This window comes from Streptomyces sp. BE303, assembly GCF_036290945.1.
Classification (GTDB): Bacteria; Actinomycetota; Actinomycetes; order Streptomycetales; family Streptomycetaceae; genus Kitasatospora.
Window position 1 is genome coordinate 1 of sequence record NZ_JAQYWZ010000802.1, and the last position, 48,406, is coordinate 48,406.

The following is a 48,406-nucleotide window of genomic DNA, read 5'->3' on the forward strand; positions in this document are numbered from 1 at the left end:
CTTGCTCAGCCAGGGCATCCGACCGGCCGCCATCGCCTCGATGTGGTAGTCCGGCTCGCTGCCGTCGATGCAGATGACGACGACCGGGTTTGCGGGCCTGGCGTACGTCCTGCCGTTGACGGTGAAATTCCCGGTGGTCACGGGGGGCTCCTTAGCATGTCGTTTACGTGGCTCGTATCTGTTGGTAACGCAAGGGTGGTGGCGTGGCCGGGCCGGGAGGAACCCCCGATCCGGTTATCCGGGCCATAAGCGCGGACCGCTGCTTTACGGCAGCTTGAGACGGGCTTTGAGAACTCTTTGGCAACGATCCGGTGAAGGCGCGGATCAGCCCGGTGCCCGGTGCGCGGTGCGCGGTGCGCGGTGTGTGGACGGGGCGGGGAGGGGAGCGCGGTCAGCGGCTCCCGGCCAGCTCCTGGGCCAACATGGCGGCCCCCAGACAGGCCGCCCTGCCACCCACCCGTCCCACGACCACCTCCGGGCGCGGCCCGCGCCGGTGGTTCCTCCGGAGGCTGGAGCCGATCTCCTGCCGCAGGGCCGTGTCCGCCGCCGGCAGCGGTCCGCCGACGACCACCCGCTCGACCTCGGCGGAGAGGATCAGCTCGGCGAGCGCCCTGCTGTCCGCACTCCGCAGCGTCACGGTCCGGTCGTCCAACGCATCCCCGCCCGGGACGAAGGCCGCCGACCCCGCGGGCCGTCCTCCGCGCAGCACCGCGGCCAGGACCGGATCACCCGATGCCACGAACACGAACGCGTCGCACCCGCGGCCGGCTCCGAGCCTCCCCTCGGCGACGGCGCCGGCGTGCCCCGCGTGCCCGAGGGCGACAGGCACGTCGAGGTGCTCCTCCAGCCAGCAGCGCAACGGCGTGCCCGCCCAGCCCAGTCGGGGCACCGTGGCGGCGCCCGTGATCCGGTCGACGGATCCGCCGACCACGAGGCCGGCCGCCACCACCGGCATTCCCCGGCGGCCGGCCAGCGCGGCGAGGTCGCTCGCGCAGCCGAGCAGGGTGTCGAGCACGGCGTCCGGGCCCCGGTGGGGCCTGGTGTACCAGCGCTCGGACTCCCGCACCCGGCCGTCGCCGGTCATCACGGTCCCGGTGATGTAGCGCGCGCCGACGTCCAGGGCGACGACACTCGTCCCGGCAGCGGGACGCCCTCGCGGAGCCTCCTGTCCCGGTGCACGGGGAAGGGCGCCGCGCTGTTCGGCGGGTGTGCCCCGCACCGTGGTGGTGGCGCGGTCACGGTCCGGTGCGGGGCGGACGTGTTCGGGGTGTGAACGGGTGACGGTCATGGCGGCCCTGCCTCCGGGTGGTCCTGGGGGTGGTGTGCAGTGCCGCCGCCGCGCGGGCGGAGCGCACCCGCGTCCCGTCCCGACGAGAGCGGTGGCCCGGGTCCGGGGCGACGGCATCGCGCTACGCCCCCGTCCCGGGAGCGCGGGATCCGATGGTTGGCGCGGGGGAGTACGGTGGCAAGGCCCGAAATGCTGATGGGGTGGATAACGGAATCGTATGGGCCGCGATCCGTGCCCGTAGCGGCGTGGTAAGTCCGGATTGTGTCCCGCGGATTTCCGATCCGTAACGCCCTGTCCGGATCGACCGGGACGATACCTGACACCCGGTCAGGAGATTCGACGTGAGAGGTCTCGGGACGATCGCGCGGCTCCGGATCCGCCGGAGGTCGCCGGTCGGTCCGGGCGGGCCGCCGGCCCCAATTCCCCCGGACGCGGAGGCACTTCACCCCGTCCGTTCGGTCCCGGGGTGATGGCGCCGGTCGGTGACCGGTGGATACGCGCCCACCCGGCGCCTCGTCGCGGACTCGAGGGGAGCGCCCCGGCCGTCGGGAGGAATCGCCCCGGGCCGGGCCGGGGGCCGAAGCCGCGACCCGGCCCTCCCGCCCGTCCCCGGGATCTTGAAGAGAATCCCCGTCCCCGATTCCGCGCACGGATATCCGGCGCGCGAGTATTGACAGTGCGGTTTCGCTGGCGCTGTAGTTCGACTCAGTCGCCCCGACCGGTTTCGCCGGTTCTTGCCTGAACGGCACCGGCCACCCGAGCGGCTGCAGACCTTCGTCCGGCCGACCTGTGACGCCCCCACCCCGGCGCCGACGGCCGCCCCACGCGCCACGCACCGACGACCCCACCGATCGGGTCCCCCGTACCCACCCCACCCCCGCTGGACCGCGCCCTTGCCGGGCCGTGGTTCGACGGCACCGGTGGACACATCCCGTCAGGAGAAGACCATGGACGACTCTTCCCACACCCCCTCCGAGATCAGCCGCCGGAGGGTCGTACAGCTGCTGGGCGCCGGCGCGGTGATGGCCACCGCCGGCGCCACCATGACCGGTACCACCGCGGCGGCGCACTCCGGCGCCTGGTCGGGGCTGGTGGCGGCGGTTCTGGACGAAACCGATGCGGAGACCAACGCCCGCGGGCTGAGGACGCTGCTGGAGAACGCCGGTTTCGCCGTGATCACCCTGAACCCGAACCAGGGAGTGCGCTACCAGGCCGCGCCGTCCCCGCAGCCCCCGGCGGTCGCGGCGGCCGCGGCGACCGCGAACGGTGTGCAGGAGGTGGCCCTGGTCGCCTTCGGCAGCTTCGCCGGCACCCTGTCCTCGTACTCCACCTTCGAGACGGGTCAGCGCGCGTCGCTGCAGGACTTCGTCAAGGCCGGCGGAGTGGTCCTCGACCTCGCCCAGCCCGACCGGCCCGGTTCCGGCGTTCCCTACCTGCCGGTCTTCGATTACCAGTACGACGCGGTCCCGATGCACGCGGTGCGCACCGACTACGACTCCAACACGATCTACCCGGTGGACACCAACCACCCGCTGGTGAAGCCTCTGGCGGTGTCCACGGCAGCGGCCACCAGTGGCCAGGTGCTCACCGGCCGGCGGACCCGGCGCAGCGACGGGGGATACGAGAAGAAGCTCTGGACCAGTTGGGAGTCGCTGGGGGCCTGGGCCGAGATGCGCGTGCTCCTGTCCTGTGTGCCGGGGACGACGGGCTTCCCGGCGGCCCTGGTGGAGGGCAGACACGAGAAGGGCAGATATCTGGTCTCCAGCCTCACCATCGACAAGTGCTACGCGGCGGACGGCACCACGCCGGTCGAGTCCGCCGCCGCCATCGAGGACAGCCACACGTTCTTCAACGCCCTGACGGGATACGTGCAGAAGGTGCGGGCTTCGAGCGCGCCCGGCGTGTCCACCACCCCGTCGCCCAAGGCGGGTCCGCTCGTCGGCGACGTGGACGAGACCACGGCCCGGATCTGGGCACGGCCGGGTGTGAACCGGACGGCCTACCCGACCTGGAAGTGCCAGGTGAGCGGCGGGGCCGTGAACCAACCCGCCGACCGGACCGTCACGGCCGCCAACGACGAGACCGTTCTGTTCGACGTGACGGGTCTGACGCCGGACACGGACTACACCTTCACCATCACCTGTACGACCCCCGACGCCCCTTCCGTCCCGCTGACCGGGAAGTTCAGGACCGCGCCGGTGGCGACCGCGGCCACCAAGGTCACCCTGGGCGTGGGCTCCTGCGCACACAGCATCTCGAACCCCGTGTGGGCGCGGATCATCGAGAACGGCTGCGAGGGCTTCGTCATGCTCGGCGACACCCCGTACGCCGACCGGGGGCTCAGCTTCAAGGGCGGCACTCCCCCCACGGACACCGAGGTCCTGACCAAGGCGCGCAGGACCCACCGGGAGTTCCTGGCCGCGCCCGGAATCGACAACCTGGTCAGGTCGATGCCGGTCTGGGGGACGTGGGACGACCACGACTACGGCGCCAACGGCTCCGACGGCACCTTCGTGAAGAAGGACCTGTTCCGCCAGGTGTTCGTCGACTACCGCGCCAACGCCTCCTTCGGTCACGCCACCAACGGGACCCAGGCGGTGACCGGCCGGGGTCCCGGTGAGGGCATCTACACGTCCTTCCGGCGCGGCCCGGTCGAGGTGTTCCTCATCGACCCGCGGTGGTTCTCCAACTCGGGTTCGAACCCGCGGGTCTGCATGGGGAGCGTCCAGAAGGACTGGCTGTTCGGGAAGCTGAAGGCGAGCACCGCCAAGTTCAAGGTCCTCGCTTCGGGAATGACCTGGTACGACAAGGCCGGCCCCGAGAGCGACGACTGGTTCACCTACCAGGCCGAGCGGGCCGAGTTGTTCAAGCACATCAGGGACAACAACATCAAGGGCTGCGTCCTGCTCAGCGGGGACATCCACGTCTCCCGCACCCTGAAGAACCACGGGGACCCGAACGTCGGCTATGACCTGTGGGAGTTCGTCGTCAGCCCGCTGCACGACAAGACGGCCGCCGACGTGCACCACGTGGGCACCCCTCCTGTCGGTCTCGTGGACAAGGTCGCCGAACCCCGTACCTTCCTCAAGCTGGAGGCCGACACCAGCACCGCCACGCAGGCGAAGCTGACCGCCACCTGGATCAACGCAGCCGGTAAGGCCGTCATCGGCCCCCTCGTGCTCACCGCGGCCCAACTCGGTTACTGAGAGCCGTACCTGAGCTGACGGCCGACACCACCGTGACGCCGGCCGCGCTCACCGCCAAGTGGATCAACCGGAACGGTGCGGTGCTGCACACGCAGACGCACACCATCACCGAGCTCACCCGCGCCTGACACCCCGGTCGGCGCGGGATCGCGGGGCGACCGCGGTCCCGCGCCGACCACCCGGCCCCTCCGGATCGACAGTCAAGGAGAGACGCCCATGCTCCGCAACGGCCTGGAACCCTGGCACCTCATCGTCGTGCTCGCCGTGATCGTGCTGCTCTTCGGCTCGAAGAAGCTCCCCGAGGCCGCGCGCGGGCTCGGCAAGTCCCTGCGCATCCTGAAGGCCGAGACCAGGGCCCTGCACGAGGACACCCCGCCCGACCCCGCACCGGACACCCCCGCAGACATTTCCCAGACCGCCCCCACGGCCCACACCGCCCCGGAAACCACCGCCCCGGCCATCCCCCCGCCCAGCACCGACGCACCTGCCGGCGGCCGCACCACACCCAGCACCTCCCACTCGCACACCCCCTCCTGACCGGACCCCTACCCGGGCGCGGCCCCTCGGCCGGGCCCGGCCTCGACGCCCGGCCGCCGGTACACCCGCGGACCGGGCGTCCCCCGTGCGGCCGTGCCCCCCGCTCCGCCGACCTGCGCCGGGATGGCTACCGTGGACGCAGAGACCGAGATCCTTCCCGCCCGGGAAGGCCGTGGGCAGGACGGGAGCCGGTTGTGGACGACCTCGGTGACGGCAGGGCCCTCCTCGGCGTGCACGGCGTCGCGTTCGCGGGCCGGGACGGCGAGCTGCGGGCGCTGCTCTCCGCGGTGTCCGGGCTGCGTCCGGCGGTGGTGCTGGTGGAGGGCGAGGCGGGGATCGGCAAGTCGCGGCTGGTCGCGGAGGCGTCGGCGGTGCTGCGCGCGCAGGGTCTGCGGGTGCTGGTCGGCGGGTGTCATCCGTTGCGGGAGCCGCTGGCGTACGGCCCGGTGATCGACGCGCTGCGCCGGGTCGGGCCGTGGTTGCCGCCGGTGGGGCGGCTGGGTGCCTCGGCGGGCGTGCTGGCGCCGCTGCTGCCGGACCTCGCCGGTGCGCTGCCCGAGCCGCCGCCCGCGCTGCCGCCGGAGGTCTCGGTGTCCGGAGCCGGACGGTTCTGGGTGGTCTCGGCTGTGCGGACGGTGCTGGAGGCGGTGGCGCCGGCGGTCCTCGTGGTGGAGGACGTGCACTGGGCGGACGAGGCGACCCGGGAGCTGCTGCTGTTGCTGGCCCGGGACATGCCGGGCGACGTCGCGCTGGTGCTCACCTACCGGGGGGAGGAGCTGCCGGGCGGGCGGCCGGTGCTGGGGGTGCCGTTCAGGCGTCCGCCGGGCACGGGCGGGGCGGAGGTCCGGCTCGGTCCGCTGGGTGAGGCGGAGCTGAGGACGATGGCGCGGGAGGTGCTGGGCGGCGATCCGGCACCGGCCCTGGTGCGGACCCTGCTGGAACGCAGCGGTGGTCTGCCGCTGGTGATCGAGGAGGACCTGATCACCCTCGCACGGTCACCGGACGGGGCGGACACGGCGGTCCTGCGGGTGCCCCGCAGCCTCGGCGAGGTGCTGGCGGACCGGACCGGACGGCTGGGCCCCGACGCGGCGGCCCTGGTCGACGCCGCGGCCGTGCTGTCCGTCCCGGCAGGGACCGGGCTGCTCGCCGAAGCCGCCGGGCTGGACGAGGAGCGGGGCGACGCTGCACTCGTGGAGGCGCTCGACGCCGCGGTGCTGCGGCAGGTCGGTCCGGACACCTACGGATTCGCGCACGTCCTGGCCCAGGAGGCGGTCTACGCCGCCCTCCCGGGGCCGGTGCGCAACCGGACCCATCGGCGGGTCCTGGAGACGCTGCTGGCCCAGGACCCGCCGCCGCTGGTGCAGATCGCCCACCACACCCGTGCGCTGGGGGACCGGAAGGCCTGGCTGCCCCGCGCCCGGGCCGCCGCCGACCAGGCCACCGCGGTCGGTGACACGGGTACCGCCGCCACGCTGCTGAACGAGATCATCGACCAGCCCGACCTCACCCCGCGGGAGCTCGCCCATGCTGCCTGGGCGCTCTCCTACACGGCCTCGGTCGGCACCGAGGCCGCCACCACGGTCAGGATCCTGCGCAGGATCCTGACCGTGGCCGGTCTGCCCGAGGAGGTGCGCGGCCGGATCAGGACGAGCCTCGGCGGGCTGCTGATCTACCAGGTCGGAGACCTGGCGGGCGAGCAGGAGATCGTGACCGCCCTGGCGGAGGTGGGCGACAGCACCCCGGTCACCTCGGCCCGGATCCTGAGCTACCTGGGCCTGTCGCAGACCGACCGTTTCACGCTCGCCGAGCAGCGGGCCCTCGTCCGGCGCGGCTACGACCTGCTGGCCGGAGCCGAGACCCGCAACGCCCGGCCGATCATGGACGTCGCCGGAATCTTCCTGCGGGGCGTGGTGGCGGACCCGGCCCTCCCGGAGGTCCTGGCGGCGCTGCCCCGCGACGGCGAGGTGCCCGTGCTCCAGGCCACGGCCTTCAGCGTCTGCAGCATCGCCGAGACCTGGCTCTGCGTCGGGCACGACACGCGGTCCGCAGGCGCCGTCGAGGAGTTGCGGGCCATGGCACCGCGCACCCACCTGCCCATGCTGGACCCCTACCTGGACACCTTCCGGGTGGTGCTCGACTGGCACTCCGGGCACTGGGACGAGGCCGAGCGCGGACTGGCGGCCCTCCACGAGCGTCACCCGGACAACCCCCTGCGGTCCGGCGGGTTGCTGGCGGCGGTGCGGGGTCTCACCGCCGCCGCCCGGGGTCTGACCGGGCAGGCGGCCGCGGTGTTCGACGCCGCGCTCACCCGGGGACTGCACCTGGACCTGTTCGGCGCCGCCGCCGGGCGGGCCAGGCTCCACCTCGCCCGCAGCGACCCGCAGGCCGCCTGGCGGTCCCTGACCGACCCGCTCGACTTCCTGACGTTCCTCGACCGCAAGGAGGCTTGGGGCTACGCCTGGGACCTCGTCCCCACCGCCGTCGAAACCCTCCTCGCCCTCGACCGCGCCGACGAGGCCCGCGACCTGACCGAACGCCACGCCACCGCCGCCGCAGGCCGCGACGCGCCCGGCGCCGACGCCGAACAGCACCACTGCCGCGGCCTGTTGCTGGCCGCCACCGACCCGGACGCCGCGACGGCGGCCTTCGATCTCGCGGCGGCGCGGTGGAGCGACATCGGCCGCCCCTACCGGGCCGCCCTCGCCGCCGAACGCGCCGCCCGCACCCGCACCGACCCCGGTGAGACGGAGACCCGCCTCGCCGGCCCGATCGCCGCCTTCGAGCGCCTCGGCGCCACCTCCGACGCGGCCCGCTGCCACCGAGGGCTCCGCGAACTCGGACGGCAGACCCCCAACCCGCGCGGCCGGGCCGGCTACGGCGACCGGCTCTCCCCCCGCGAGGAACAGATCCGCGACCTGCTCGCCTCCGGCGCCACCAACAAGGACATCGCCGCCGCCCTGTTCCTCTCCACCCGCACCGTCGAGAACCACGTCGCCCGCGTCCTCGCCAAGCTCCGCACCACCCGCGCCGACCTCACCGACGGGCAGGTCTGAGCCGACCGGTCTGCCGACGGCCCCCCGTACGGATCCCGCGCGCTCCTTGAGCGGAACACGGGGCCGTCGTGAGGGTCGTCGGCAGACCGGTCGGTCACCGGTACGCCCGTGCCTCGGCAGGAGCTCAGGGGAAGGGGAGCGTGCGGGCGAAGACGGTGACCAGCACCAGCACGGCGGGGAAGAGGGCGAGGAACATGGCGAACGTGTACCCCATGATGTCGCGCGCCTTCAGCCCCAGGACGGCGAGCGTGGGCAGCATCCAGAACGGTTGCAGCAGGTTGGCACTGGCCTCGCCGAGGTCGTACACGACGACCATCCAGCCCTGGTTGACCTGGAGTTGGTTGGCCGCCTCCAGGACGTAGGGGGCCTCGATCACCCACTTGCTGCCACCGCTGGGCACGAACACCCCGAGGACGCAGCTGTAGACCGCGATCATGGCCGGGTAGAAGAACTCGTTCGACACCGACACCAGCCAGCCGGCGATGGTCTTGTGCAGGCCGGTGTAGGCGATCATCCCGAAGATGCCGCCGTACAGCGGGAACTGGAGCAGGATGCCGGAGACCGCGGGCGTGCCGTCCTTGACGGCGCGGGCGAGGTTCGCCGGCCGCCAGTGCAGGACGAGCGCCAGCAGGATGAGGATCAGGTTGATGGTGTTCAGGTCGAGCGCGTTGAGCGGGCTGCCACCGGAGTTCGCGAAGCGCCGGACGAGGTACCAGGCCCCGAGCGCGAACAGCAGGACCGTGAAGACCGGGCTGTACTCGATCCACTCGCCCGGCCTGGTCCGCCGGCTGTCGTGGCGCTGCCGGTCGAGACCGGGGCCCAGGTCGATGCCGAGCTGCTCCGCGGTCTTCGCGCGTTCCGGTGAGGGGGCCAGGAACCAGGCCATGCCCACACCGATGACGAAGATGACCGCCGTGGCCACGACGCCCTGCCACAGGAAGATGGTCTCGGTGAGGGGGATCAGCCCGCTGCCCCGGCCCTCGGCGATGACCTTCTGCACGGCCGCCGGGCTCGACGTGGCGCTGGCCACCTGCAACGCGGCCGACCCGGACAGTCCCTGGGCCCACACCGTGCCGAGGCCCAGGAAGGCCATCGCGCCGAGTGCGCGGTAGTCCACGCCGGGGACCCGGCGGGCGACCTCCTTGGCGAGGATCGCGGTGAAGATCAGGCTGAACGCCCAGTTCGCGTAGGAGGTGAGCATGGCGACGGCGGCGGTGAACGCGACGGCGCCGCGCGGGGTCCGGGGCAGCGCCGCCATCCGCGCGATCAGGCGCCCGACCGGCGGGGAGGCCGCCACCGCGTAGCCGGCGATCACGATCATGGCCATCTGCAGGGTGAAGGTGATGAGGGACCAGAATCCCTGCCCCCAGGCGTCGACCAGGCCGTACCCGCTCGTCGCCCCGGGTTTGTCCGGCACACCGAGGAGGTCCTCCCCGGACACCAGTCCGAGGGCGAAGATCAGGAACGTCCCCACCAGGACGAAGCCCAGTGCGTCGGGCAGCCATTTCTCGGTGAAGGCCGTGAAGCGGAGTGCAAGCCGGGCGAGCCAGTTCTCGCCGGTTCCCGTCGTCGGACCGGGAGGCTTGGGCGCGGTCGTCGTCATCGGATCCTCGCTATCACTCCCCGGATAGGTGGCACCTGTGCCGGGCCGGTGCGGGGAGTGCGGCCGATCCTGCGTCGCCGCGGCTTCCGGGGTCAATGGTGACGAGGGTCACACCCGACCCGGGCCAGGTGTGGACGTCGGCCGCGACCGCGCCTCGATGCCCAGAACGTCTCCTACGGCACGGTGTACGCGCGCCTGGAACGGTTGCGGCGGGCTGCCGGAGGTCCAGTACGCGGGGTACCTCACAGGGGCTTCGACATCGTGCTCCTGGTGCTGAGTGACGCCCCGCCGGCCGCTACCGCCTCAACCCGGCCTGCCGTGGCTCCGGGATGCGCGGGGCAGCCGGTCGGGGGCCTCCCGGCTCGACGGATCGGACGGTGTCCGGCGCCGGAGCTCCGCGCAACTCCCCGGCGGTGGCCCGGAGTACGGCGAGCAGAGCGAGCAGCATCAGCATGCCGTGGGCCGGCATCGACAGGTACGGTGCCACGGCGGGGGCGATGAACGTGAGGTAGCTGCCGAGGGACGACGCCTGCACCAGGAGCGGTAGGTACCAGAGCCGACGGGGGCGGTGGAAGGCGACGATCACACTGAGCACGTCGGCGACGTAGAAGTAGCGCTCGTGCATGGACGGCAGCAGGAACGGCACCGCGATCGCGGAGGTGGTGGCCAGCAGGAGGACCGTGGTGTGGGTGAGCCGCGGTCGTCCGTCCCGCTCCACCGCTCCGCCGGACCGCCGGACGGACCGCACGGCCAGCCCGACCAGGACCAGCACCGTCGCACCCGCGATCAGGACGCCGATGCTCCGTACGGCGCCCTCCGCGGTCTGCGGCACGGAGACGAACTGGTAGACGGACGGCGCGTTGAGCGTGAGTTGCGTGTACGCGCCCGTCTGCCGGGTGTACACCGTCAGCAGTTTCCACGGGTCGGCGCCGAGCAGGAGGGCGGGGATGTCGAGCGCCAGGCAGACCGCCGGAACGGCCAGCAGGCTCGGCCAGGGGATCCGCTTCACCAGGACGAGTATCAGCAGCAGGGGGAAGAGGAAGACCGCCTGGAGTTTGAACGCCAGCGCGATCCCGAAGAACGCGCCCGCCCGCCAGGGCCGGTCCCGGAGCAGGTGGTACAGGCCGCCGACCAGGAAGGTCGTGAAGATCGCGTCGGCCTGGCCCCACCAACCGCTGTTGATGACGACGGTGGGGAGGAGGAGAACGACCACCGCCGCTCCGAGGGCGGGCCGGAGCCGCCGGGGCCGGCGCAGGGCGACGATGCGGAACGTGTACGACGCCAGCGCCAGGTCGAACAGGATCGAGGCCCACTTGATGCTCGCCAGCGCCGGCACCGGCAGATAGGTCAGCGCGGCCATGACGTAGAGGTACGGGGCGTTGTAGTCGGAGAACTCCATGTCGCTGAGGGCGGCGAACCCGCCGTTCTCCGCGATGTACCGGTACCAGGGGCCGAGGAAGTAGAAGTAGTCCGACGACTCGCCGTCCAGGAGGAGGATCCTGAACAGGAGTGCGGCCCCCACCGCCGGTATCGCGGCGAGTGCCAGGACCGTCGGGTCGGTCGCGCGACGGCGTGGGTCGGTGGTCGAGTCGGACATCGGACTCCGTTCGGGTCGGCGCGGTGCCTTGTGCGGCGTGTGCGGGCAGGGAGAGGGGGGCACGTCGCGAGTCCGGACGCTGTCCCACCCGGACCGCGGGGTGAGGGCGGAGTGGACCGGGGCCAGGTCCGTATGCCCCGGCCCGTCGCGTCCGTCGTCCCGCCCCGCCCGGTCACGAGGTCGGTCGGTGGACGGGTCTCACGCCCTTCTGCGGGTCCTGCGGGCGGCGTTCCTCCGAGGTGTGGCCCTGACCGGGCTCCCGGCGGCCCTCGGCCGGCCGCGGGAGTGCCTGCCTGTCGCTCGTGAGGGTGTCGTCATCGACGACGAGCCCCGCCCCCCTGTGGCCCGCCCGCCCGTACCGGGCGGCGAATATGACGACACGCCGGTGGTGCTCCCCGGGGGGTAGGAGCACCACCGGGTGCTACTAAGTAGCTTAGCGGATAACGGGGGATTCCTTCGGCGCCGAGGGCGACGGGACGGCTGCGCAGGCGGTCGCCGGGGTCGGCGGCCCGGATGTCGGCCGGTTGCTCGGTGGCGAGCCGCCCGGGGCCTGCCCTGGGGGGGCGTGTCGTTGCCGCCGAGGGCGGTGGGGGCGGCGGCTGGGGACAGGGCGGCCAAGGAGGGGCCGGCGGTCCGGGTGAGGGGCCTCGCGCGCGATCCTCCGTCGTCGGTCGCGGGCGCTCGCGATGCTCCGGGAGCCTCGCTCGACCCGGGGCCGGGCGCGGAAGTCCTCTGAACGGAGGAGCGCGGTCATCGCGTGGTGTGCCCGGCACCCTCACGCCGTTGTGAGGTGCGGCACGCCCGGGAGCGCGTGGCTCAGCCGGCGATGGAACAGCAGGCGAACAGGAACGGCATCATCGGCGCGGCGAGCGCGAGGGCCGCGACGGACGTCCAGGCGAGCGGGTGCGGGGGCTTGCCCGGGTGCAGGAGGCGCGTCACCCGGGCGACGACCGCCGAGCCGTTCGCGCCGAAGCCGAAGCCGGGTACCTGGCCGGCGGCGACCTCGCACATGGCGCCGGCCAGGGTGCGCGGCGGGTGGGCGAGGACCGCGCGGTCGTCGGCCACCATCTCCAGCAGGGTGGCGATCTCGGCGCGGGCACCGATCGCGAGCGGCAGGCCGGGAAAGGCGCGGGTGAACGCGCCGGTGGCCCCGGTGACCAGGTGGTGGCGGCCGCTCAGGTGGGCCCGTTCGTGGGCGAGTACGGCCTGGAGCTGGGGCGGGGTGAGCGCCTTGAGGGCGCCGCTGGTGAGGACGATCCGGCGGGATCGCCCCGGCAGGCAGTAGATCGCGGGCGTGCCGTGGTCCAGCACGGTGGCGGCGAGGCCGGGATCGCGCCGAGCCACCAGATCGAGCATCGCGCCGTGCCGGCGGCGGTGACGCCTTGCGTGCAGCACGACGGTGGCGAACCAGCCGACCGGCCACAGGGCGACGACCAGTGGGGCGGCCATCTGCGCGGAGTGGACCGCGATCCCCCGGCCGGCCGCCCCGGCGATGCCGCAGGCGTGGAGAAGCCGGAGCACTCCCCGGTGCAGGTGTACCTCCGGCACGACGAGGTGATGCACCACGAGGGCCAGGGAGGCGATGAAGGACACCATCAGGCCGAGCCAGAGGGCGACGGCCAGCCCGGGTGCGCGGTACGGCCATCGGGCCCGTCGGAGCAGTCGGGGGACGCCCAGCCCGACGAGCAGGGTGTAGGCGGCGAGGAGCGCGGTCGAGATCACGGCTGGTCCGGCACCGGTTTCGCGTCGAGCAGGCCGCGGATCACCTCAAGCTCGTCGGAGGAGATCTCCTCGATGAAGTGGGCCAGCGCCGCCGGGCGGTCCCGGCTGGAGCCGAGCGCCTCCTGCATCAGCGCGGCGGTGTACTCCTCGCGGCCGAGGGCCGGCCGGTAGAGCCAGGCCCGGCCCTGCTTCTCGCGGGTGAGGATGCCCTTCCCGTGCAGGATGTCGGCGACGGTCATCACCGTGGTGTAGGCGACGGGGCGCTGCCGGTTGATGTCGTCGACGACCTCCCGCACCGTGGCGGGTCGGTTCCACGTCCACAGGCGGTCCATGATCTCCGCCTCCAGGTCACCCAACCGACGCACAGCCTGCCCACTTCCCCGAGGATCCCGTTGGTAGCCCCCCATGCTAGACCGCGAAGTCCCTGCGGTGGGATGCCGGGAGACGCGGCGGTCGTCCGGCGGTACTGCCGAGGTCCGGGGGGTTGCGGAACCTACCCACCAATCTACTAAGTTTATTCGCACTTGTTGTGGGCCGTGCCCGCGGCGGGTTCTGCGCCCGCACTCGCGCGGGCGCATCACACACGTCGGAGGAGCGCGCCGAACGATGGGATCGCACCGCAAGCCGAACCCGCCGAGTCGGGCTCGGATGGCCGTCCTGACGACTGCGATGGCCGGCACCGCGGCCCTGGCTTCCACCGTCAGTGCCCACGCCGAGCCGGCGCCCTCACTCGACGCGGTCAAGGCCCGGGTCGACGCGCTGAACGAGGAGGCCGAGGCGTCGATCGAGAATTACAACGGCTTCAAGGAGAAGCAGCAACAGCTCCGGACCGGGGCCGACCGGATACAGGAGCGGGTCGCCGACGGGCAGACCAGGTTGAACGAGCTCAGGACCGAACTCGGTGTACTGGCCGGCGAGCAGTACCGCAACGGTGGGGTCGACCCCGCGGTCCAGCTCATGTTCAGTTCCAGCCCCGACTCCTACCTCACCCAGGCCTCGATGCAGGGCCAGGTGGCCACCTCGCAGACCGAACTGCTGAAGCAACTCCAGGGCGAGCAGCGTCGTCTTGACCAGGACCGCACGGAAGCCGCCGCCTCCCTCGCCCAGCTGGAGGTTACCGACGCCGCGCTGGCCGCGGAGAAGAAGGGGATCCAGAACAAACTCGCGCAGGCCCAGGCGCTGCTCAACAAGCTCAGCGCGGCGGACCGGGCCAAGGTCAACGCCCAGGAGGCCGCCGCCCGCGCCTCCCGGGTCAGTGGTCGCAGTGAGCCGGCGCCCGCCTATCAGGGCCCGGTCACGGGTCGTGCCGCGGAAGCGCTCAAGTTCGCCTACGCCCAGCTCGGCAAGCCCTACGTGTGGGGTGCCACGGGTCCTTCGGGCTTCGACTGCTCCGGCCTGACCGGCGCGGCGTGGAAGGCGGCAGGGGTCTCCCTCCCGCGGGTCTCCCAGGCGCAGTGGAACGCCGGCCGGCGCATCGCCCGGGCCGACCTCCAGCCCGGCGACCTGGTCTACTTCTACGCCGATCTGCACCACGTGGGCATCTACATCGGCGACGGCAAGATGATCCACGCACCCCGCACCGGCAAGAACGTCGAGATCCTCCCGATCGACAGCATGGACGGCCCGGTCATGGGCGGCACGCGCCACTGAACCCGTCGCGTCGTAGGGTCCGATTCGATCTGCCGCTAACCCGAGCAGGTCGTCATCGACCTGAGGCCACGGGCGGTGGCGCCCGGAGGACCCTCGGCGTCGTCGGGGCTGCCCCGGCGGCCGACGACGGGCGGCACGGGGCCGTGACGGCGGCGACGCCTGGTCACCGCCGTTTCACGCACCCGGGGCCGTCACACGCCCTCGGGCTTCCATTCCTGGCTTGCGCCGCCACCGGCGGGCGACTGGACGATCGCGGCGCCGTTGGTGGTGGACCCGCTCCGCACGTCCGCGCAGAGCCCGCTCCTGACGTTGACCAGGCGGTAGTAGCCGCCGGTGCCCGCCGGAACGAGCCGCCACCACTGGTTGCCGCTGTTGGTGTCCGACCACTGGTCGAGGGCCTTGCCGACGGTGCCGGAGGCGCCCGGGTCATCCAGAACCTTGCCGCTCCTGACGCTGGACAGGCGGAAGGAGCCGTCGTGGTCCGGCAGCAGCCTCCACCTCTGGTTGGTACTGCCGGACCAGGTGTACTGGATGACCGGGGCGCCGTCGGTGGTGGCGCCTCCGAAGACGTCCATGACCAGGCCGCTGTTGCGGTTCACCAGCTTGAACTCGCCGGTGAGCAGCCCGACGGTGAGCGTGGTGCCGGTGCCGGCGGTCAGCGACACGACCCGGGCGTGGTTGCCGAGCGGCGAGGCGGCGACCCTCGCGCCGGTGCTGACGGAGGTGATGCCGCGCCGGCAGATGAACGTGATGTCCTGGTCGACGGCGGAGGTGAGATGGACGGTGGCCGTGCGGGCGGCGGTGTCCCACGACAGCGACCGGACGGTGATGCGGTTGCGGCCGCGGACACCCCTGATGCTGCCCTTCGCCAGCTGGTCGGGCAGAGCGGGGAGGATCTCCAGGACACCGGGGCGCGAGTAGACCAGCGCTTCACCGAGGATGCCGGGGAGGGCGTTGGCGGCGTCGCAGTTGTAGGTTTCGAGGCCGGGGTTGTGGGAGGTCATCAGCGACCGGAAGACCATGTTCCTGCCGTAGATCTTCAGCAGGTTGGCGTAGACCCCGGGGCCGTCCTTGAGGCGGGCGCGGGCCAGCGCGCGGTGCAGGCTGCCGTGGGCCGAGTAGTTCTCGTCTCCGCGCTTGTCCAGGGCGGTGCGGGCGTACGTGACCAGGTCGGGCCGGTCCTCGGGATTGATCTCGTGCAGCGGCCAGGCGCCGTGCAGGTGCGAGATGTGCCGGTGGTTGTAGCGGTCGGTCAGCCCCGGCCAGGACCACTCGGCGAGCGCCCCGTCACCGTTGACGGTGTAGTCGGGCAGCTTGGCCAGCAGAGCGGTCCAACGGGCTACGCCCTTGCCTGCGCCCTGTTCGAGACCGAGGGTGTTGGCCGCGTCGATGGCGGCCCGCAGGGCGTGTCTGCCGGCCATGATGTCGGCGGTGGCGTTGACGGCGAAGTACCTGCCCGTGCTGGTCGGGCTGTTCTCCATGGAGAAGGAGGGCACGAAGACGGCCTTGCCGTTCGAGTCCGTGCGGGTGAGGAAGTCCTCGTAGAACAGTGCCAGCTCCATCAGCGCGGGGCCCAGCTTGTCCCGCAGGAAGGCGGCGTCGCCGGTGACCTCGTAGTGCTCCAGCAGCGGGTAGAGCAGCCAGTCGGCGCCGCCGGTCCACACCTGGCCGGGGAAGCCGACGTCGTCGAAGTGCAGCATGCGCCCGTGCTCGCCGTCGGTGCGGGACGGGGCGAGGAATCCGCGGGCGCCGTAGAGGTTGGTGGCGTTCCTGCGCCAGTCGGCGAGCTGGCCCAGGACGAGGTCGAAGTAGCCCTGCATGGCGTCGCCCAGGTCGAGGATGTTGCCCCCGGCCACCTGGAGGTTGATGTTGGCGTCGGTGGTGATGTCGTCGGCCCAGGCACCGCTCCAGGTACCGCTCCAGATTCCGGTCAGGCGCGGCGGGAGGACGCCGCTGGAGCTGATGAACAGGTAGCGGCCGGAGTCGTACATCCGCTCCATCAGCGCGACGTCGACGACCGAGGTGTTGGTGTTCTGCCGGGCGATCAGGTCGCTGGTGGTCAGCCGGCGGTCGGCGGCCGAGACGTTCAGGTCGAGGGCGGAGCGGTCGTACATGACCTGGTGCCTCGGCGCGTGGCGGCCCAGCAGGGTGGCGTAGTCGGCCGTCAGCCCCGCCAGGGCCGTCTGCAGGGGCCGGGAGTTCCAGCCGGTGGACGTCTCGTACCGGCCGAGTTTGGTCAGCAGCAGCACCTTGGTGGCCCTCGCGACCACCAGGGTCTGCCCGTCGGCGGTGACCGAGGCGTTGCTGCCGGAGACGACGACCCGGGTGACACCCTCGTAACCGTAGGCGCCGCCGGACGGGTAGGTGCCGCGCAGGTTGAGATGGCCCTCGCCGTTCGTGACCGTGGCGGTGGTGGCGAAGGAGACACTGGCCGGCACGTCCTCAAGGGCGGTACTGACGCTGAGGGTGGTGTCGACGGTACGGCCGGTGGCCGGCAGCAGCTCGTGGACGATGACCCGGTCGGCGCGGGAGACGAAGACGCGGCGCTTCCAGGGGCCGTAGCCGTCGGCCCAAGTGTGGGTGACCTCGCCGGTCCGGAAGTCGGTGATGCGGGCGAAGTCGTTGACCGTCGTCATGCCCGGCGTGTTCAGCCGTAGCTCGTAACCGGGGTGGAAGGTCTGCGTCCAACGCAGCCTCCAGCCGTTCGCGAAGGTCGACGAGGCTCCCGCGTAGTCGCCGGCGAGCGCCTTGTCCCGGGCCGCCTCCAGCCGGCCGGAGATCACCGGCGGCATGACGTCCCGGGTGCCGTTGGGCAGCACCAGCCGGTGGTGGTTGAGGACCATCTTCTCCAGGGCGGGTGCCCCGTAGTAGACGGCCCCGTACTCGCCGTTGCCGCTCAGGAAGCCGTCGGTCCAGGCCGACGCTGCGGTGCCGTCCCAGATGCCGCGATCGGGCAGGGTGACCTGGGGCGGCACGGCCGCGGCGGCCCGGGGGGTGAGGAGGGAGGAGGGCACGGCCGTGGCGCCGGCCACCAGAGCGGCGGCGGTGAGGAAGTGACGACGGTTGAGGGGAAGGTCGGGCAGGGACATGGGTCGACTCCGATGTCGAACGATGGGGGCGAGGCCACCGGGCCGGTGTGGGTGGGGCAGCCCGGTGGCGCGCCGGAGGCGGCGAGACCTGCCACCCCCGCATCAAGGGGCGGCCGCGCGGCCGGGGCTACGCCCGGACCGTGTAGGCCTGTTGCTGCGCGGGGTCGACGACGTCGGGGCTGCCGAACGCACGACCCCACGCAGTTGATCCCGCGTCCCGCCATGACAGGGGGACATGGGATGAATTAACGAGGATGACATTCGGCCTTGTCTAGAGCCCGGACCGAAGAATCTTGAACTTGGTAGCTTCTACATGGGCTTTCAAGGGAAGTGCGGCTTCCGAGGTGGCGCGAAGACGTGCCGTGCTTCTCGGTGATGGCGCGCATTGATTGGGTGTCTGGTTCCGAGGAAGATCCGGATCAAGGGCATTGCACTGACGAAGCCGACCTCTCGCGGAGGGGCATCGCCCGGTTCGATCGATGTCGGGTGAGAGCCCGTGTGCTGTCCGGGGCCACGGGACGTCCCGCGAACGCAGAAGGCCCCCTCAGGAAGGCCGTCCTCGGCCTTCCTGAGGGGGAGTCGCGGGTGGGGGCTCTCCGTCCCGCTCTGTTGCCGGACCGTCCCCGGCAGGGTTCCGAGGTGCGGGCCGCCCGCACCTCGGCAGGTGGTGCGGACGCTCGCCGCTACCGGGTCACTCGACGGTCCACTTCTGGAGGGCGGTGCCCGAGGCGGCCCGCTGGGTGATCAGGGCGCCGTCGGCGGTCGAGGCCGCGGTGAGCAGGAACTTGGTCTTGGCCGAGGTGATGGTGTGGCCGCCGTTCACCGGGGTGACGATCCAGCGCTGGTTGGGGTTGCCGGTGCAGGTCCACTGGATGATCTTTGCGCCGGCGCTGGTGAATCCGCGGTTCACATCGGCGCAGAGCCCGGAGGCCTGGTTGACGAGCGCGTAGGTCCCGTCGTTGTAGCGAGTGAAGGACCACTTCTGGTCGGAGCCGCCGTCCGTGGTCGCGGTGGTGAGCTGGGTACCGGAAGCCGTGGCGGAAGTCAGGGCCTTGCCGCCGGTGGTGAGGGTGTGGACACCCTCCAGGCCGCTGCCGGCCGTGTTGGCCCAGGGGACGCCCGGGGCCGGGTAGAACCCGATGCCGGCGGCGGTCCAGCGCGGGCCGTGCAGGCCCAGGCGCTGGCGGAAGCTGTTCCAGTCCCGGGCGGACTGGGGGCTCCAGCCGACCTCGGCGATGGCGGGCAGTCGGGGGAAGCTCATGAAGTCGGCGTAGTCCCGGGGCGCGGGCCAGCGGGTGCCGGCGTTGGGCAGCGCATTGCTGCCCTCGTAGGCGCGGTCGGCCCAGAGTGCGGCCGCGACGCCGGCGACCTTGTGCGCCGGGACGATGGAGCCGGTGCCGTCGAGCTTGCCGGTGACGGTCTCCGGGTCCCACTCGTAGGAGCGCTGCACCGGCACGTATCCGGACCAGCTCAGGCCGTACGGGGTGGAGGCGTCGTACTTCATGTCGAGGTAGGCGTGGTCGGACGGCGACATGATGAACTTGACGTCCTGGGCGGCTCCGGCCCGGAGGTGGCGGATGCCCAGCGCCTCCTTCGCCGTGCCGATGGTCTCCCGGTCGCTGTCCTCGCCCCAGTACTGGAGGAGGCTGCCGGCGGGGAGGGGGGACTGGCCGAGCTGGTGCCAGCCCATCACGGTCTTCTTCTGCGCGGTGGTCGCGTCGGTGACCGTCTTGACGTAGGAGTCGTACTGCTCCGAGGTGGTGGCCGCGGGGACCTCGTCACCACCGAGGTGGACGTAGGGGCCGGGGGTCAGCTCGGCCACGGCCTTGATGACGGTCTGCAGGAAGTTCTTCGTCGCGTCCTTCTGCTTCTGCTCGCCCAGACAGAAGAGGCTGATCTTGACGTCGAAGCCGGAGTAGGGCTGCGCGTACTTGTCGTCACAGCGCAGTTCGGGCACCGAGGTCTGGGCGGCCCAGGTGTGGCCGGGCCCGTCGATCTCGGGCACGACGGTCATGAAGCGGGAGGCGGCGTAGGAGACGATCTCCTTGTAGTCCGCCGCCGTGTAGTACCAGTCGGTGCCGCCGGTGAAGCCGCTCTGCGTGCTGGCGCCGACCTTGGTGAGGTTCGGCAGGGCGTCGATGGCGATGCGCCAGCCCTGGTCGTCGGTCAGGTGCAGCTGCAACTTGTTGATCTTGTAGGCCGCGGCCTCGTCGATGTAGCGCTTGACCTGGTCGACGGGGAAGAAGCGGCGGGCGACGTCCAGCATCACGCCGCGGTACTCGTAACGGGGCGAGTCGGAGATCTCCGTGGGTGCGACGGTCCACGCCCGGGACTGCTTGGTGCGGGACTCGACCGCGGCGGGGAGCAGCTGGCGAAGGGTCTGCACGCCCCGGAACAGGCCCTGTGCGCCGTATGCCGTGACGACGATGCCGTTCTTCCTGGCCGAGACGGTGTACCCCTCGGCGCCCAGCTCCCTGGGGCCGTTGGGGTCCAGGACGACGGCCTTGTCGGGCGCCTTGGTCGCCTTCACCACCTGGAGGTCGAAGCCCGTCGCGGGAGCGAGGAGCTTCGACAGGTAGGTACCGACCCCCACTGCCGCCGAGTCCTTGGAGAGGACGGCGATCCGGGTCTTGGCGGTGAGGGTGAACTCGCCTCCGGACAGGGCCTGTTGTGAGACGGGTTGCGGCACCACGGCCGCGACGGGGGTGGAGGCCGGCGTGTCGGCGGCGGCGGGGGAGAGCGTCGCCGTGAGCGGGAGGGTGACGGCGGCTGTGGCGAGTACGACGAGGCTTCGGCCTCGCCGGCAGGACCAGCGCATGGCTGACTCCTTCTGTGGGGGAAGGTCAGGAAGCCGCCCGATGAACGGGCGACCGGGAGGCGCGAACCGCGCCGGCGGCGAGGGGATGCGCGGGGCTCGCGCGTCGGGCACCGGACCGCTGGGGGTTCGTTCCGGCCGGCGACCTCGCCCCGCTCCCCGCCGAGAACCTGCCGCGCTGCAGGTTGCTCGTGCCGCATGAGAGCAGAAAATGTGCTTGTAGTTGCTGCAAGCGCGAGTGTTTAAAGCACTTTCGACCATGAAGCTTTCAGTTGGCAGGGTGGGGCGTCAAGTCCTACCCGACCGTAGGTTTCGCCGGGTCCCGGTTCCTCGCCCGTCTGTGCCCCGGATCCCGCGCGGGGTACGGCAACTGACGACCGGTAGGCCGGGCTGTCGGTGCTCCGGACCGTCCGCCCCGATCACGACTTGGTAACGCGCCGGGCTCCGGCGGTCGTTCCGCACTCCTTATTAGGGAAGCGGGATGCGGGAAGCGTTCATGTGCACAGTCGCTGAGGTTTCGTCACGTGGTGGAGGTGGTCCGGTGCGAGCTCTGCCGTATGCCGTGGACTTGCGACGGTTCGGCGCACCGAGCCGGTCCGGCGCCGCCGACGGCGCGGACCGGACGCTGCTCCACGCGCCGGAGGAGGCGGGGACGGTGGTCCCGTCCACCTGCCGTCAGGGCATCTGCGGATCGTGCGAGACCGCGGTCCTCACCGAGTGGCGCCCCGCGGTGCACGGGCACCGCGGGGCGGAGCGGGATCAGGAGGCGTTGGGGCCGCCGGAGCCACCGGCGCCGCCCGTGCGGTCCACGATCACCCGGACCTTCGCCGGGGCGGTCCGGGCGGCCACCCAGCCGGACTCCGAACTACTGCCCTTGGCAAGGTACTTGGCCGATATCTCGATCACCACCAGGGCGTTCTTGTGGCTGAAGCCTTCGGCGACACCGGGGTCCGTGGTGAACTCGGGGAGCACCCCGCCCTTCCCGACCTGCTGGGCGGCGGTCGCGGCGGACGGCCTGGCCGTGGCGGCCGAGGCGGGGTCCCCTGACGCGGATCCCTGCTTGGCCATGCTCTCGGCCGCCTTCAGGCCGGTGCCCCGCCACAGGATCACGGTCCGGTCCGCCCCCGAGGCCACGGCTTTCGCGACCTCGGACTGAGAGGTGGGCTTGGGGATCCGGCCGCGGTAGGCCTCGTCGAAGTCGTCACTGTCCGAGTCGTAGTTCGGGTCGTCCTCGGCCAGCTTCGTCCGGCCGGTCCTGATCCGGGTCACGCCGTCGGCGGGCTTCTGGGAGTTCAGGTCGAGGGTCTGGAAGTCGAGTTCCATCCCGGACTCCGGCACCTTCGTGGGCTGGCCGGACGCGGTGTCGCCCTCGGTCACGATCCCGTAGCCCGGGCCGCGGTCGGCCTCCACGAACTTCTCTTCCGGGCGGCCGGCCTCCGGCTTGGCCGCTCCGGTGCCGGTGGTCGGCTTCTGCGCCCCGTCCGGCTTTGTCGGGCGCTGGGGACTCTCGTCGCGGGTGCCGCCGGACCGTGACGGGCCGCCGCGCTCACCCCCAGCCTCGTCGCCGCCCCGGGCTCCGGCCTCACCGACCCCGACACCCTCGACGCCACCGAACTCTGGAGTGATCGTGAGGCCGCCGAGCACGCCGAGGGCGATCTCGATGCCTTCGTGGACCTTGTCGCCGGTCGTGCGCGGCTTCTGCTCCTGGGGTTCGTCGTGGAACTGGCCCGGGTGCGAGCACGCCGGGCAGTACGCGAAGGCCGGCTGGCCGGCGGCGAGCCCGGCGCCCAGCGTCAGGGACAGGACGGTTGCGAGCTTGACGGCTGTGCGGGCGGTTCTGCGAGTCACGCGGACATCTCCAGGAATTCGGGCCGGCGCAGGGTGCGCCTCGGCCGGGCGGTGATCGGCATGACCCGGTGTCGGTCGTCAGTGAAAGGCGTATCGACCCGTCGCCACCCGTTGAATCGTCAATGTGACGCCACAAGAGAGGTGTTAAGGGGTCGTGACGAAATTCTCGCGAGTCCGACCGGCGGTCCGTCAGCCGATCCGGGGCTCATTGTGGCCCGATGGGCGACGGGCCCGCACACGTACGTTTACCTGTCTCATTACCTGTTTTCCGCTGCCCTCCTTCTGGAGCGATTGCCCGTGAAGCGGTTTTCCGGACACGCATGGTGACGGTCCGTCACGATTGATCGGCGGTCGCTGGTCCGACTTGACGATCGCGTCGCCGTGGAGATCTCATATGGCATACGGTCCGGACGGGAAATTCGTGGGCTGGTCGGGCGATTCTCCGGGAGAAATCCCTGCGCATTTCGACCGGGCGCATCATCGAGTTTCGCATACCCGGCTCAGGCGTTCCGGCGGAGCCGGGCCGGGTCTTCCCCCGCTCGTCCTCGGAAGCCGAACCACGCGATCCGCGGACGGTCCCGGCCTTCGCTTTCCGCAGGAGCGCGGGCCCGGCACGTGCCGGGCCCGCGTCGGCGGAACGGGTCGGACGCAGCACCCCGAACCAGAGAACAGAGGCAGGACGGCAGTGCGTACGGGACACGGGAACCTCCCCGCGGATACGACCAGCTTCATCGGACGGCGGCGGGAGCTCGCACTCGCCCGGCACCTGGTCGGCAGGAGCAGACTGCTGACCATGACCGGCCCCGCCGGTATCGGCAAGTCCCGCCTCGCCGTGCACCTCGCCCACACACTCCGGCGCTCGTTCTCGGCCGGCACCTGGCTGATCGACCTGGCGGCCTTCGAGACGGAGGACGGCGTCGTCACCGCCGCCCTGGCCGTGTTCGGACTGTGTGTCGCTCCCGGCCAACGGCCGATCGGGGCGTTGACGGCATACCTGCGGGACCGCCGGACGCTGGTCGTGCTCGACAACTGCGAGCACCTCCTGCACACCGCAGCGGTCCTCGCCGGCGCACTCCTGGAGGCCGCCCCCCACCTGCGGGTGATCGCCACCAGTCGGCAGGCGCTCGGGGTGGACGGCGAGCAACTGCTCGTGGTCCCGCCGCTTCCCGCACCCGGACCGGGCCTCCGTCCCACCGGACCGGTGGCGCGCAACGACGCGCTGCGGTTGTTCACCGACCGCGCCGTCTCCGTCCTCGGCGCCTTCGACCCGTCGCCCGCCGAAGCCCGGGCCGCCGCCGAGATCTGCCACCGCCTGGAAGGCGTTCCCCTGGCGATCGAACTGGCCGCCGCCCGCCTGCGGGTCCTCGCCTGCGACCAGATCCTCGACCGCCTCGACGACAGCTTCGGCCTGCTCACGGGCGGGAGCCGGTCCGCGCCGCCGCGCCTGCGGAGCCTGCGGGCGGCCGTCGACCGGAGCTACGACCTCTGCGGCGAGGAGGAACGGCGGCTCTGGGCACGGGCGTCGGTCTTCACCGCCGGTTTCGACCTCGCCGCGGTCGAGGCGGTCTGCACGGACGAGTCCCTGCCGCGCCCGGCCGTGCTCGACGTGGTGGCGGGCCTGGTCGACAAGTCCGTGCTCGTCCGCGAGGAACAGGAGCAGCAGGTCTACTACCGGATGCCGGGCATCGCGCGGCAGTACGGACGGCTCCGGCTGCCCGAGCACGGAGGACAGCGGGACGTGGTGCGGCGGCACCGGGAGCACTACCACGCCCTCGTCCGGCGTGCGGAGGCGGAACGGTTCACCGCGAAGCAGCCCGAGTGGCTGGCCCGGCTGCGACGTGAGCAGCCCAACATCCGTGACGCGCTGCGGTCCTGCCTGGACGAGCCGGGGGAGGCGCGCAGAGGGATGGAGATCATCACCGCGGTCCGCAGTCACGGGGTGGGCATCGGCGACCTGGAGGAGGACCGCGGCTGGCTCGCGCAGCTGCTCGCAGTGGACACCGAGCCGAGCCCGGTCAGGGCGAAGGCCCTCTGGACGGACGGCTGGCTGGCGCTCTTCACCGGCGATGCGGCCGGCGGCGAGGTCCGGGCCGACGAGTGCGGCGAGCTGGCCCGGGCCATGGACGACCCCGGCTCCATCGCGGCGGCGGGCCGACTGGCCGGGCTCGGCGCGCTGTTCCGGGGCGATCCGGTGCGGGCCGTCGAGCTCCTGGAGGACGCGCTCGTCCGCTCCGAGGCCCTCGGTGATCCCGGGGAGTACTGGACCGCCCTCCATCTCCTCGCCGTCGCCTCCTGCCTCGCCGGCGACCGGCGCGCGGCCGCTCTCGCCCAGGAGTGCCTGGACCGGTGTGACACCGACGACCTCCGGTGGGCCCGTCCCCACGCCCTGTGGGCCCTGGCCCTGCGGCACTGGTCGGCCCGGGACGCCGAGCAGGCCGTCGCCGTGCTGCGCGAGAGCCTCCGCGCCGCCCTGCCCGGGCACGACCGGCTGCTGGTGGCCCGGTGCCTGGAGACGATGGCCTGGGCGAGGGCGCGGCAGGGCCAGAGCCAGGAGGCGGCCGAACACCTGGGTGCGGCCCGCAGCCTGTGGCGGTGGACCGGTACCGCCATCTCCGGCATGGGGCAGTTGGCCGTCCACCACCTGGCGTGCGAGCGCGAGCTGCGGACGGCGCTGGGCGATGCCGCGTTCGAGGCGCATGTCCGAAGGGGTGAGACCTCGACGGTCCAGCAGTCCCTCGCCCTGGCCCTGTTGGACGACCGTGTCCTCGCCGAGCCCGTGCAGAAGGCCGTCCGCCCGCTCCTCACCGCCCGGGAGCAGCAGGTCGCGGATCTGCTCCGGGAGGGGCTGTCGGACAAGCAGATCGCCGCTCGGCTCGTGATCTCGCCGCGGACCGCACAGGGGCACGTGCAGCGGATTCTGCTCAAGCTGGGCCTCACCCGCCGTGCCCAGGTGGCCGCCTGGGTCCACGACCAGGCTCCGCACCCCTGACGACCACCGGGCGCCCGTCGCGGTCCGGGACTCGTTGTCACCACTCGTGGTGAGTCGTGCACCCCGTCCTGCTGTCGCCGACGGACGACCTCTGCCGGAGCGCGTCGTCCGATCCGCGGACGAACACGTCCACGCGTCCGTTCTCCGGCGAGATCGCCGCGGGTGCCCCGACGATCCTGTCGCGGGGCGGGTGCGCCGAGATCGGTGCAGGCGGACCAGAACACGCCGTTGAAGGACTTCTCGGCCAGGTGGTCGTCCGTGGCCCGGAGGACGAAGTCGTCGAGACTGCCGGGTGCCTGGCTGACCGCCGTCGGCCTGCCGGTCAGGCAGCCGCTGAGGGACTCCCCGTCGGACCAGGTCGGCGAGGACACCGATCGTTTGCAGGGGCGATCGATTCGCCCTCCTCGCCCCGGCGGACCCCGGCCGCCGCTGTACGCGCGCCGGCCGGGGTCCTTCCTCCCCGGCGTCGCTCAGGGCTCGGTCACGCGGGAGGCCTTCGCTGGCCCGGCACTCGCCCGGGACGCGCGCCGGCCGTCGCCGGGTGCTCCCGCGGGACGGGGGCCGGCTGCTTCGGGAGGGTCAGGACCCGGGTGCAGCCGGCCGCGGTGAGGACACGGAGCGACAGGCGGATGCGACCCTCGTCGGCGGAGAAGACCCAGGGGCCCGGTATCAGTAGGAGCCGGTGCGTGCCGTCGATCACCGCGCGTACGAGCGTCTCGAACTGGGGCCGGGACCGGTGGCCCCAGGAGGACGGGTGGACGTCGTCGAGGTAGAACACCGGAGTGGGCAGGCCGAGCCGGGCGGCGAAGTGCGTCAGCGCTTCGCGGTCACCGGTCGCTGCCCTCGGATTCTGTGGGGGGCTGCACAGGTAGGCGGCCGGCCGCAGGGTGGGGGAGGTGTCGGATACGCGCATGTACGGGCTCCGCGGGATTCGAGGAGGCGCCCGGCCCGGCGAGGGCCCGGCCGTGCGGGCGGATGGCTGATCGGGGTCTCGGCGGCGCTACACACCGGCGTTTCCGCTGTCATCGGCCTTGTCGTGCAGAATACCCGACAGAGTCGGACATTCAAGAGAAAGCGGACTTCCCTGGCGGCCATTGAGTATTCGGCTCTCTGGTGAGGAAATGGGGAGTAGTGGTCCGCCGGCGAATACGGAGTGGTGGGTGGGGGGTGAATCCGCCGTGCTCCAGGGCCCGGGTCGGCCGGCTCACAGGTACGGCCCGGTGTTGGCGACGGTGTCGATCGAGCGGCCGGACTCGGCACCCTGCTTGGCCGCTCCGGGATACGACGGAGCCGCCGATCCCGAGGCCGTGGGGTGAACGCTCGCTCTCCGGTGCGTCATGGTGGGTCGCGAGGGCTCCGGGCCTTGGGCGGTGCGACTTCGGGGAATTGCCGGACGTGGCCCGCCGGTCGTTCTACGGGATCCGTCGCGGAAGGGATTCGTGCGGGATCGAGCAGCGCGGTGAATCCACGGCGTCGGCCGTCGGAAAGTCCGCGGGTGTTCCTTTCCGGGCACGATCTCACCGCGCACATGGAGGTCGTCGGTGGCCGACAGCACGGCGCGCACCACAGGATGGTCGTCGACGAGCAGCAGCCGGATCATCCGGAAACGCCTGTCACCTGGTTGGTGGCAGGGGTCGTGGCCGTCGGGGGATCCGCCGGCCGAGGGGTCCGGTGCGGACGAGCCCGTCGAGCTGGTGGCGGGGTGCGCGGAGGGCGTCCGGACTGCCGACCTTCCGGCGGCCGAGCGGGCCCGGGTCCGCCGCGACCACATCGGCTTCGTCTTCCAGCAGGACAACCTGATCCCGTCCCTCACCGCCCTTGAGCAGGTGCTGCTGGCCGTGGACCTGCGGAGGGGCAGCAGGCGCGCGCATCGGACCCTGGCCATGGAACTGCTGGAACAGGTCGGCCTCGCCGACGCCGCGGATCGCCGGCCTCACCAGTTGTCCGGCGGCATGCGGCAGCGCGTCAACATCGCGAGGTCGCTGATGGGTTCGCCCTCCCTGTTGCTCGTCGACGAGCCCACGTCGGTCCTGGACCGGGAGCGCGGCCGTCGGATCATCGCCCTGCTGGCGGAGCTCGTCCGTGACCGTGGGGTTGCCACCGTGGTGGTCTCCCACGACCTCGACGCCCTTGACCCCGGCGGCAGCACGGGTGTCGACGTCACCGCGTCCATGGCGGACGGCCGCATCGTGCGGGTGGAGCACCACCGCCTTCACGCGGGCGCCCGCTTCGTCGAAACGCCCGGGTGAGGACACCGGCGCGGCTGTGCGGACGGGCGCCGGCTGGATCGCGGGCCTTCGCCCACGCGAGCGGGAGGAAGGCCGTGTCCGGCCCCGGTCGCGTCCTGCTTCCCTCCCGGGCCGGAAGCCGCTCGTCCCTCCGGCGACCGCTCGGGGCCACCGCGGAACCGCTACCGGCCCCGAGCCGCACCCCCGTCCCCGGCCCCGGCCGAACCGGCTCATGAAACACCCGCCTCCCCGAAACCGCACCAATGGCGCGCCGCGCAGGCCACCGCGACCGGGCCGACCACGCCGCGGTCGCGGTGTGCCCCGGCGCGTGCCGCTTCCGGGGGAGGGAGTGCGGAGGCGGCTCCGGAGCCCGGTGGGATGCACAATCGTGATCCGGATGGCCGGGGCCCCGATGGCCACGGCCCCGCGTCCGGTGGGTCGGGCGCCGAGGCGTGCGGTTCGGCCGCCCGCCGTCGGATCAGGTGATGTCGTCCAGGTGCGCCCGGTGCTCCGGGTGTTCCTGGCGGGGGATGTGCACCTCGATGCTCGCGGCCGGCCGGGTGGAGGCCTCGACGGCCGCCACCTCCGCCACCGGCTGCACCGTCAGGTCGACGTCGGAGGCCTCGTCGGCGCCGAGCCCGTGGTCGGGGTTGCGCCGGGCCTTGCGCCGGTCGTTGACCGTCGCGATGCCGCAGGCGAGGAAGAAGAGGGCCCAGATCGGTGCGGCCAGTGCCAGCATGCTCAGCGGGTCGACGCTCGGGGTGGCGAACGCGGCGAAGACGGTGATGCCCAGTACCATGCCGCGCCACCAGCCGAGCAGCCGCTTGCCGGTGACGATGCCGGTCAGGTTGAGCATCACCAGCAGCAGCGGGAACTCGAAGGCCAGGCCGAAGACCAGGACCAGCCGGGTGGCGATGTCGAAGTAGTCGTCGGGCGGCAGGATCGGCGTGGTGTTGTCGGGGGTGAACGACATGAGCATCTGGACCGTCGTCGGCAGCAGCACCATCGCCAGGGCGGCTCCGGCCAGGAACAGCGGGGCGCCGCAGGCGACGAAGATCCGGGTGTACTTGCGTTCGTTCCGGTGCAGACCGGGCACGACGAAGGCCCAGATCTGGTAGAGCCAGACGGGGACGGTGGCCACCACGCCGGCGGTCAGGGCGACCTTGAGCATCCAGGTGAAGCCGGCCGTGAGGCCGATGGTCGAGACCTGCGCGCACTTCTCCTTCCCCGTGGCGATGATCTCCGGGGTGCAGCGGAGCGGTTGCAGCAGGAAGTCCTCGATCCTCTTGTGGAAGAACAGCGCCAGGACGGTGAACACGACGATCGCCAGGACCGACTTGGCCACGCGGTTGCGCAGCTCCCGCAGGTGGTCGGCGAGGGCCATCCGCCCCTCGGGGTCCTTGGACGCCTTGAGCGCCCTGGGTGTCTTCCGTACCTTGATCGGCTTGCTCAACCCGCACCTCGGCCGGTGTTCGGAGGCCCGCCGACCGGCGGGCCTCGGGTGGATCCGCGCCGAGGCGGGACGGGACAAGAGCTCGCGGCGCGGGCCGCGCTGGTGGCCCTACGACGCCGACGAAAAACGGAATGCACCTCCTCTGCATCAGGACGGCGGGTGCGGGACCCGTGACGGGCGAGCCGGGCGGGCCGATTTCGTCCGACCGCGGAGCGGGCACGGTCGACCGCGGGAACGGCGGTCGGCGGGGCGGTCGGCAGGGCAGTCGGCTCGGGGCCGCTGATCCGCGGGTGACGGCCCGCAACCGTTCCGGCGGTCCGCGGAGGCCCCGCCGGTGCGCAAAGTCTGCGGGCTGTCCGACCCGTCCGTCAACGCTCCTTCCGTACCGATGTCAACCCGTGCGCTCGGCCGGGCCGGCACGGTCGGGGGGACCGTCCCGGCGGTCAGGATGCTTGCCACCGGGAGATGGTTGCGTAAACATAGGCGAGATGGCGGGCCCACTGCCGCGCCACGTCGAGCGGACAGTGACGGGGGCCGGCGACGACCCGGCGCTCGTGACCGCCCAGGTGGCCCGATCCGCACGGTCGAGAACCATGTCGCCCGCGGCCTGGTCGGGCTCCGGACCACCCGCGCCGAACTCGCCCGCCGTCCCGCCTGACCCGATCCGAGCCGGGGCCGCGTGAGCGGGCCGGCCCGGACCGGCCGGAGTGCCCGCAGTGCGTTCGGGCCCGTGCCGCGAATGACTCGGGCCCGCCGGTGCCACATTCGCACCGACCGATCCCGAGGCCCGGTCGTCGGCCGGCATCGCGGACCGGGCGTCCTCCCCGAGTGGCCGTGCCCGAGTCGACCGAGGGGCGCGGCGCCCGGCCGACGCCGCTCGGGAGTGGACGGCGGCCCGTGGCGCCGCACCGTCGATCCTCGCTATTGATGGGATCAATCGTCGGCCGATCTGAGCGGACCTGACCCCTCGCCGTCGCAGAATGCCTTATTTGCAGCATGGTTCCACCGAGGCATTGACAGCTTCTTCAGCTGAGACCTATAAACATCCCATGTCTCCGAAGCGTGACACCTGCCGTATCCGCTAGGGGCGATCCCCTGCTCCGGGACCACCACGAGGAACCACCGATGAGACTCAGAAACGCCCTCTGCTCCACTGTCTCCGCGCTCTCCGCAGTTGCGCTGCTCGGCGCATGCGGCTCCGGAACCACCGCGTCGTCGGACCGGTCGCTGATCGGCGTGGACTACCCGCGTTCCGACACCGACTTCTGGAACTCGTACATCAAGTACACGCCCGGGTCCGCGGGGCAGCTAGGCCTGTCCCTGAAGACCACCAACTCCCAGGGAGACGTCGCCAAGCTCACCGCCAACGCCCAGACCTTCATCAGCCAGGGCGTCAAGGGCATCGCGATGGCCCCGCAGGACACCGCCGCCATCGCCCCGACGCTGGATCAGCTGGCCGCGAAGAAGATCCCCGTCGTGACCGTGGACACCCGCCCGGACAGCGGCAAGGTCTTCATGGTGGTGCGGGCCGACAACCGGGCGTACGGGGAGAAGGCGTGCCAGTACCTCGGTACGAAGCTGGACGGCCGGGGCAAGGTCGTGATGCTGGAGGGCGACCTGTCCTCCATCAACGGCCGTGACCGCACCGAGGCGTTCAACGACTGCATGAAGAAGAACTTCCCCGGCATCAAGGTGTTCGGCGAGGCCACCAACTGGGACGGCGCGGTCGCCGCGCAGAAGCTCCAGACGGACCTCGTCGCCAACCCGGACATCAAGGGCGTCTACATGCAGTCCAGCTTCGCCCTCGCCGGCACGCTCCAGGTCCTGAAGCAGGCGGGGCTGCTGGTGGACCCGAAGGACGAGAAGCACGTCTTCGTCGTCTCCAACGACGGCATCCCCGAGGAGCTCAGGAACATCGCCGCGGGGAAGATCGACGCCACCGTCTCCCAGCCGGCCGACCTCTACGCCCGGTACGCCCTGCACTACTTGAGGGCCGCGATCGACGGGAGAACGTTCCAGCCCGGTCCTACCGACCACGACAGCACGATCGTCCAGGTCCGTGACGGTCTGTTGGAGGACCAGCTCCAGGCCCCGCTCGTCACCGCCGACGGCGGCACCTACGGCGGCGTGACCAGTGTGAAGAGCGACGACAAGTCCCTGTGGGGCAACAACGTCGGCTGACCTCCCGACCGGCAACCCCACGGCATTCGAGCAGAAGGCGGTTGAGATGAGCGACGGGGAGCGAGTGGTCGGCCCCGTGCCCGCCCCGGCGGACGACGGGCGGACCCTCACGGACCCGCCCGTCGTCGAGGCGACGGGCATCGTCAAACGATTCGGTCCGACGGTGGCCCTCAACGGCGCCCGGATCACCATCAGACCCGGTGAGACCCACGCGCTGGTCGGCCGCAACGGGGCCGGAAAGTCCACCCTGGTGTCCGTCCTCACCGGCCTTCAGGCCCCCGACGAGGGAACGGTCACCTTCGCCGGCAGCCCGGCGCCGCGGCAGGCGGACCGGGACGCCTGGCGCCGACGCGTGGCCTGCGTCTACCAGAAGTCGACGATCATCCCCACGCTGACCGTCGCCGAGAACCTCTTCCTGAACCGGCACGCCCCCGGCCGCGGTCGCCTGATCAGCTGGGGGGACGTGCGCCGCCGCGCGGAGGAACTGCTGGCGACCTGGTCGGTGGACGTCGATCCCCAGACCCCCGCCGGCGATCTCGACGTGGAGCAGCGGCAGTTCGTGGAGATCGCCCGGGCCCTGTCCTTCGGGGCCCGGTTCATCATCCTGGACGAGCCGACCGCCCAGCTCGACGGGGCGGCCATCAACCGGCTCTTCGACAGGATCCGCGATCTGCAGGACCAGGGCGTGACCTTCCTGTTCATCAGCCACCACCTCCAGGAGGTCTACGAGATCTGCGACACGGTGACGGTGTTCCGGGACGCCCGGCACATCGTGACCGCGCCGGTGACGGAGTTCCCCCGCGGCGAGCTGGTCGCCGCGATGACCGGCGAGGCCGCAGCCACCCGGCGCGGGGAACGGGTGAGTACCGCCGACCCCGGCGCCACGGCCGCGCTGAGCGTCCGCGGCCTGAGCGGTGCCACCTACGGCGGCGTCACCTTCCGGGTCGCCGCGGGGGAGATCGTCGGGCTCGCGGGGGCCGCGGGCAGCGGTCGCACCGAGGTCGCCGAGACCGTCGTGGGGCTGCGGGCCGCCGACGGCGGCGAGTTGGAGATCGCGGGCCACCGGCCCCGGCCGGGCAGCGTGCCGGCGGCGCTGGCGGCGGGTGCCGGATTCGTTCCGCAGGACCGGCACCACCAGGGCTTCGTGCCCGACATGTCGATCGCGGACAACGCCACCCTGTCCGTACCGGGCCGGATCGGCAGCAACGGCTTCCTGAGCCGCGCCCGCCGGGACCGGCTCGCCGCGAGCATGATCGAGAAGCTGGCCATCAAGACTCCTGGGCCCGACCTGCCCGTCTCCGCGCTGTCCGGCGGCAACCAGCAGAAGGTCGTCATGGCGCGCGCCCTCGCCGACGACCCCCGGCTGCTGGTCCTGATCAACCCGACCGCCGGGGTGGACGTGCGGTCCAAGGAATTCCTCCTCGGCAAGGTCGAGGAGACGGCGCGGACCGGCACCGGAGTGCTCGTCGCCTCCGACGAACTCGACGACCTGCGCATGTGCGACCGGGTCCTCGTGATGTTCCAGGGCCGTGTGACATCGGAGATCGCCCGCGGCTGGCACGATCACGACCTCGTGGCCGCGATGGAAGGAGTGGACCTCAATGCCTGACACCGTCCTCGTGGACACAGCCCCACCGGAGGCCACGGAACCGCGGGTGAGGCGGACCGCGCTGTTCGGCGGCCGGGTGCCGCTGGCCCGGCTTCGGGACCTCGCGCTCGTCCCCGCGATCGTGGTCATCGCGATCGTCGGCCAGATCGTCAACCCCGTGTTCCTGCAGGCCGACAACCTCGTCAACGTCCTGCAGACCATGTCCGAGATCGCCCTCCTGGTCCTCGCCCAGACGATGATCCTGATCGTCAAGAAGATGGACATGTCCCTGGAGTCCACCATGGGACTCGCCCCCGGGGTCGCCGCCCTGCTGGTCGTTCCGGCCGGTGCCGGACACGGGCTCGGGCTGATCCCCGGGGCCTGGGCCGTACCGGTGACCCTCGCCGTGGGCGCGGTCGTCGGTGTGCTCAACGCCCTGCTGATCATCCGCTTCGGGCTCAACGGCTTCATCGTGACCCTCGGCATGCTGATCGTCCTGCGCGGCATCCTCACCGGCCTCTCCGGCGGCCAGACGTTCTTCCAGCTCCCGCCCTCCATGCTCTACCTGGGCACCGCGGAGTGGTTCGGGACACCGGCGTCCATCTGGATATGCCTGGCGCTGTTCGCCGTCGCCGTCGTCCTCCTCGGCTGGACCGGCTTCGGCCGCTCCCTGTACGCGATCGGCGGCAACGTCGACGCGGCGAAGGCGGCCGGCATCCGCACCGACCGGGTGCTGTGGATCGTCATCGTCAGCGGCAGCGTGCTCGCCGCCCTCGCCGGACTGCTGCTCTCCGGACGGCTCGCCTCCGTCGCCGCGGCCCAGGGCGACGGCTACATCTTCACCGTCTTCGCCGCCGCCGTCATCGGCGGGATCAGCCTCAACGGCGGCAAGGGCACGATGTTCGGAGCCTTCAGCGGCATCCTGCTCCTCTTCATGATCCAGAACGTGCTCACCCTCGGGGGCGTCCCCGCCCAGTGGATCGGGGCGCTGAACGGCCTGATCATCCTGGTGGCGCTGATCATCTCGCGCATCACGGGCGGCAAGGCCCAGGAGTGACCCGGGCGCCCACGCCCCACGCCCTTCCTCCCCATCTCGTCGCAGGGGACCGTGTTCCCCTGCCCACACAGGAGTTGTCGCCATGTCATCCCCCCTGCCCGCCTCCCCGGAATCCGCCCGCATCACCGCCCTCGACGTCCTGGACGTGCGCTTCCCCACCTCCGAGCACCTCGACGGCTCGGACGCGATGAACCCCGAGCCGGACTACTCGGCCGCCTACGTCGTCCTGCGCACCGACGCCGCCGACGAACTGGAAGGCCACGCCCTGGCCTTCACCACGGGGCGCGGCAACGACGTGCAGGCCGCCGCCATCGCGGCCCTCGCCCCGCACGTGGTCGGCCTGTCCGTCGACGAGGTCTGCGCCGACCTCGGAGCCTTCTCCCGCTCCCTCGTCCACGACCCCCAGCTGCGCTGGCTGGGCCCGGAGAAGGGCGCCATCCACATGGCCGTCGGCGCCGTCGTCAACGCCGCCTGGGACCTCGCGGCCAAGCGCGTCGACAAGCCCGTCTGGCGGTTCCTGGGCGAGATGTCGCCGGAGGAGCTGGTCGCGCAGATCGACTTCCGCTGGCTCAGCGACGCGCTCACCCCCGAGGAGGCCCTGGAGATCCTGCGACGCGCCGAACCCGGTCGCGAACAGCGCATCGGCCGGCTGCTCGACCGGGGCTACCCCGCCTACACCACCACGCCGGGCTGGCTCGGATACTCCGACGAGAAGCTGGCCCGCCTCGCCCGCGAGGCCGTCGCCGACGGCTTCACCCAGATCAAGCTCAAGGTCGGCGCCTCCCTGGAGGACGACGTACGGCGCCTGCGCACCGCCCGTGAGGCGGTCGGCGACGGCATCCGCATCGCGGTGGACGCCAACCAGCGGTGGGACGTCCAGGCCGCGATCGACTGGATGAGCGCCCTGGCCCCCTACCGGCCGTACTGGATCGAGGAGCCCACCTCGCCCGACGACATCCTCGGCCACGCCGCCGTCCGCAGCGCCGTCGGTCCGGTCAAGGTCGCCACCGGCGAGCACATCGCCAACCGGGTCGTCTTCAAGCAGCTCCTCCAGGCCGGCGCGGTGGACATCGTGCAGATCGACGCCGCACGGGTCGGCGGCGTCAACGAGAACATCGCGATCCTGCTGCTCGCCGCCAAGTTCGGCGTCCCGGTCTGCCCGCACGCCGGTGGTGTCGGCCTCTGCGAGATGGTGCAGCACCTGTCGATGTTCGACTACGTCGCCGTCTCCGGCACGGTCGAGGACCGGGTCATCGAGTACGTCGACCACCTGCACGAGCACTTCGTCGACCCGGTCCGCATCACCGACGGCCACTACCTCGCACCCGCGCGTCCCGGGCTGGGCGCGCAGATGCACGCCGAGTCCCTCAAGGAGTACGCCTACCCCGACGGCCCGGTCTGGTCCGCCCGTGTCTGAGCCGCCGCCCCTGATCGACGCCCACCACCACGTGTGGGACCTGGACCGCCGGCCGCAGCCCTGGCTGGACGAGCCCGGCCACGAGCCGATCCGCCGAACGCACACGGTCGACGACCTGCGACGGACCGCGACCCGGACGATCTCCGGGCGGCGGCTGACAAGCACCGTGCTCGTGCAGTGCGTGACGTCCGTCGCCGAGACGCGGGAGCTGCTGGCCCTCGCCGAACAGGACCCGCTGATCGGCGCCGTCGTCGGTTGGGCGGACCTCACCTCACCCGCGATCGGCGACGTGCTCGACGACCTGCGCTCCGGACCCGGAGGCGGGCACCTGCGGGCCCTGCGGCACGTCGTGCAGGGCGAGGACGACCCCGAGTGGCTGCAACGCCACACCGTCGAACGGGGCCTGCGGGCCGTCCGGGACAGCGGGCTCGGCTACGACGCCCTCATCCGCAGCGACCAGCTCCCCCAGGCGATCCGACTCGCCCGGCGCCTCCCCGACCTGCCCTTGGTCCTGGACCACGCCGGCAAGCCGCCCGTCGGCCGCGCGCTGTCCGACTGGGAGCCGAAGCTGCGCGCGCTGGCCGGATCCCCCCACGTGCGGTGCAAGGTCTCCGGGCTGATCACGGAGGCCGACCACCGGACCTGGACGATCGAGGACGTCCGGCCGGTCTGGGACGTCCTGCTGGACGCCTTCGGCGCCGACCGGCTGATGTTCGGCTCCGACTGGCCGGTGTGCGTCCTCGCCGGCGGCTGGAACCGCTGGGCCGCCACCGTCGAGGAACTGCTCGACGACTGCTCCGAGAGCGAGAAGCAGGCCGTGCTCTCCGGTACGGCGACCTCCTTCTACCGGCTGTCCGCAACGACGGAAGGTCCACGCCCGTGCTCCTGAACGAGCTGCTGCACCCAGGGATCCTCGAATCCCTCGCCGGCGCCGGCCACGGCGCCCGCGTCCTGCTCGCCGACGGCCACTACCCCGCCAGCACCGCCACCGGCGAGCGCGCCAGGACCGTCCACCTCAACCTGGCCCCGGGCCTGCTCGACGTGACCACCGTGCTGGACGTCCTGCTGCGCGCGCTGCCCGTCGAGTCGGCCCACGTGATGGTGCCGCCCGCGGGCGAACCGGAGCCGCCGGCCCTCGCCGAGTACCGCTCCGTGCTGGCACCCCGAACGGTCACGGCACTCGACCGCGCCGCCTTCTACGAGGCCGCCCGCTCGCGGGACCTGGCCCTCGCCGTCGTCACCGCCGACACCCGCACCTACGCCAACCTGCTGCTCACCATCGGCGTCCGCGCTGAAGGGACACTGAAACCACGATGACACTCGCAGTCCGCTACCTGGCCGCACGAACCCTCGACACGGCACCCGCCGAGACCCCCGAGCCCGGTCCCGGGGAGGTGCTGCTGGCGCCCGCCTACGTCGGCATCTGCGGCACCGACCTGCACATCTTCCACGGCGACATGGACGCCCGCGTGGTCGCGCCCGCCGTCCTCGGACACGAGATGTCCGGCCGCGTCGTACGCGTCGGCCCGGACGTGGAGGGCTGGCGGCCCGGTGACGCGGTCACCGTGATGCCGCTGCGCTGGGACGACACCTGTCCGGCCTGCCGGGCCGGTCACCAGCACATCTGCCAGCACCTCGACTTCATCGGCATCGACTCCCCGGGCGCGCTGCAGCAGCGCTGGACGGTGCCCGCCTCCACCCTGGTCCGGCTCCCGGACTCCCTGCCCCTGGACCGCGCCGCGCTCGTCGAACCCACCGCGGTGGCCGTGCACGACGTCGCACGGGCCGGCGTCCGGGCGGGCGAGAAGGCCGTCGTGGTCGGCGGCGGACCCGTCGGCGTCCTCATCGCCCTGGTCGCGCGGGCGGCGGGCGCCGAGGTCCGGGTCGTCGAGCCGAGCACCCACCGTCGCCTGCTCGCCGAGGAGTTGGGTCTGACCACCTGGAACCCCGCCGACGACGACCTGCCGGCGCTGGTCCGGCAGTGGACCGGTGACGCGGGGGCGGACGTCGCGTTCGAGGTGTCCGGCGCGGCAGGCGGCGTCGACACGGCGGTCGACGTACTGGGCGCGCGCGGACGGCTGTGCCTGGTGGCCATCCACCCCCGACCCCGCGAGGTGAACCTGCACCGCTTCTTCTGGCGCGAACTCACCCTGGTGGGAGCCCGGTTGTACGACCGCTCCGACTTCGAGAGGGCGGTCACCCTCGTCGCCGAGGGTACGATCCCGGCCGAGCGGCTGATCAGCAAGGTCGTACCGCTCACCCGGGCACCCGCCGCGTTCGAGGCCCTGGAGGGCGGCGGCGACGTGATGAAGATCCTGGTGGACTGCACGGCCGTGGAAGGCACCGCCGTGGACGGCACCACCGTGGAAGGCACCGACAACGACCGGGGAGACGCCGCATGACGCCCTTCGACCTCACCGGGAGGCTCGCCGTCGTCACGGGAGCGCGGCGCGGCATCGGCCGGGCCGTGGCCCGTGCGCTCGCCGAAGCGGGGGCGGACGTCATCGGCGTCAGCGCCTCGTTGGAGGAGTCCGGCAGCGCGGTGGAGGAGGACGTGATCGCCGCCGGCCGCACGTTCGAGGCGATCCGCACCGACTTCGCCGACCCCGAAGCCGTCCGCGCCCTGGGCGCGGACCTCGCCGGTCGCGAACGGCCGGTGGACATCCTGGTCAACAACGCGGGCACGATCCGCCGCGCCCCCGCCGCCGAACACACCGACGACGACTGGGACCTGGTGCTCCAGGTCAACCTGACCGCGCAGTTCGCGCTGACCAGGGCCGTGGGCGCGACGATGGCGGCACGCGGCCGGGGGAAGATCGTCTTCACGGCGTCGCTGCTGAGCTTCCAGGGCGGCATCACCGTCCCCGGCTACACCGCCGCCAAGCACGGCGTCGCCGGCCTGACCAAGGCGCTGGCCAACGAGTGGGCCTCGCGCGGCGTCAACGTCAACGCCGTCGCGCCCGGCTACATCGCCACCGACAACACCCGGGCACTCCAGGACGACCCGGCGCGCAGCAAGGCCATCCTGGAGCGCATCCCCGCCGGCCGCTGGGGCAGCGCCGACGACCTCGCCGGCGCCGTCGTGTTCCTGGCCTCGGACGCCGCCGCCTACGTCCACGGCACCGTTCTGCCCGTCGACGGCGGATGGCTCGGCAGATGAGCGGCACCGGACCGGAATCCGCGCCGGCCGCGGCGAGGTGTACGGGAAGCGGCCCGGAGGTCGTCGCTCTCGGCGAGGTGATGCTGCGCTTCGACCCGGGTGAGGGCCGGATCCGCACCGCCCGCTCGTTCCGGGTCTGGGAGGGCGGCGGCGAGTACAACGTCGTACGCGGCCTGCGCCGCTGCTTCGGCCTCCGCACGGCCGTCGTCACGGCGCTCGTGGACAACGCGGTGGGCCGCCTCGTCGAGGACCTGATCCTCCAGGGAGGCGTCGACACCTCGATGATCCGGTGGACGCCCGACGGCGGCGTGGGGCGCCACACGGCACGCAACGGGCTGAACTTCGTCGAGCGGGGGTACGGCATCCGCGGCGCGCTCGGCGTCAGCGACCGCGCGCACACGGCCGTCTCGCAGTTGGGCAAGGGCGACGTGGACTGGGACGCCGTCTTCTCGGCCGGGGTGCGCTGGTTCCACACCGGCGGCGTCTTCGCCGGTCTGTCGGACACCACCGCCGACGTCGCCGACGAGGCCATGGCCGCGGCCCGCCGACACGGTGTCACGACCTCCTACGACCCCAACTACCGCGCCAGCCTCTGGGCCGGCCGGGGCGGCGCCGTCCGGGCCCGAGAGGTGGACCTGCGGCTCGCCCGGCACGCCGACGTCGTGGTCGGCGCCCTGGGCCTGGCCGGCGCGCACCCGGGGCAGACCCGCGTCGGGGCCGACGAGGTCGCCGGAGCCCTCGCGGAGGTCGCCGGTCTGCTGCCCGGGGCGAAAGTGCTGGCGACGACCCTGCGTGACGTGCCCTCGGCCGGGGTCAACGACTGGTCGTCGGCCGCCTGGTCGGCGGAGACCGGCTTCGTCGCCGGGCACCGCATGCCCGGACTGCACGTCCTCGACCGCATCGGCTCCGGCGACGGCTTCGCGGCCGGCCTGATCCACGGACTGCTCGGCGGCACCGGCCTGGAGCGCGCCCTGGCCTACGGCACCGCCCACGGGGCCCTCACCATGACCACGCCCGGAGACGTCTCCATGGCCACCCTCGCCGAGGTCGAGGCACTCGTCGCGGGCGGGTCGGCCCACGTCAGCCGCTGACGGACACCCCCCACACCCCTACTCCAGGAGCACGACGTGCAGCAGCGGAACATCCAGAGCACCTCCATCCCCCTCACCGAGCTGGGCTTCGGAGCCTCCGTCATCGGCAACCTCTACCGCATCACCCCGGCCGACGTCGCGACAGCCGCCGTCGACACCGCGTGGGACGCCGGCGTGCGGTACTTCGACACCGCACCGCACTACGGCCTCGGCCTCTCCGAGCGCCGCCTCGGCGACGCCCTGCGGGGCCGGCCCCGCGACGAGTACGTCGTCTCCTCGAAGGTGGGCCGGCTGCTCGTGCCCAACGAGGATCCGCAGGGCATCGACCCCGAGGGCTTCGCCGTGCCGGACGACCTGCGCCGGCAGTGGGACTTCAGCCGCGACGGAGTGCTCCGGTCCGTCGAGGACACGCTGGAGCGCACCGGCCTGGACCGGCTGGACGTCGTGTACCTGCACGACCCGGACGACCACTGGCGGCAGGCGGCCGAGGAGGCCATGCCCGCGCTCGCGGAACTGCGCGACCAGGGCGTGATCGGCGCGATCGGCGCGGGCATGAACCAGTCGGCCATGCTCGCCCGCTTCCTGCGCGAGACCGCCGCCGACGTCGTGATGCTCGCCGGGCGCTACAGCCTGCTCGACCAGTCCGCCCTGGACGACGTCCTGCCCGCCGCCCGGGAACTCGGCAAGAGCGTCGTGGCGGTGGGCGTGTTCAACTCGGGTCTGCTCTCCCGGGACTGGCCCGTCGAGGGAATGAGGTACGACTACCGGGAGGCCTCTCGTGACCTCGTCGCCCGGGCCCGTGCGATCGCGGAGGTATGCGAGGCTCACGGCACCACGCTGCCCGCGGCGGCGATCGCCTTCCCGCTGACCCATTCCCAGGTCATCAACGTCACCCTCGGTATGCGGAACCCGGAACAGGTCGTACGGAACGTGGAACTCCACGGCAGGAACACGCCCGAAGGACTCTGGAGCGACCTCCGCGCCCGGGGCCTCATCAGGTCGGACGTGCCCCTGGAACAGGGCCGGGGGAGAGGCACGGAGTGTCGCTGACGGACAGGGCCGTAGAAGAGGTCCGTGAGCTGATCAGGACCGGCGCCCTGCTCTGCGGGACCTGACCCGTGCCGCCTCCCTCAGGGAGGCGGCGGTGCTGCTGCACGTCAACAGCACCGAACAGTGGCTCCGGGAGCGTCCGGGAACAGGGGAGCTCGGTCCGGGAGCGGCCGACGGCTGCGGGTCCGACGACGGCGGCGCGGCCGGCGGATGGTCGCCGTGAACACCGGCGCGGGTCGCCCGGTCCACCCGACCGTCCGGCCCGCGGGGCGCCGTGACCGCGGCGACGAGGGGGGCGAAGGCGTGCGGATCCGGTCGATGCCGTATGCGGCAGCGGCCGACGTCCTGCCAGGTGAACCGGTCTGCGCCGCTGCGGGCCCCGGCGTGACGGCCGCTCACCGGCGCGTTCGCCGGAGGTGTGTCGGGCGTCGGGATGGCCGAAATTGCCAACAGAAAACAATGAAATCAAGCACAGTCAAACATGATTCCACGGCGCTTCAGCTAGGCTTCAGGTGGCCTCTTCCTCAAGTGGGTTGCGGGGAAGCGGCATTGCGCGAGCCTCGATGAAGTGTCTCGCGCCTTCCGCCAGGGTGACGTGCGCCCCCATTTCTGTCATGTGCATGTCATCAATCGAAGGGCTTCCGCGGTGCGGCAGCTCCTCCTGTACCTCCCAGACCGCCTGGAGCCCCGGCGGCCCGCTCCGGTGTCCCCGCACCGAGTGCCGACCGTCCCCACGCGCCGCCTTCCGCGGCGTGGACTCAGCAGCCGGCCCGTCGAAGGCCGGCAGGCAAAGGAGATTCCGTGTCCCGTTCCGTTCCCCTGCACCGGCTCGTCCCGCTCGCCGTCACCACCGCGCTGCTGGTGACCGGTACCTCGGTGTGCGCCGCCCCCGCCATGTCCGCCCCGGTGCCGTCCACCGCCCCGTCGCTCTCCGTCGCCCCGGTGCGGCCCGCCGCCGACCGGTCGGCCGCGCTGGCGGCCGCGGACCGCCAGGGAGTCGACTTCGCCCGGAGCCTGGGGCTCACCGGGCAGGAGAAGCTGGTCGCCAAGGACGTCGTCCACGACGCGGACGGCACCCGGCACTTGCGCTACGAACGCACCTATGCCGGACTGCCCGTCCTCGGCGGCGACCTGGTGGTGCACCAGGGCTCCGACGGGGCGGTGAAGGACGTCGACCGCGCCTCGACCGCGTCGCTGGCCGGCCTCGGCAGCACGCCCGCGATCGACGCCGCGGCGGCGCAGACGGCGGCACTCGACTCCCGGCCGGGCGCCCCGGTCGGCCGCGCGCCGCGGCTGGTGGTCTGGGCGGCGGACGGCGCGCCCCGACTCGCCTGGGAGACCGTGCTCGCCGGAACCGCCGCCGACGGCGGCCCGAGCAAGCTGCACGTGATCACCGACGCGGCCGAGGGCACGCTGCTCCGGACCTTCGAGGGCGTGCAGACCGGTACCGGTCACGGCGTCCACGTCGGAGAGGTCGCGGTGGGCACCACGGCGAGCGGATCGGGGTACGAGCTCCGGGACGGCGCCCGCGGCGGAAGCTACACCACGGACCTGGGCAACCAGCGCTCCGGAGCCGGGTCCGTGTTCACCCGGCCCACCGAGGACGGCTGGGGCGACGGCACACCGGGCAACCGCGAGTCGGCGGCGGTCGACGCCCACTTCGGCGTCGGAGCCACCTGGGACTACTACAAGGACACCTTCGGCCGCGCGGGGATCGGCGGCGACGGGGTCGGCGCCCTCAGCCGTGTGCACTACGGCAGCGGGTACGTGAACGCGTTCTGGGACGACAGCTGCTTCTGCATGACGTTCGGCGACGGCGACGGCGACACCCACCCGCTGACCAGCATCGACGTCGCCGGCCACGAGATGACCCACGGCGTCACGTCCGTCACGGCCGACCTCGTCTACTCCGGCGAGTCCGGCGCCCTGAACGAGGCCACCAGCGACATCCTCGGCTCCATGGTGGAATTCCACGCCGACCTCGCCGCCGACACCCCCGACTACCTCATCGGCGAGAAGCTCGACCTCTTCGGCAACGGCTCCCCCCTGCGGCACATGGACAAGCCCTCCAAGGACGGCGAATCGCCCGACTCCTGGTACCGGGGCATCGGCCGATTGGACGTCCACAACTCCTCCGGGGTCGCCAACCACTTCTTCTACCTCCTCGCCGAGGGCAGCGGCGCGAAGGACATTAACGGTGTCCACTACGACTCGCCCACCCGGGGCGGCATCACCGTCACCGGCATCGGCCGGGACGAGGCGGCCGCCATCTGGTACCGCGCGCTGACCGTCCACATGACCTCCACCACCGACTTCGCCGGGGCCCGCACGGCCACCCTCCGGGCCGCCGCCGAGCTCTACGACGCGAACAGCGCGGCGTACGCCACCGTCGGGGCGGCCTGGGCCGCCGTCAACGTGGGAGCCGTCCTCCCCACCACGCCCGTGGTCACCCACCCGGGCGACCAGGTCACCGCGGTCGGGACGCCGGCCGAACTCCTGATCGCGGCCCCCACTGCTGCCGGTGAGCCCACCTTCTCGGCCGAGGGCCTGCCGGCCGGGCTGGCGATCGACGCCGGCACCGGCAGGATCGCCGGCACACCCACCGACGCCGGGTCCACGACGGTGACCGTGACCGCGACGTTCGCCTCGGGCGCGACCGCCGACACCCGGTTCACCTGGGCCGTCACCGACGGCACCGGCCCGTGTCCCTCCGCCCGACTGCTCGGGAACGCCGGCTTCGAGAGCGGCACGGCGGCGCCCTGGACGGCCACCTCCGGAGTGGTGGACGCCGACCCGAGCCAGGCCGCCCACGACGGCGCGTGGAAGGCCTGGCTGAACGGGTACGGATCCTCCCGCACGGACACCCTCGCCCAGACGGTCACCGTCCCGGCGGGCTGCCGGGCGAGCCTCGGGTACTGGCTGCACGTCGACTCGGACGAGGACACGAGCGCCGTCGCCTTCGACCGGCTCACCGTCACGGTCAACGGCACCCAACTGGCGGCCCACTCGAACCTCGACCGGGCCGACGGCTACACCCGGCGGAGCGTCGACCTCTCGGCCTACGCCGGGCAGACCGTGACCCTGATGTTCAAGGGGACCGAGGACTTCAGCCTCAGGACCAGCTTCGTCCTCGACGACATCGCCATCGAGATCGGCGACTGACCCGAGAGGGCCCCGTCACCCCTTCGCGGACGCCGCGGCATCCGGGCCCACCGACGGGCCCGGATGTCGGGGCGTGTCGGCGACCTCCCCACCGGAGTACCTCGGCGCTCGTGTCACGGCGCCGCTCTCCCACCGGACCGGCCGGACCAGTACCCCGGACCTACGAGCGGCCACGGCCATCTTCGGCCGGCTGGGCCTCCGGTGGGCCCTCAGAGACGGGTACCGCCCCACGAGCTGGACCGCATCGCCCGCTGGATCGACCTCGACCAGCGGAAATGAAACGGCAACACACCTGGTGCTCTTTTCGTATATCGAATATATTTCACGCACGACTCCGGATGTCGCGCCGAAGTTTCGACGCGCCGTTCGGGGGGCGGGTGTAGAGCCGGATCGCGACCGGCCTCTCCCTGCTCCCGCACGTACCCCGGGGTCGATCCAGCCGCGGCCCGTCCCACAAGAGACGCGCCCATGACACCATCGCGCAGCGGATCCGCCGCCATCTCCCGGCGGACACCTTCGCGCCCGCCACCACAGCCTGACTCCCGGCAGCCGGTCTACTGAATCAGCGGGCCCGAGCACCGTCACGCCCCGAAGCCCCTCCGGCGCGGACCCCGATCCGCGCCCGTTGCCCCATGTCGCCGAAGCACCGCCCGCCCGAGCTTCGCACCCACTGTCCGTGCCGGCATCACCCCTGCCGGAGGCGGTCTCGCCCGCGCCCCACGGCGGCAGGCCACCTCCACCCCCACCCTCATCCCCCACGGAGACAGAACATGACCAGACCCGAGCCTCACGGCATCAGCCGCCGCTCCGTCCTGCGCGGAGCGGCCGTCGCAGGCGCCGGAGCGGCCATCACCCCGCTGCTCAACCTCTCCACCGCCACGGCCGCCACGGCCGGCGCCTACACCATCCGCTTCGACCAGGCGCGCAAGCAGACCATCCTCGGCCTCGGCTTCGAGATCCAGTCGGACTCGATCGGCTCGGGCAACAACGGCCTGCCGGCCACCGTCTCCGGCGTGCCCTACGACCTGACGCCGGCCGAACGGACCCGCTTCTACCAGCAGTTGGTCATGGGCGGCCGCACCGACCGGGGCTTCCGCTACTGCCGGCTCGCGCTCGGGCTCTACCACCGCGGTCTCGATCCCACGGGCAAGCACATCATCGACCGCTACCCCGGCCAGACCGCCCTGCTCGCCGACATGATCAACAGCAGTCGCATGGAGGGCGTGGCGGCCGAGTACTGGTCACCCGCGCCCGGCTGGAAGAGCAACAACTCCTACGTCAGAGGCAGTCTCGCGTCCGTCGAGCCGGCGTTCCTCGACCAGTTGGGCGACGCCATGGTCGGCGACCTCGACTACCTCTCGGCACGCGGTGTTCCCATCTCCATGTGGGGCCTGCAGAACGAGCCGGACGCGGAGAACACGTACTCCACGTGCCAGTACACGCCCGAGGGGTACCTCAAGACGTTCAAGGCCGTCGCACCCAAGGTCAAGGCCCGCTACCCCCGAGCGATGATCCACGCCGACAGCCGGGACGGCTGGGAGAGCCCCTGGGGCAAGGCCGTCGCCGCCGACCCCGTGGCCCTGTCCTACGTCGACGCCTGGACCTTCCACCGCGTCGGCTCGCCGAGCAACGAGCAGATGCCGAGCAAGAAGCCGCTCGGGAGGGACTACACCTCGGGAGCGCTCGGAAGGCCCGTCTTCAACAACGAGTTCGAGTACCTCGACAACTTGACCAGTGACGACAGAACGATCAACACCGCCCAGTCGATCATGAACTGGATGACCTTCCAGAACTCCCCCACCTGGTTCTGGCTGCACGCCCTCAAGCCCACCACCAACGCCGAATCGCCCGGCTACTCCCTCGGCTTCTGGCGCCCCCCGAGCGACACCGACTTCAGCGCCAACCACTTCCCCGACCTCCCGGTCGGCCACTGGACCTGGAACCCCCAGAACTGGAACGCCGTCGCCGGGTTCGTGAAGTACATGCCGTGGAACTCGGTGCGCTACCACGTCGACGAATCCGCGGAACTCGGCGACCAGCGGATCATGGCGTGGAAGACCCCGGAGGGCAAGCCGGTCTTCGTCATCACCAACCGCTCCGCCACCCAGCCGTTCACCTACACCGTCAATACCCAGACGGCCGCCTCCTTCCAGGGCCACCGCTACGGCCCGGCCACCAACAACCAGGACATCCCCACGCTCACCGGACCCACCCTCACCATCACCGTCCCACCGCGGTCGATCGAGTTCTGGGTCCGCACCCCCTGACCGGCCGCGCCCGTAGGTCGAGCCGTTTCCGCCGCGGTCGATCGGACTCCGGGCCCGCACCCGAACCCGACGCGCCACGGCACGCATGGTGAAGAACGTCTCCCGGCCGGACCTGGCCGGGAGACGTTCGCCGCACCCGCACCCGCCGGCGAAGCCCGATTCGCCGCCTCGACGTTTCAGGCGCGCGCCTTTTTGCTGCCGGCCGCAGGCGCCGTAGGGCCGCGTGCGCGCGGGCTTCGCGGCTGCCGAATGAAGGCTTATCGAATTCGGTACACGAATCCTGGAGACGATACATCCGGGGCGAACTGGATGAAGCCCCGGGCCGAGATGAGGAATTCACCTCTGGGGAAAGGCTCCGATCATCGGGATATCGCATACTATGAACGAATGGACCGAACCAGCTGGGCGGAGCGCATCCCCGCCGTGAAGAGCAAGGCCGACCTCGTTTACGAGAGCCTGTACAACGCCATCGCCCAGGGGGGTCTGCGACCCGGCGAGCGGATCAACATGGACGAGCTGGCCCGCCGGTTCGGCATCAGCAAGATCCCCATCCGCGAGGCGGTGAAGCGGCTGGAGTCGGACGGTCTGCTGGTCTCGCGGATGCACGCGGGCATCACCGTGACCCCGATCGACGTCGCCGAGATGCGAGGCGTCTTCCTCGCCCGCGAGGCCATCGAGGCGCTGGTCGCCCAGCTCGCGGCCGAGCGGATGGACGACGCCCGGCTCGCCGAACTCGAAAGCATCCAGCGGGCGATGCACGACGCGCTGGCCGCGGGCGCGCTGGAGAAGATGGCCGAGCTGAACTCCCGCTTCCACCGGACCCTGGCCCGGAGTGCGGGCTACCGCGTCCTGCACGACCTCACCGGCCAACTGCTGCTCACCATCCGCCGCTACCGCATCACCGTACCGATGGGCGACCGGGACTGGCGCTCCGTGGTCGCCGAGCACGACGTGATCGTGGACGCGCTGCGCCGGCGCGATCCGGTCGCGGCCGCGGACGCGGTCCGCGCCCACATCGGCTCGCAGGCCGTGCACGAGGTCGAGTGCGCTTTCTGAGCTGATTGAACGTGTACCTATCTCTGCCCCGGCCCAGTTTCTCCGTGCCCCCGAGGAATTCGTGCAAGCCGACGGCCCGTTCCCTGCTCTCGTACCGGCGGGAGCCCGGCCCTTGAGAGGGACAAGGGTGAGGGGCGACGCCCCGGCGCCGCCCTGGGTGCGCCCACCCTGTTCGCCCGCGGCATCGATGCCGTCGAGGGGTCACCGAACTCCGCCCGCGCCCTGAAGGTCCTTGAACGGGCCCGAGCGTCACTCGGCCTCGACGCCGCCCTCGACGCCGCCCTCGGTGCGGACACCGGTGCCGCCGGCCCGCATCGGGCCGCCTCCGCACTGGGCCCCGGGGCCGCCGATCGCCGGCACCGAGCCCGGTCGCTCGTGTGCCCGTGCCGCCGCCGGCGGCGCAGTGCGTCCGACCGGCGTCGTGTTCGCCCGTGCCGAGCGAACCACCCGGATCGAAGGCCCGTGAGCCCCTTGCACTCCTGCCGCCCTCCATCGGCGAGCCGACTGCGGCCGGGGCGACCACCGCAGGCCCGACGCGCGAATGCCGCAGGCCCGACCGGGTGCCTGTCTCTGGCACCTGGCCGGGCCGGTCCTCCCCGGTTCACCCGTGCGACGACCGGGCGCGCGTGGGTCCTACTCCTCGACGGGACCACCGATGAGTCCGCGGACGAAGGGCCGCCGGAGGAGGACGGCGGCGGTGGCCGGCTTGAGCATCGGCAGGGTGATCGAGCGGAGCTGCCGCCAGGGGCCGGCGCGGTCGATGGCGGCGGCCTCGTAGATCTGGTCGGGGATGCGCTGGAGTCCGCCGAGGAGGATCGGCGCCCAGGATCACCGGGAGCGCGGGCGCCACCGGCAGCCGGCCGGCCAGCGCGCCACTGGAACGCCCGCGCCGGGGCTACGTGGTCTTCGCTGTCCGGCCCTGGCCGCCCCCGGCGGCAGGACCGCCGAGGGGGTGCTGCGCGAGGAGCCCGGTCGTCCTCGTCACAGGTCTCCCTCGCCCCTCGCCACGGTCCGTCATTCCTTGCCGAGGGCCTGGCCGACCGCGTCGTCGACGGTCTTCAGTGCCTTGTCGACGGACGCCTGGCCGTTGACGCCGGCCACGATGTTGGCCTTCTGGGCGTCCCAGCGGGCCTGGAAGGCGTGCCGGTCCTGGAGCAGCAGGTCGGGGGTGTTGCGGGCGAGCTGTTCGAAGATGGGCGCCCAGTTGGGGTCGGCCTTGACCTTGCCGTCCACGGTGGCCTTCACGGCCGGGTCCACCTTGCCGAGGTCGTACGGGAAGATCGCGTGGAAGTCCATGTA

Annotated in this window: 32 protein-coding genes and 1 pseudogene; 21 read left to right on the forward strand and 12 right to left on the reverse strand. The window is 72.0% G+C overall.

From position 1 onward, the window contains the following. Nucleotides 1-391 precede the first annotated feature (391 nt). Nucleotides 392-1,288 (reverse strand): ROK family protein, encoded by an 897-nt coding sequence (locus PUR56_RS26370; RefSeq protein WP_329950732.1) that lies wholly within the window; start codon nt 1,286-1,288, stop codon nt 392-394. A gap of 947 nt (nt 1,289-2,235) precedes the next feature. Here PUR56_RS26370 and PUR56_RS26375 point away from each other — a divergent pair. The 3 genes from PUR56_RS26375 to PUR56_RS26385 all read left to right on the forward strand — a co-directional run bounded on the left by PUR56_RS26375 (nt 2,236) and on the right by PUR56_RS26385 (nt 8,084). Beyond that, nucleotides 2,236-4,494: an alkaline phosphatase D family protein gene (locus PUR56_RS26375; protein WP_329950733.1), complete on the forward strand. Its 2,259-nt coding sequence runs from the start codon at nt 2,236-2,238 to the stop codon at nt 4,492-4,494. A 216-nt stretch (nt 4,495-4,710) separates the two neighbouring features. Next, on the forward strand, nt 4,711-5,031 hold the full coding sequence (gene tatA, locus PUR56_RS26380) for a Sec-independent protein translocase subunit TatA (RefSeq protein WP_329950734.1): 321 nt from the start codon (nt 4,711-4,713) through the stop codon (nt 5,029-5,031). A 194-nt stretch (nt 5,032-5,225) separates the two neighbouring features. Then, on the forward strand, nt 5,226-8,084 hold the full coding sequence (locus tag PUR56_RS26385; protein WP_329950735.1) for an ATP-binding protein: 2,859 nt from the start codon (nt 5,226-5,228) through the stop codon (nt 8,082-8,084). A gap of 124 nt (nt 8,085-8,208) precedes the next feature. Here PUR56_RS26385 and PUR56_RS26390 read toward each other — a convergent pair whose 3' ends face one another. From PUR56_RS26390 to PUR56_RS26405, 4 genes are all read right to left on the reverse strand, one after another. Beyond that, nucleotides 8,209-9,687: a short-chain fatty acid transporter gene (locus PUR56_RS26390; RefSeq protein WP_329950736.1), complete on the reverse strand. Its 1,479-nt coding sequence runs from the start codon at nt 9,685-9,687 to the stop codon at nt 8,209-8,211. A 295-nt stretch (nt 9,688-9,982) separates the two neighbouring features. Further along, nucleotides 9,983-11,284: a glycosyltransferase 87 family protein gene (locus PUR56_RS26395; protein WP_329950737.1), complete on the reverse strand. Its 1,302-nt coding sequence runs from the start codon at nt 11,282-11,284 to the stop codon at nt 9,983-9,985. Between the two features lie 816 nt (nt 11,285-12,100). After that, nucleotides 12,101-13,006 carry a M56 family metallopeptidase gene (locus PUR56_RS26400; RefSeq protein WP_329950738.1) on the reverse strand — a complete coding sequence of 302 codons (906 nt, stop codon included), beginning with the start codon at nt 13,004-13,006 and terminating at the stop codon, nt 12,101-12,103. Then, nucleotides 13,003-13,371, reverse strand: coding sequence for a BlaI/MecI/CopY family transcriptional regulator (locus PUR56_RS26405; RefSeq protein WP_329879955.1), 369 nt, complete (start codon nt 13,369-13,371; stop codon nt 13,003-13,005). Before PUR56_RS26405 ends, PUR56_RS26400 begins: the two co-directional genes overlap by 4 nt. Nucleotides 13,372-13,654: 283 nt before the next feature. Here PUR56_RS26405 and PUR56_RS26410 point away from each other — a divergent pair, with 283 nt between their 5' ends. After that, a complete protein-coding gene (locus PUR56_RS26410; RefSeq protein ID WP_443034572.1) occupies nt 13,655-14,656 on the forward strand; it encodes an NlpC/P60 family protein in 1,002 nt (333 codons plus the stop codon). A 191-nt stretch (nt 14,657-14,847) separates the two neighbouring features. Here the strand turns inward: PUR56_RS26410 and PUR56_RS26415 are convergent, their stop codons facing one another. After that, complete coding sequence (locus PUR56_RS26415; protein ID WP_329879957.1) at nt 14,848-17,745, reverse strand: glycosyl hydrolase family 95 catalytic domain-containing protein; 2,898 nt, start codon at nt 17,743-17,745, stop codon at nt 14,848-14,850. Between the two features lie 691 nt (nt 17,746-18,436). Further along, the gene (locus tag PUR56_RS26420) at nt 18,437-20,563 is read right to left on the reverse strand and encodes a family 20 glycosylhydrolase (protein WP_329879958.1); all 2,127 of its coding nucleotides are present in this window, start codon (nt 20,561-20,563) and stop codon (nt 18,437-18,439) included. 493 nt (nt 20,564-21,056) lie between these two features. On the opposite strand from PUR56_RS26420, the pseudogene PUR56_RS26425 reads away from it, so the two are divergent. After that, nucleotides 21,057-21,269, forward strand: a pseudogene (locus tag PUR56_RS26425) (2Fe-2S iron-sulfur cluster-binding protein); the annotation flags it as partial. Between the two features lie 50 nt (nt 21,270-21,319). Here PUR56_RS26425 and PUR56_RS26430 read toward each other — a convergent pair. After that, the gene (locus PUR56_RS26430; RefSeq protein WP_329879959.1) at nt 21,320-22,408 is read right to left on the reverse strand and encodes a DUF4765 family protein; all 1,089 of its coding nucleotides are present in this window, start codon (nt 22,406-22,408) and stop codon (nt 21,320-21,322) included. A 793-nt stretch (nt 22,409-23,201) separates the two neighbouring features. Here PUR56_RS26430 and PUR56_RS26435 point away from each other — a divergent pair. Next, nucleotides 23,202-25,397, forward strand: a complete 2,196-nt coding sequence (locus tag PUR56_RS26435; protein ID WP_329950740.1) for an ATP-binding protein — start codon at nt 23,202-23,204, stop codon at nt 25,395-25,397. A gap of 481 nt (nt 25,398-25,878) precedes the next feature. Here the strand turns inward: PUR56_RS26435 and PUR56_RS26440 are convergent, their stop codons facing one another. Further along, complete coding sequence (locus PUR56_RS26440) at nt 25,879-26,310, reverse strand: hypothetical protein (RefSeq protein ID WP_329879961.1); 432 nt, start codon at nt 26,308-26,310, stop codon at nt 25,879-25,881. 628 nt (nt 26,311-26,938) lie between these two features. On the opposite strand from PUR56_RS26440, the gene PUR56_RS26445 reads away from it, so the two are divergent. Continuing rightward, nucleotides 26,939-27,646: an ABC transporter ATP-binding protein gene (locus PUR56_RS26445; protein ID WP_329950741.1), complete on the forward strand. Its 708-nt coding sequence runs from the start codon at nt 26,939-26,941 to the stop codon at nt 27,644-27,646. A gap of 457 nt (nt 27,647-28,103) precedes the next feature. Here PUR56_RS26445 and tatC read toward each other — a convergent pair whose 3' ends face one another. Beyond that, nucleotides 28,104-29,009 carry a twin-arginine translocase subunit TatC gene (gene tatC / locus PUR56_RS26450; protein ID WP_329879981.1) on the reverse strand — a complete coding sequence of 302 codons (906 nt, stop codon included), beginning with the start codon at nt 29,007-29,009 and terminating at the stop codon, nt 28,104-28,106. 1,194 nt (nt 29,010-30,203) lie between these two features. On the opposite strand from tatC, the gene PUR56_RS26455 reads away from it, so the two are divergent. The 14 genes from PUR56_RS26455 to PUR56_RS26520 all read left to right on the forward strand — a co-directional run bounded on the left by PUR56_RS26455 (nt 30,204) and on the right by PUR56_RS26520 (nt 47,107). Continuing rightward, nucleotides 30,204-31,259, forward strand: a complete 1,056-nt coding sequence (locus PUR56_RS26455; RefSeq protein ID WP_329950742.1) for a sugar ABC transporter substrate-binding protein — start codon at nt 30,204-30,206, stop codon at nt 31,257-31,259. Between the two features lie 46 nt (nt 31,260-31,305). Beyond that, nucleotides 31,306-32,868: a sugar ABC transporter ATP-binding protein gene (locus PUR56_RS26460; protein ID WP_329879964.1), complete on the forward strand. Its 1,563-nt coding sequence runs from the start codon at nt 31,306-31,308 to the stop codon at nt 32,866-32,868. Continuing rightward, a complete protein-coding gene (locus PUR56_RS26465) occupies nt 32,861-33,904 on the forward strand; it encodes an ABC transporter permease (protein WP_329879965.1) in 1,044 nt (347 codons plus the stop codon). The genes PUR56_RS26460 and PUR56_RS26465 overlap by 8 nt, the downstream gene beginning before the upstream one ends. 82 nt (nt 33,905-33,986) lie before the next feature. After that, nucleotides 33,987-35,321: an enolase C-terminal domain-like protein gene (locus tag PUR56_RS26470; RefSeq protein WP_329879966.1), complete on the forward strand. Its 1,335-nt coding sequence runs from the start codon at nt 33,987-33,989 to the stop codon at nt 35,319-35,321. Continuing rightward, nucleotides 35,314-36,210: an amidohydrolase family protein gene (locus tag PUR56_RS26475; RefSeq protein WP_329879967.1), complete on the forward strand. Its 897-nt coding sequence runs from the start codon at nt 35,314-35,316 to the stop codon at nt 36,208-36,210. The genes PUR56_RS26470 and PUR56_RS26475 overlap by 8 nt, the downstream gene beginning before the upstream one ends. Further along, the gene (locus tag PUR56_RS26480; RefSeq protein ID WP_329879968.1) at nt 36,201-36,638 is read left to right on the forward strand and encodes an RbsD/FucU domain-containing protein; all 438 of its coding nucleotides are present in this window, start codon (nt 36,201-36,203) and stop codon (nt 36,636-36,638) included. Before PUR56_RS26475 ends, PUR56_RS26480 begins: the two co-directional genes overlap by 10 nt. Further along, nucleotides 36,635-37,723, forward strand: a complete 1,089-nt coding sequence (locus PUR56_RS26485; RefSeq protein ID WP_329879970.1) for a zinc-dependent alcohol dehydrogenase — start codon at nt 36,635-36,637, stop codon at nt 37,721-37,723. The genes PUR56_RS26480 and PUR56_RS26485 overlap by 4 nt, the downstream gene beginning before the upstream one ends. Beyond that, complete coding sequence (locus tag PUR56_RS26490) at nt 37,720-38,481, forward strand: SDR family oxidoreductase (RefSeq protein ID WP_329950743.1); 762 nt, start codon at nt 37,720-37,722, stop codon at nt 38,479-38,481. The genes PUR56_RS26485 and PUR56_RS26490 overlap by 4 nt, the downstream gene beginning before the upstream one ends. After that, nucleotides 38,478-39,572 carry a sugar kinase gene (locus tag PUR56_RS26495; protein ID WP_329950744.1) on the forward strand — a complete coding sequence of 365 codons (1,095 nt, stop codon included), beginning with the start codon at nt 38,478-38,480 and terminating at the stop codon, nt 39,570-39,572. Before PUR56_RS26490 ends, PUR56_RS26495 begins: the two co-directional genes overlap by 4 nt. Before the next feature lie 36 nt (nt 39,573-39,608). Further along, nucleotides 39,609-40,622, forward strand: a complete 1,014-nt coding sequence (locus PUR56_RS26500; protein WP_329950745.1) for an aldo/keto reductase — start codon at nt 39,609-39,611, stop codon at nt 40,620-40,622. 94 nt (nt 40,623-40,716) lie between these two features. After that, nucleotides 40,717-40,845 (forward strand): hypothetical protein, encoded by a 129-nt coding sequence (locus tag PUR56_RS26505; RefSeq protein ID WP_329879975.1) that lies wholly within the window; start codon nt 40,717-40,719, stop codon nt 40,843-40,845. A 578-nt stretch (nt 40,846-41,423) separates the two neighbouring features. Next, a complete protein-coding gene (locus PUR56_RS26510; protein WP_329950746.1) occupies nt 41,424-43,784 on the forward strand; it encodes a M4 family metallopeptidase in 2,361 nt (786 codons plus the stop codon). A 770-nt stretch (nt 43,785-44,554) separates the two neighbouring features. Beyond that, entirely contained in the window at nt 44,555-46,051 is a 1,497-nt protein-coding gene (locus PUR56_RS26515; protein ID WP_329879978.1) for a hypothetical protein, read from the forward strand. Between the two features lie 387 nt (nt 46,052-46,438). Then, nucleotides 46,439-47,107 (forward strand): GntR family transcriptional regulator, encoded by a 669-nt coding sequence (locus tag PUR56_RS26520; protein ID WP_329950747.1) that lies wholly within the window; start codon nt 46,439-46,441, stop codon nt 47,105-47,107. A gap of 633 nt (nt 47,108-47,740) precedes the next feature. Here the strand turns inward: PUR56_RS26520 and PUR56_RS26525 are convergent. Together PUR56_RS26525 and PUR56_RS26530 are read right to left on the reverse strand one after the other, a co-directional pair. Continuing rightward, the gene (locus tag PUR56_RS26525; RefSeq protein ID WP_443034573.1) at nt 47,741-47,923 is read right to left on the reverse strand and encodes an ABC transporter permease subunit; all 183 of its coding nucleotides are present in this window, start codon (nt 47,921-47,923) and stop codon (nt 47,741-47,743) included. Between the two features lie 198 nt (nt 47,924-48,121). Beyond that, a partial coding sequence (locus tag PUR56_RS26530) for a hypothetical protein (protein WP_329950748.1) occupies nt 48,122-48,406 on the reverse strand: 285 nt, incomplete at its 5' end.

What these genes read in the sequence shown, in the direction of transcription:
- PUR56_RS26370 (WP_329950732.1), bottom strand. Translation starts at nt 1,288, where the DNA reads ATGACCGTCACCCGTTCACACCCCGAACACGTCCGCCCCGCACCGGAC.
- PUR56_RS26375 (WP_329950733.1), top strand. Translation starts at nt 2,236, where the DNA reads ATGGACGACTCTTCCCACACCCCCTCCGAGATCAGCCGCCGGAGGGTC.
- tatA (WP_329950734.1), top strand. Translation starts at nt 4,711, where the DNA reads ATGCTCCGCAACGGCCTGGAACCCTGGCACCTCATCGTCGTGCTCGCC.
- PUR56_RS26390 (WP_329950736.1), bottom strand. Translation starts at nt 9,687, where the DNA reads ATGACGACGACCGCGCCCAAGCCTCCCGGTCCGACGACGGGAACCGGC.
- PUR56_RS26395 (WP_329950737.1), bottom strand. Translation starts at nt 11,284, where the DNA reads ATGTCCGACTCGACCACCGACCCACGCCGTCGCGCGACCGACCCGACG.
- PUR56_RS26410 (WP_443034572.1), top strand. Translation starts at nt 13,655, where the DNA reads ATGGCCGTCCTGACGACTGCGATGGCCGGCACCGCGGCCCTGGCTTCC.
- PUR56_RS26415 (WP_329879957.1), bottom strand. Translation starts at nt 17,745, where the DNA reads ATGTCCCTGCCCGACCTTCCCCTCAACCGTCGTCACTTCCTCACCGCC.
- PUR56_RS26420 (WP_329879958.1), bottom strand. Translation starts at nt 20,563, where the DNA reads ATGCGCTGGTCCTGCCGGCGAGGCCGAAGCCTCGTCGTACTCGCCACA.
- PUR56_RS26435 (WP_329950740.1), top strand. Translation starts at nt 23,202, where the DNA reads ATGACCGGCCCCGCCGGTATCGGCAAGTCCCGCCTCGCCGTGCACCTC.
- PUR56_RS26440 (WP_329879961.1), bottom strand. Translation starts at nt 26,310, where the DNA reads ATGCGCGTATCCGACACCTCCCCCACCCTGCGGCCGGCCGCCTACCTG.
- tatC (WP_329879981.1), bottom strand. Translation starts at nt 29,009, where the DNA reads ATGGCCCTCGCCGACCACCTGCGGGAGCTGCGCAACCGCGTGGCCAAG.
- PUR56_RS26455 (WP_329950742.1), top strand. Translation starts at nt 30,204, where the DNA reads ATGAGACTCAGAAACGCCCTCTGCTCCACTGTCTCCGCGCTCTCCGCA.
- PUR56_RS26460 (WP_329879964.1), top strand. Translation starts at nt 31,306, where the DNA reads ATGAGCGACGGGGAGCGAGTGGTCGGCCCCGTGCCCGCCCCGGCGGAC.
- PUR56_RS26465 (WP_329879965.1), top strand. Translation starts at nt 32,861, where the DNA reads ATGCCTGACACCGTCCTCGTGGACACAGCCCCACCGGAGGCCACGGAA.
- PUR56_RS26470 (WP_329879966.1), top strand. Translation starts at nt 33,987, where the DNA reads ATGTCATCCCCCCTGCCCGCCTCCCCGGAATCCGCCCGCATCACCGCC.
- PUR56_RS26485 (WP_329879970.1), top strand. Translation starts at nt 36,635, where the DNA reads ATGACACTCGCAGTCCGCTACCTGGCCGCACGAACCCTCGACACGGCA.
- PUR56_RS26490 (WP_329950743.1), top strand. Translation starts at nt 37,720, where the DNA reads ATGACGCCCTTCGACCTCACCGGGAGGCTCGCCGTCGTCACGGGAGCG.
- PUR56_RS26495 (WP_329950744.1), top strand. Translation starts at nt 38,478, where the DNA reads ATGAGCGGCACCGGACCGGAATCCGCGCCGGCCGCGGCGAGGTGTACG.
- PUR56_RS26515 (WP_329879978.1), top strand. Translation starts at nt 44,555, where the DNA reads ATGACCAGACCCGAGCCTCACGGCATCAGCCGCCGCTCCGTCCTGCGC.
- PUR56_RS26520 (WP_329950747.1), top strand. Translation starts at nt 46,439, where the DNA reads ATGGACCGAACCAGCTGGGCGGAGCGCATCCCCGCCGTGAAGAGCAAG.